A 43,324-nucleotide genomic window follows, 5' to 3' on the forward strand; every position below is an offset into this window, starting at 1 on the left:
TAAGCCAGCTGACCGCCGGGTGCGTGGTGGCCGCGATTTCGGCGGGTAACCTGCCGAACGTGGCGCAGGCGCTGCGGGCGCGCTGGCCGGAGGTGAAAATCATCATCGCCGGTGACAACGATTTTCAGGATGCGGGTGAGAACCCCGGCAGAGCGTTCGCAGAGAAGGCAGCAAAAGCCGTCGGTGGCTGGGTGAGCCTGCCGCCGGGCGAAATCAAGGCCGACTGGAACGACTTTCACCGGGAGCACGGCGTGACCCGCGCCCGCGAAGCCTTTCGTAACGGTCTGGTGCTGTGCGGTGAGGGCCGCACGCAGCTGCCGCACGGGTTCCGGCTGACACAGGAATACCTCTGGTACGAAAAGCAGGTGCAGCGCAACGGCGAAACGGAAATCCAGAACGTCAAAATCTGCAATCCGCTGCGCGTCACGGCCATCACCTGCGACGCCGACGGCGGCAACTTTGGCCGCCTGCTGGAGTGGGAGGACACCTGGGGCGAGCGCCGCCGCTGGGCCATGCCCATGGAGATGCTGAGCGGCAGCGGCGAGGAGCTGCGCCGGGTGCTGCTGGTCAACGGCCTGTCGTACATCAGCACCACCGGCGAGGCCCGCGCGCGCCTGATGGAATACATCTCGCTGTGCAAGCCGGATCGCCGCGTGACCTGCGTGAGCCGCACCGGCTGGCACGGTCAGGTTTACGTCCTCCAGGACGAGGTGAGCGGCGACGGGGCCGACAGCGTGATACTCCAGACCACCTCCGTACAGGGGCGCGATTTCCGCGTGTCCGGCACCACGCAGGAGTGGCGCGAGCACGTTTCCCGCTTCTGCACCGGCAACTCCCGCGTGGCGTTTGCGGTCAGCCTCGCCTTTGCAGCCCCGCTGCTGCGCCTGGTCGGCATGGACGGCGGCGGCTATCACCTCAAGGGGGAATCCACAGACGGCAAGACCACCACCATGAAGGCGGCCACCTCCGTGTGCGGCGGGCCGGACTACTGGCAGACCTGGCGCGCTACCGGCAACGCGCTGGAGGGCTGCGCCAGCCGCCGCAATGATGCGGCCATGATGCTCGACGAAATCCGCGAGGTAGACGGGCGTGAGGCGGGCAACATCGCCTACATGCTGGCAAACGGTCAGGGCAAGGGCCGTGCCGGTACGGACGGCGAGCTGCGCACCCGCAAGCAGTGGCGGCTGCTGTTCTTCTCCACCGGCGAACTGTCGCTGACCGAGCACGCCGCGAAGGCCGGTGAGCGCACCTTTGCCGGGATGGAGGTGAGGATGATCCAGATACCGAGCGACTCCGGGAAGTTCGGCGTATTTGAGGAGCTGCACGGCTTCGGCAGCGGCAAGGCGCTGGCCGAACATCTGGAATGGGCCACGGCCAGCTACTACGGCGCGCCGTTCCGCGAGTGGCTGAAGGCGCTGACTGCGACCTGAACGGGCTGACTGCGCAGGCCAAAACGCTGCTGAAGGAGTACACCGCCGCCCTGACCCCGCCTGATGCGGGCAATCAGGTGGGCCGCGCGGTCAACCGGTTTGCCCTGGTCGCAATGGCCGGTGAGCTGGCAACCCGGCTGGGCATTACCGGCTGGCAGGAGGGTGAAGCGCTGCGGGCAACCCGCGTGTGCCTGAACGCCTGGCTGAAAGACCGTGGTCATACCGCCAACCAGGAAGATATTGCCGCGCTGGAGCAGGTGCGCAGCTTCTTCACGGCCAACCAGTACAGCCGCAGTGCCGACTGGCACGACGAGCGCAACCGCCCTGGCAACATGGTGGGCTGGCGCAGGGTGGAGAAAGGCAGCACCGCGCAGGGCACCGAGGCGGCCACAACGTTCTACGTCATGCCGTCCGGGTGGAAGGAAATCTGCAGGGGATTTGACCCGCGCAAGGTGGCGCGCCTCTGTGCCGACCGTGGCTACCTCATGGCCTCTGCCGACGGCAAGCTACAGACCAGCATCCGCCCGCCAGAGATGAACGTGCGCAGGCTGTACGTCTTCAACAGCGAGGTGCCGGGCTGACGTTAAAGGCTTTGCGTGAGTCTTATTTTTAAAGGGTAACAGGTGTAACGGGTGTAACAGCCGCATTCAGTAAGGCTTGAGCCTGTTACACCTCTCTAACTGGTGAGGTGTAACAGGTGTAACGCATCCGTCAGCGCTGTTACACCGTGTTACCCGTCGTGTTACACCGGAAAAAAAGAAAATGTTCTTTTAATTCATGGTTGTAACACCTGTTACCCGTGTTACACCGCTTACAGAAGGTAAGTCAGCCAGCCGCCCTTTTCTGGCAGGCGTTGTGTCAGGCACGGTACACGGCCCGCACATGGTTCACCTGTGCCAGCCCCGGCACAATTGACTTACTAAAAACGACCACACAGGAAAACGAAATGGCCCTGAAATGTCCCGAATGCGGTCAGGTAGCCCATACCCGCACCAGCGCCTACGAAGCCCCGTCCGTAAAGCGCACCTGGTATCAGTGCCAGAACCTCGACTGCTCCTGCACGTTCACTGCGCTGGAGAGCGTCGAGAAAATCATCATGAAGCCGCACAGGCCCAAGACCGCAGAGCCGGAACCGCAGAATGACGTACCGGTTCGCCAGCCGCAGACGCTGGGCCGCTATGGTTCAGCCAGCGCCCGCAAAGACCGCCACGCACAGCCCTGACAGAGAGGAAAAACAGCATGACACAGCAGCAGATGACCGATGAACAGATTCAGGCCGCCGGCAACCGTATCGGCACGGCGCAGGCCAGAGCGCAGCGGCCACTCAAGGAAGCAGGATGGCTCCTGCGGTTACCCGAGGCCGACGTTATCAGTCACACCACCGAGCTGGTGAAGGGGCTGTCCTCTGAATGGCGGTTGCGTATCGAAGACCTCAATACGAAGATGCTGGCCTGGCTGGAGGCAAGACGGGCCGAGAACGCCGCCGCTGAGAACCTCAGCGAGCTGCGCCAGCGTAAGGCCGAAATGGAGCATGCAAGCCGGGACAACCGGGTACGCTTCCGTGAACTGCTGGGACAGAATGGCGGCAACGTCACGCCGGAGATGAAAATGCTGCGCGCGGAGTATCTGGAGCAGCAGGAAACGGCATCAGACCTTGCCGGGCTGATTGCCGAAAAGGAAAAGCAACTGCCGGTGCTGGCCGACGTGACCGGGCGCAAGGCTAACGCTTACGTATTCTGTCATGAGGGCATCACGGATGAGCGCATTGATACGCTTATTGATGACTTCTTTATCATTCATGGCGCAGAGCTGAGCAGCCTGCTCAGAATGAAGTACAGCCAGTTTGAACGGAATGGCTCAACGCATGCACCGGGCGTTATCGAAGGCGCGAACGATGCCGACACGCTTTACGGCGTATATGTCCAGAACCTGATTAAGCGATGGACGAGCGTAAATCAGCCGCTGATGTTCCGTGATGACGTGCTGAGCGTCAGCGGTGCGCATCCTTTCCGGGGAGCCAGAACCGACCGCCGCAAGCGTAAACTTTTCTGAGCCGAAGACTCAGGAACTCACCGAAGCCCGGTCCGTGCCGGGCTTTTTTACGTCTACTGCGTGAGTGCATGTCTATGCTGCATGAAAATGCATGAGTCTCCGGCACCCCGGAACGGCAGGCAAGGCCAGCAGCGGCGCGGCTCAGAGCTAATCATGCAGGTGCATGAAAACCGCTGCATTAAGCGGGCAGGCGTGGCGGGGCTACGAGCGCGCGCTCAAGGGTAAAGCGCAATGCTACGAGGCAATTTTCTAGAAATTTGCTATTGAAGGGGCTAAAAAAAAAGAGTAATTTTAAAAAAAGAAAAAATCAAATGGAAATAAAATGAACATTAATCCTCAAGGTTATGAAATCGCTGATCCCGAAATACAAAATTTGTTTAATACGCTTGAGAGATCTGATCTTAAGTTAGGCGATGCTGAATTGTTTTTCGACTTTCCATTATATAAAGGAGACGATGATAACCTTGTTATCTCGCAGATGCTAATGGTAAGCCCTTATTATGGGGTGGTTATATTCTATGCATCTGGCGCAAATGATTACAACCTTGAAAAACTCAAAAAAGATGACAGGAGTCTTGAGAGGGTATCAGGATTTGTAGCATCAAGACTCATAAAAAATGATAAACTCAGAAGTGGGATGATGTCATTCAGCTTACCAGTTAACAACATACTTTTTTCTCCTTTTATCGAAAATGAAAAGATTGAAAGACTTCAGCTTAAAAGCCCAACATTTACAACTGCTGTTGAGTTAATTGAAGCGATTAAGGTGTTTCATACCGAATTTGCTGAAAATCTATTTTATGAAGCAATATCCACAATTCAGGGTGCCAAAGGCTTATTAAAACCTGAAGATAGAAATATAGAAAATCTGCCAGCAGATTCTAAGGCTTCAAAAATCACCGAAGTCGAATCTAAAATTTTGACTTTCGACAAAGATCAACAGGAAGGTTATATACCAGCCCTAAATGGCCCACAAAGGATACGTGGTTTAGCTGGTTCTGGTAAGACGGTTATTTTGGCCATGAAGGTTGCTCAAACACTACTAAGAGATGAAACAAAAAAAGCCACTATATTATACACATTCAGTACAAAGAGTTTATACCAGCATGTAACTAGATTAATACAGAGATTTTATAGAGAATTTCATGATGATTCAACCAACCTAGACAGAGTAACAGTGATGCATTCCTGGGGAGGGAGATCTAACGCTGGTGTTTATTATGAAGCATGCAGAGCGTTCGGACATGATTTCTTAACCTTCCCAGCAGCCAGGTCGGCAACCAGAGGGGGGATTGACCCATTTGAATTTGCTTGCAAAGAACTGCTTGATAATGCCGATGTAAAGCCGCTTTATGATTATGTATTTGTAGATGAAGCGCAAGATTATGGTATATATTTTCTGCGCCTGTGCACCAAACTAGCGAGAAATAAGCAGGTTTGTTTTGGCGCAGATGTTTTCCAAAATATATTTCAAAAGAGAACTCCCACAGCTAACGAAATTTATGATGATGGAACACAATTTATTAAAGATAAGTTCCTTGAGATATGCTACAGAACCCCTCTAGCAATCTTAGTCAGTGCGCATGCACTTGGTTTAGGCGTATATGGAAAAACACCTGCCCAAAAAATTGAGTCAGTCAAATACTGGGAGAACTTAGGATATAATGTTCTAAGTAGAAAAGATGGTGAATTCCAAGAATCTGAGCCTGTAGATGTAATGCGCGAAGTAAGAAACTCTCCAACCTTCTCCAGTGAAGATACTAGAGAGCTTATAAGCTATAATTTTGCTTGTCGCGATATCGATGAAGAGATAAACAAGGTAGCCGCTTCCATTGAGAATGATATTAGAGCAGAAGGTTTACTTCCTGAGGACATTTTAGTAATTTGCGCAGATGATTATCATTGCACTCCCTACTTCAATAAACTTACTAGAATCCTAAGTGCACGTGGAATTCATACAAATAACATTCACGCTGAGAAGATATCAATCCATGACTTTAAAATTAAGGGCCGCGTAACTCTCAGTACCATTCACAAAGCCAAAGGGAACGAAGCTTATTCAGTCTACATCATGGGCACAGATTTCTTATGTCACAACCTAAATATTAAAAGCCGAAACCTACTTTTCACTGCAATGACTCGCACTAAAGGTTGGCTAAATATTACCGGAGTTGGTGAGGTGACTTTAGGTCTAAAAGCGGAGATCGAAAAAGCTTTACAAAATGTACCTCATATCAAATTTACTTATCCTACTAAGAAAGAAGCTCAACAAATAGAACATGACATCATGCATAGTGAAGAACCTTCAAATAAAGACGTGAGTGATTATGAAGCTTTAATTAGAAAGTTTGGAAGTCTTGAGGCCATGCAAAAAATCTTTGAAGAACAGTCTTCCAGGAAAGTAAAAAAATGAGTGTTTTCAGGGAATTAATGGAAATACGTGAGTGCGTTGAACTATTCGATAGAGCTGATATACTCAGCTCATCAAATGAATATGTTAACCTTCCACTAAATTATGCATCTCAAACCAGAGGTCTTCTTTATAAGGATTATTGGGATATATATAACAGAAACTTTTGGTATCACATTAAAACTAAAGACGAAAGTTTAATTCTATTTGAGGACGACAGTTTTAGGTTTATTATGAGCCCAGTAAGTATCCCAAGCCATAATGATTTCATAGCATATGATTTAGGTTCAGATTGGGATGGGTTTAACGATGATGATAAAAAAAGCTATCTCACATCCGATTATTTTAAAGATGCTTATGAAAAATATGTAGAAACAACGTCAGACTTTCAAAGTCATACTCCAATCAGATTAGATCAGCATCCACATCAATATAAAGCGATTACGCATCCTGCACATCATTTACATATTGGCTACGAGAACGAATCAAGAATCCCCGTCAAAAGGGTATTAACTCCACAAGCATTCTCAGCTTTCATACTTTCAACATTTTATCCTGACCCATGGGAGCTCCTACATAATGAAGGATTTATAAATGTTGAGAACATTAGGCGCTTTAAGACAAGTCTCAATATCATAGGGCATTTAGATCAAAATTTATGGGACTCGATATGGGAAGAAAATCGCCTATATCTTGGATAAAGTTTTTACTCATTTCCCTCGCTCTCGATTTAGATATAATATTTTTCGGGATGTAGAAGTGGAAAGTTTATTTAAACCATTGAGTTATAAATTGATATTTTCATATGGTTATTGGTCATTTTTATTTCAATGAGCAAGGATATTAGCCTAAGCCGTAATCAGAAAAGAGTGATGTCTTTCAAAATGGCCAAATCTCAGCAGCATCAAAACCTCATGTACCATATCTTGTACCATAGGAAAAAAATTAATATAAATTCATTTTAAATCAGTTACATAGAATAAAAATAATACTTAGATTCAGAATATCGAGTAATTATCGCCTTAGCAGAGCGCCTTACTGGCGCTTTGTTACCTCTCTGACCGGCCATCAAAGAATATTCAGATAACAGTTCACTTAGGTGACTTTTTCAGCGCTGACGGTGTCAGAATTGCGTAAAGATAGATAAATAATAATTTCCAGACTCTTCTGTAATGCCTGTCACTCACATTTACCTTTCACTTAACGCTTCGCTTAACCGTTTGTAAATACACTATTTTATCCCAGTCATTTCATTTGTAAGCGCTTTTCGCCCCCACTCTATGAAACAGGTTAATCCTGTAGATTACGGAGTCTGCCTATCTTTCAAGGCACTTTTTGATAAAGTACTGGTCGAAATCAGTACAGCTGTACCGCCTGGAGACTTATGGAAGTGCTCTTTATGCGATACATCCATTTATCTCATGAAGGTTGTTAATGAAAAACACCGGAAAATTTAGCAGTTCGCTGCTGCATCCGCGTTATTGGTTTACCTGGTTTGGCCTGGGTGTACTCTGGCTGCTGGTCCAGCTTCCCTATCCTGTTCTTATGCGTCTTGGTGCCGGTGCCGGTAAAATTTCCCGCCATTTCCTGCAGCGCCGTGAGCGCATTACCCGACGTAATATTGAACTCTGTTTTCCTGGCATCAGCGAAGAAAAAACTGAGCGAATGATCGCCGGCAATTTCGCTTCGCTGGGCATGGCGCTGGCCGAAACCGGCATCGCCTGGTTCTGGTCCGATCGCGCCGTGAAGCGTCTGTTTACCGTCTCCGGTCTGGCAAATCTGCACGCCGCTCAGAATGAAAAGCGCGGTGTGATGCTGATTGGCGTACATTTTATGTCGCTGGAGCTGGGCGGTCGCATCAGTGGTCTGTGTCAGCCAATGATGGCGATGTACCGTCCGCACAACAATCTGGCAATGGAATATGTTCAGACCAAAGGCCGGATGCGTTCTAATAAAGCGATGATCGATCGTCGTGACCTGCGCGGTATGGTGCATGCGCTGAAGCAGGGTGAATCCGTCTGGTTTGCGCCCGATCAGGACTACGGTCCGAAAGGCAGCACCTTCGCGCCGCTGTTTGCGGTGGAAAAAGCGGCAACCACTAACGGCACCTTTGTGCTGTCGCGTCTGGCGAAGCCCGCGATGGTGCCGATTATGCTGATCCGTAATGCTGGTAACGATGGTTATCATTTGATAATCGAACCGATGCTGGAGAATTATCCTCACACCGATGAGGCGGCAGCGGCGGCCTATATGAATAAGGTGATCGAAAACCAGATTCTGCGCGCACCGGAGCAGTATCTCTGGCTGCATCGCCGCTTTAAAACCCGTCCACCGGGTGAAGCGTCACTTTACGTTTAACGGATAAAGCAGGCCACGCGCCTGCTTTATTGTTTTATGCCCTCTGCTCCCGACCCTCTCTCCCGGCTTTACACGCGCAACGCACATGTCACCATAGCTTCCACCTGGTCAATGACACACTGGCATCAGACCCGCAATTGAGGAATGATGAGCACTCTCCCGCAAGCCAGAGTTGAAACGTCTTATGGATATCCATACCGCTGAGCAGTGGCAGCGCCCACTAATTGATGATCGTCTGACACCTTACATTGAAGTGGATGCACAACGTCTGGAGCAGAATCTGCAACAGATGCAGCGCAAGGCCGATGCCGCCGGCGTCACCCTCCGTCCTCATATCAAAACCCATAAGAGCGTCTGGATTGCGCAACGTCAGCTGGCGTCAGGTGCCCGCGGTGTGACGGTTTCAAAACCAGGTGAAGGGATCAGCTTTATTCAGGGTGGCATCCGCGATCTGTTGTTAGCCTATCCGATTGTACAGGCGCAGAGTGTGGCAGAATTACTGCACCTGGCGGTCCGCCATCAGGCGAAAATCACCCTGATTGCCGATGCGCTGCACGGCGTGAAGGCTATCGCTGACGCCTGGCAGCAGCAGCCCGGCAGCGACCTGGCCGTGGCGATCAAAGTGGATGTCGGGTTACATCGTATTGGCGTTGATCCGCATACCGATCAGGCGGTGGTTATAGCGCAGGCTCTGCGGGAGAAAGGATTACCCTTTGCCGGGCTGGTTTCTCACGCTGGCCACGCCTATGGTGCCGGAAATCCCGCGGCGATCGCGGACATTGCCCGTCAGGAAGCAGCAATGATGCAGCAGCTACAGACGAAGCTTCAGACGGCGGGCTTCACCGCCTGCCCGCTCTCTGTCGGGGCAACACCCACCGCGCTGGCAGCCGAAATCGCCCCCTGTATCGATGAAATCCGTCCTGGCAATTATGCATTGCTTGATCTCACTGCCTGCCGCCTCGGTTTAAGCCGCGTCGATCAGCTCGCGCTGAGTGTGATTACCCGGGTAGTGGCAGTCAACGCGCACTACGCGATTATTGATGCCGGCTCGAAAATGCTGAGTTCTGATAAAGGGCCGCACGGCACTAACGCCAGCGGGTTCGGGATCGCGGTTGATGCAGCAGGCCAGACCTATGAGATCAGCAAATTATCCGAAGAGCATGGATTTCTGCTATGTGAGAATCACCGTCCTGAAGTTGGCAGCCTGCTGCGTATCTTCCCGAATCACAGTTGCGCAGTCATGGCGCAATCAGATGACTTTATTCTGCGCGATGAGAAGGGGGATGCGGTGAAGCACGTGGTGTCTGCACGCGGCAAATTTATCTGATCAAATCGCAGGCAGCACCCGATGTTGCCTGCGAACTGTACGAAACCTTCTCCACCCCACACTTCTGTTGTTACAGCATTTTACCCGGCGTAGCCCCATGCTTTAATGCCCTTTTCCGCCACTTTGCCGGAGGTAGTATGCTCTCCTCTCGTACCCTGAGCCTGACCATTCCACGCCACTGGTTAGATCTGTATGAAACCATCTGGAAACCAGAGTTCTTTCCCAAATGGGCCTCCGGGTTAACCAACAGCACCCTGGAACCAGAAGGCAACCGCTGGCGTGCCAGAGGCCCCCAGGGTACGGTGAAGATTCGCTTCACCCCCCATAATCCGTTCGGCGTAATGGATCACTGGGTTGATACCGGGTTTGGTAAGGAGATTTATATGCCGATGCGGGTGATCGCCAACGAGCAGGGTGCCGAGGTGATGGTGACGGTTTATCGCCAGCCCTTAACCTCAGAAGATAAATTTAAGCAGGATATTGAATGGGTTAGCAAAGATCTTGAAAAACTCAATCAGCTACTTACTCATTAAATCAACGGGTTAGCGCATTTTTTATGCTGTAGTTTACGCTGGTCGTTAATGAAAAAAAATACAAAAACATTGGGCGAAAAAGCATAAAGCACTTATCTGATTACCGATGTCATTACCTCCTCTATCACCAGTTATGCTTAAGCATCATTGCCAGGAGAACTCCTGGCAATGGTCTCTGATTGCGGCCCGCCAGGCCTGATTTTACACGGGTTTCCTCTGACCCGGCGATCTCCATTGGCTGTTATAAACGTTAATCCTTAACTAACATTTATTACAGTGCTGTTAGGGATTTAATATTTATCATGCACAGAGTGAAACCATTTATTCCTGCGGTTGCGTTATCAGACTTTTCTTATGGTGTTAAATTAAATAAAACAATGTATAAATCATTCCACACACAGCAATACCCATAATGATAAAGCAGGAAAAAAGTCATGGACCGCTCAACTTATCCTTTGTTAACTGAAAAAGAATTTGTTGAGATTGCTGGCAGGATGCTGGCTGGAGAATATAAAACAACAACAGGATTTATTCGTGATCTGGCGGACTTCTTATTAACAGCAGGAGATTCCGCCATGACACGAAACCGAGAATATTCCAGGGATATCTATTTTTTATCCGAGCATCACTTGATTGAATCCATAATAACATGGCAAGCCTGGCAAGGTATTTCAGGACTTCGGCCGGAAAAATTGCACTGACTCATTGCACTAACTAACGGTGTCACAGCAACCCCATTGCCGTTACACGAATATTTAATTCGCACAGAGTACAAGTACTCTAACGAGCATATTATGGCGATACGTGAAAGTAGTCTGAATAGCGCAAAATGGTCTCTCCTCTCTTCGATTAAAATTATTGGCATTGGCGTGTTGCAGCTTTCGTTACTGGCGCAAATCCTGCAGGCAAATGAACTCAACCTGCTGGCCATTGCCGTCGTGGCTTTGCTGGCTATCGATACCCTGGCCGATCGGGGCTTCTCGAATATGCTGATCCGTCGATGTATGCTTTCAATTAACGATCTCTCGATCATTTACTGGGGCAACGTAGTGATGGGTGTCGCGGTATTTGGTCTGTTATTTATTGGCAGCCATCTGCTCAATCGGATGTTTGATCAGCCCGAACTGGCCTTAATGCTGGAGATGGTCTCAGTGGTATTTATTATTATTCCCCAGGGCCAGCATTACCGCGCAATATTACAGCGTGAAAAACAATATACCCGTATCGCTTTTGCGGAATCCTCTTCGGTATTAGCAGGGCTGAGTGTGACTTTATTTGCCGTCTGGCTCACGCCGTCAGTGCTCTGCGCAATCTGGGGTTATCTGGCAATGGTGTCTATTCGCATGCTGATTTATTGCTACTATGGTCGTTCATGGTTTCAGCCAGAATACCGTTTTAGCCTGAAAAAATTCTCTCAGATTCGTGCAAGAAACAAATAATAAAATAAGTCTGTATGGTGGGCTCTGAGCATCCGAAACGATGCGTTGGCGTGCTGTGAACCAGCACGCTTTTTCTTTTTGATCCGTCACATAATTACGATAAACAATCCCGGTTACTCTCTATCCCAGCGAATCTCGTTACCACTCTGCAATTTTTCCTCCCTGCCTCTGCCTGTTATTTCCCTTAACGTTGCTTATCGCATTGAATTCGATGTGCCGGGAAAACTGCCCCCTTGCGCCCTGACCTATCTACAATGCCCGGCTATTACCTGACACAACAGCCCAGCCATCAATTTATCCGGCACGTCAGCATGGTGTCAGAGATCATGTTATGGCGTAATGCGCCTGCTGGCGGTGGTGCAGCGAAACGCAGAGAGAAAATAGCGGTCTCCTTAGCCTTTCGGCTGAATTTTTTCTTATGCAATGCATGATACGATCATGACCTGGCCCACTGCTACTACGACGTTTGCAGCATCCATCCATAAACTGAGCTAATCCCAATAGCGTGGAGTCAGAAAATCTCAGTCGCCGTTTATCACGCTATACCTTAGCCTTGCCGCCGTCTAACTGGAGTCTGCTATGCTACTGACTGTTCTCTACATTATTGGCATCACCGCCGAGGCCATGACCGGGGCGCTGGCCGCTGGCCGCCGTAAAATGGATCTTTTCGGCGTCATTATCATTGCGTCAGTTACCGCGATTGGTGGCGGTTCCGTTCGCGATATCCTGCTCGGCCATTATCCGCTCGGCTGGGTCAAACATCCTGAATACATCATGATTGTCGCGGCGGCGGCTGTGGTCACTACCTTTGCAGCGCCATTAATGACGCATCTGCGTAAAGTTTTTCTGGTACTGGATGCGCTTGGCCTGGTGGTTTTCTCCATTATTGGTGCTCAGGTGGCACTGGATTCCGGCCATGCGATGATCATTGCTGCCATCAGCGCCGTCATCACGGGCGTATTTGGCGGTGTACTGCGCGACATGTTCTGTAATCGTATTCCATTGGTATTCCAGAAAGAGCTGTATGCGGGGATTGCTTTCGCCTCAGGCTGGATCTATATCCTGTTGCTGAAAACGACGCTGGCGCACGAAGCGGTGATCATCATTACGCTGCTGTTCGGCTTTTTTGCCCGTTTACTGGCGCTGCGTTTTCGCCTCGGCTTGCCGATTTTCAACTATCCCCACCCGGAACACTGAGGTGGCAGGAATGCCCTGCTGTTGTAAAAAAGCGATCAGTAATTGCAGTTCAGCATGGTGAAACTGGTCGACAAGACGCTGGGCCAGCGCTGCGCCCACGCCTGGCAAGGTTTGCCATGCCGCTGCATCCCGTTGTATCAGCTGGTTCCAGTGCTGATCGGGCAGCGCATCTGCGGCTTTACGCGGGAGCGAAATGCCCAGCGCGCTGATCCAGCGTCGTAGCGGTTGCTGGCGGGTCAGATTGAAACGATGCCAGAGCTGTCCGGCACGTGCAGAAGAGATGCCCGCGGCTGTGGCGATTTGCTCAGGTGTTAAGGTGAGCCAGGCGAAAAGATGCGGCATGCTGCCCGCTTCCAATAGCTTCAGCCAGGTGTTGCGCTGTACTCCCGGAATATTCAGCACCGACTTTTGACTCAGCCAGCGCAGTTTCGCCAGCATCTGCTTCTGACAGTCGGCACTGAAGCGATAACAGCTCAGCGGGTTATAACGTGTTTCGTCGGGCGGCTGCGGGTAATCGCGTTGCGCCACTCGCCAGATCACCCGATCCAGCCGTGGAATGCCCTGCCCGGCCAGACTCAGGGTCACCTGATCTCCCGCGATAATGTCAATTTCCCGCCAGCGACGCAGTGAGCCAATGTTTACCCGCCTGACCGTTTTATCATCCAGTTGCACCGGCTGCAGATTGAGCACCACCGCTACTTTTCCGGTGCGGCCAATCGGAAAATCGACCGACAGCACTTCACTGCTGACCTCAGGCGGCTGATATTTCCAGGCCACTGCCCATTCGCCCTCACCCGGCCGCCAGTTTTTGCCGGCGGGCCGTAATGCCTGATGAACCACCACACCATCAGTGACAAACGGCAGCCCGCCATGAAACCAGCGATCACGCCATATCGCGACTTCCTCTTCATCCTTTACTGGCTGGCTCCACTGCGCGGCAAGGCCCAGCCCCCACTGGCTCAGTTGCGCCAGCCGGTCGCGCATTGATGCGGGCCCGTCCGGCCATGCCCAGATAAAAATATTGAGCTGCGGCAATAGCGGAGCAGGCTGTTTACTCATCATGGCACCGGCCACTTTCGAACGGGCATTTTTACCCCCCTCCACCGCCTGGCGATGATCGGTCATCGAGAGGAACAGTTCGCCCTGCAAAACAACCTCGGCGCGATCGCTGTTTATCTGCTGCGGTATCGCCGGGATAAAGGCCGCTTTAGCCAGCCACTCCTCCCCGCGCAACCCATCGCCGCGGCTTAATAACGATGCCAGCCTGCCCGCACGATAAATCAGTGAAACCGCAATGCCATCCACTTTAGGCTGAACCCACAGATCGCGGCGATCCTGCATCCAGTACGCCAGCGCCAGTTTATCGCGCAGCTTTTTTACCCCGGTATGGGCAACAGGATGCAGGTGTTCACCCTGCTCAGGCAGTTGTGCTGAGTAGTTTGCCTGCGGTGAGCTAAAGCAGTGCAGCCACTGGTTAAGGCGGGATTGCAGACTATCGTAATCCGCATCGGTTACCGGGCTAAGTCCCTGCTGATAATAGGCCTGATCCCAATGCTGAAGCTGTTGCTGCAGATGAGCAATTTCACTCACCGCGCGCGCTGGCGTCCAGGCAGGGCAAATCGCACTGTAAGCAGGCATTGCCGCAAGCAAAACAGCAATCAGAAGCCAGTCAAATCCTTTCATGATGTCTCTCCTGACGTTTTACGTCATTCAACACAGAGACGTTAGCGTCAGCCAGAGGCAGTGATCCGATCCGGAACAGATCACCGCAAAATCCATCACCCTTCAGGGTCAGGCAACATCGATTTGCGCAGCAACACGCAAAAGTTTACCCGCAGCCGCTGCGCAAACGCTGCGTGGCGACGGGAAGCTGTGTATACTGTGCAGGAAATCGACTCCGCTTTTAATCAATTCAAGAAAACCATGGCTCAAGGCACGCTCTATATTGTTTCTGCTCCCAGCGGTGCAGGTAAATCCAGCCTGATTCAGGCGTTGTTAAAGACCCAGCCGTTGTACGATACGCAGGTGTCTGTTTCGCACACCACCCGCGGCATGCGACCGGGTGAAACCCATGGCGAACACTACTTTTTTGTCGGAAAAGATGAATTCGAGAAGATGATTGCGGAAGACGCTTTTCTCGAACATGCCAAAGTTTTCGACAACTATTACGGCACATCGCGCCATGCCATTGAGCAGGTGCTTTCGACCGGTGTTGATGTCTTTCTCGACATCGACTGGCAGGGTGCGCAGCAGATTCGCACCAGAATGCCCGGCGCACGGAGTATCTTTGTTCTGCCGCCATCGAAAGAAGAGCTCGATCGCCGACTGCGTGGTCGCGGGCAGGATAGCGAAGAGGTGATCACCCGTCGCATGGCACAAGCCGTGGCGGAAATGAGTCACTACGCCGAATATGATTATTTAATTGTGAATGATGATTTCGATCTGGCGCTGTCCGATCTGAAAACCATTATTCGCGCAGAACGTCTGCGCATGGCGCGCCAGAAGGCGCGCATGATGCTTTAATCAGCAAACTGTTGGCAGTCTGAATTCAGTTTCAGTATGATGCCCAGTCATTTCTTCATCTGTGGAGTAGCACACCTATGGCACGCGTAACCGTTCAGGACGCAGTAGAAAAAGTTGGTAATCGTTTTGACCTGGTGTTGGTCGCTGCACGTCGTGCACGTCAGATGCAGGTAGGCGGCAAAGACCCGCTGGTTCCGGAAGAGAACGATAAACCTACCGTTATCGCCCTGCGTGAAATCGAAGAAGGTTTGGTCACCAATCAGATTTTAGATGTGCGTGATCGTCAGGAACAGCAAGAGCAGGAAGCCGCTGAGTTACAGGCCGTTACCGCTATCGCTGAAGGTCGTCGTTAACAGCCACCTGCAGGTCACCCTTGTATCTGTTTGAAAGCCTCAATCAACTGATTGAAAAATACCTGCCAGAGGAGCATATCAAGCGCCTCAAGCAGGCTTATCTTGTCGCACGTGATGCCCACGAGGGACAGACACGCTCCAGCGGTGAGCCTTATATCACCCATCCGGTAGCCGTGGCCTGTATTCTGGCGGAAATGAAGCTCGACCATGAGACTCTCATGGCCGCGCTGCTGCATGACGTGATCGAAGATACGCCCGCCACTTACCAGGATATGGAACAGCTGTTTGGTAAGAGCGTAGCGGAGCTGGTCGAAGGCGTTTCTAAGCTGGATAAGCTGAAATTCCGCGACAAGAAAGAGGCGCAGGCAGAGAACTTCCGCAAGATGATTATGGCGATGGTGCAGGATATCCGCGTCATTCTCATCAAGCTGGCTGACCGCACCCATAACATGCGCACCCTCGGCGCATTACGTCCCGATAAACGCCGCCGCATCGCGCTGGAAACGCTGGAAATTTACAGCCCACTGGCGCATCGTCTGGGTATTCATCACCTTAAGACAGAACTCGAAGAGCTCGGTTTCGAAGCCCTTTATCCGAATCGTTATCGGGTAATCAAAGAGGTGGTGAAGGCGGCACGCGGTAATCGTAAAGAGATGATCCAGAAGATTCTTTCTGAGATCGATGGCCGTCTGCAGGAAGCGGGCATTCCCTGCCGCGTCAGCGGTCGTGAAAAGCATCTCTACTCGATCTACCGCAAAATGACGCTGAAAGAGCAGCGTTTTCACTCGATCATGGATATCTATGCCTTTCGCGTCATCGTGAAAGATCTCGATACCTGCTATCGCGTTCTGGGCCAGATGCACAGCTTATATAAGCCGCGTCCGGGCCGGGTCAAAGATTACATCGCCATCCCCAAAGCCAACGGCTATCAATCTCTCCATACCTCGATGATCGGCCCGCACGGCGTGCCGGTTGAAGTGCAGATTCGTACTGAAGATATGGATCAGATGGCGGAAATGGGGGTCGCTGCGCACTGGGCTTACAAACAGGCGGGCGAAAGTGGCACCACGGCGCAGATTCGTGCCCAGCGCTGGCTGCAAAGCCTGCTGGAGCTGCAACAAAGCGCCGGCAGTTCATTTGAATTTATCGAAAGCGTGAAATCCGATCTCTTCCCGGATGAGATCTACGTCTTCACACCGGAAGGCCGTATCGTAGAGCTGCCGACGGGCGCCACGCCGGTGGATTTCGCCTATGCAGTGCATACTGACATTGGCCATGCCTGCGTCGGCGCGCGTGTCGATCGCCAGCCTTATCCGCTGTCGCAATCACTGACCAGTGGCCAGACGATTGAGATCATCACCGCACCGGGCGCGCGTCCTAACGCCGCCTGGCTTAACTTTGTCGTCAGCTCCAAAGCCCGCGCTAAAATTCGTCAGCTATTGAAGAATCTCAAACGCGAAGACTCGGTCAATCTGGGCCGTCGCCTGCTGAGCCATGCGCTGGGCGGCAGCCGTAAACTGGCTGAGATCCCGCCTGAGAATATCAGGCAGGAACTGGATCGCATGAAGCTGACTTCGCTGGACGATCTGCTGGCCGAAATTGGTCTTGGCAATGCGATGAGCGTAGTGGTGGCGAAAAATCTGCTGCAGGCTGACAGCAAAGCGATCAGCAATAGCAAACGCGGCAAGCTGCCCATCAAAGGCGCCGATGGCGTACTGATTACCTTCGCCAAATGCTGTCGACCGATTCCCGGCGATCCGATTGTTGCGCACGTCAGTCCCGGTAAGGGCCTGGTGGTGCATCATGAATCCTGTCGAAACATTCGCGGTTACCAGAAAGAGCCGGAGAAGTTCATGCCGGTTGAATGGGACAAAGTGACTGAGCAGGAGTTTGTGGCGGAAATTAAGGTCGATATGTTTAACCATCAGGGTGCGTTAGCCAACCTGACGGCGGCGATTAACACTGCCGGTTCTAACATTCAGAGCCTGAACACTGAAGAGCGCGATGGCCGGGTTTACAGCGCCTTCATCCGTCTCACCGCCCGCGATCGTGTCCATCTGGCCAATATCATGCGTAAAATCCGCGTGATGCCGGACGTGATCAAAGTTCACCGTAACCGTAATTAGTGCATGAACGATCAACGTTTTGCCCGAATTCAGACGATGCTGGCGCTGCGTCAGCACGATCTCACGGTCTGCATGGAACAGGTGCATAAACCGCACAACGTCTCCGCAGTGATCCGCACCGCCGATGCAGTGGGTATCCACGAAGTCCACGCCGTCTGGCCAAGCCAGCGGATGCGCACCCAGGCGTCCGCCTCGGCTGGCAGCAACAGTTGGGTCAAGGTGGTGACGCATCGCACTATCGGCGACGCCGTGACACAGCTTAAACAGCAGAAGATGCAGGTGTTAGCCACCCATCTGTCAGCTGAGGCCGTCGATTTCCGCGAGATTGATTATACCCGCCCGACCTGCATCCTGATGGGACAGGAAAAAACCGGCATTACCGATGAAGCCCTGGCGCTGGCCGATCAGGAAATTATCATTCCGATGGTCGGTATGGTGCAGTCGCTGAACGTCTCGGTTGCTTCCGCCCTGATCCTGTATGAAGCCCAGCGACAACGGCAGAATGCCGGCCTTTACCAGCGTGATTACAGCCTGCTGGATGAGGATGAACAGCAGCGTCTGCTGTTCGAAGGGGGGTTCCCGGTACTGGCGCGCGTCGCGCGGCAGAAAGGCCTGCCCTATCCGCGCATCAACGCCCTGGGCGAGGTCGAGGCTGACGCCAGCTGGTGGGCCACCATGCAGTCGACTGGTAAAAGTAAAAGATGAAAGGACGTCTGCTGGATGCCATTCCGCTCAGTACCCTGACCGGCGTCGGTGCCAGCCAGGCGGCAAAGCTGGCCAAAATTGGCCTGCACACCATTCAGGACCTGCTGCTCCATCTCCCGCTGCGTTATGAAGATCGTACTCAACTTTACGCCATTGATGATCTGCTGCCCGGTATCTGGGCCACCGTAGAAGGTGAAGTGCTGCATTCCGAAATCACTTTTGGCCGCCGCCGGATGATGGTGTGTCAGATCAGCGATGGCAGCGGCGTGCTGACAATGCGCTTCTTCAACTTCAACGCCGGCATGAAAAACAGCCTGGCGCCAGGTCGCCGCGTTACCGCCTACGGTGAAATTAAACGTGGTCAGCGCGGCGCCGAGATCATTCATCCTGAGTACCGTATCCAGGGCGAACACAGCAATGTGGCGCTTGAAGAGACGCTGACGCCAGTCTATCCCACCACCGAAGGCATCCGTCAGGCTACGCTGCGTAACCTCACCGATCAGGCGCTGACGCTGCTGGAGAGCTGCCCGATTGCGGAACTGTTGCCGCAGGAGCTAAGCGGCGGTTTAATCAGCCTGCCCGAAGCGTTGCGGACTCTGCATCGTCCACCACCCGATCTCAAACTCAGCGAGCTGGAGAGCGGTCGTCATCCGGCGCAGCGTCGTCTGATTCTGGAAGAGCTGCTGGCACATAACCTGAGTATGCTGGCGGTGCGCGCCGGTGCGCAGCGTTATTACGCCTTGCCGATGCCGCCCCGCCACAACCTGAGCGATCAATTGCTGGCGGCACTGCCCTTCTCGCCTACCGGTGCGCAGAAGCGGGTAGTGGCGGAGATAGAGCATGATCTGGCGAATGACTTCCCGATGATGCGGCTGGTGCAGGGTGATGTGGGTTCCGGTAAAACGCTGGTGGCGGCGCTATCGGCGCTGAATGTGATTGCGTACGGAAAACAGGTCGCGCTGATGGCACCCACTGAACTGCTGGCTGAACAGCACGCCAGTAATTTCCGTCAATGGTTTGCGCCGCTGGGGATTGAAGTCGGCTGGCTGGCTGGAAAACAGAAAGGCAAAGCGCGTCAGGCGCAGCAGGAGGCCATTGCCAGCGGTCAGGTTGCGATGGTGGTCGGTACCCATGCGCTATTCCAGGAGCAGGTGCAGTTTAACGGCCTGGCGCTGGTGATTATCGATGAGCAGCACCGTTTTGGCGTCCATCAGCGGCTGGCGCTGTGGGAAAAGGGCGAGGAACAAGGTTTCCATCCGCATCAGTTGATCATGACGGCAACGCCGATCCCCCGCACCCTGGCGATGACCGCTTATGCCGATCTCGATACCTCGACCATTGACGAGCTGCCACCGGGCCGCACGCCGGTCACTACGGTCGCCATTCCCGATACCCGACGCGATGAGATCATTGCGCGGGTTGAACATGCCTGTCGCGAAGGGCGTCAGGCGTACTGGGTCTGTACGCTGATTGAAGAGTCTGACCTGCTGGAAGCGCAGGCGGCGGAAGCCAGCTGGGAAGCACTGAAAACGGCGCTGCCCGATCTCAATATCGGCCTGGTACACGGCCGGATGAAGCCGGCTGAAAAACAGGCGGTGATGCAGGCGTTTAAAGCCAGCCAGCTGCAGTTGCTGGTGGCGACTACGGTGATTGAAGTGGGCGTCGACGTACCCAATGCCAGCCTGATGATTATTGAAAACCCGGAACGCTTAGGACTGGCGCAGTTGCATCAGCTACGCGGACGGGTTGGTCGTGGCGCGGTCGCTTCACACTGTGTACTGCTCTACAAAGCGCCGCTCAGTAAAACCGCCCAGAAGCGTTTGCAGGTGTTGCGCGACAGCAATGACGGCTTCGTGATTGCGCAATTTGACCTGGAGATCCGCGGGCCAGGCGAGCTGCTGGGCACCCGCCAGACCGGTAATGCCGAGTTCAAAGTGGCAGATTTATTACGCGATCAGGCAATGGTGCCTGAAGTGCAGCGCGTGGCACGACATATCCACCAGCACTATCCCGAGCAGGCCAGCGCCCTGATTGAACGCTGGCTGCCGGAGAACACCCGTTATACCAACGTCTGATCGGCCTTTTTGATCCTCGCCGGGCAAACGATTGCTTTTAGCCGACGGATGATTACAATCGCCACACCATTTTTCGGGAACAGTAGAAGATGTCCACCAATCCGCAGCCAGAACAACCCGCCACTCGCCACAGTGAACTGATTTATCGTCTTGAAGATCGCCCACCGTTGCCGCAAACGCTGTTTGCCGCCGGTCAGCACCTGTTAGCCATGTTTGTGGCGGTGATTACCCCTGCGCTGCTGATTTGCCAGGCGCTGGGCCTGCCCGCACAGGATACGCAGCACATCATCAGCATGTCGTTGTTCGCGTCGGGCGTGGCATCGATTCTGCAGATTAAAACCTGGGGTCCGGTCGGTTCAGGCCTGTTATCGATTCAGGGCACCAGCTTTAACTTCGTTACACCACTGATTATGGGCGGGATGGCGCTGAAAAATGGCGGTGCCGATGTGCCCACCATGATGGCGGCGCTGTTCGGCACCCTGATGGTCGCCTCCTGTACTGAGATGGTGCTGTCACGCGTGCTGCATCTGGCGCGCCGCATCATTACGCCGCTGGTCTCGGGCATCGTGGTGATGATTATCGGTCTGTCGCTGATTCAGGTCGGACTGACGTCGATCGGCGGCGGCTTTGCCGCCATCGCCGACCACAGTTTTGGCGCACCGAAAAATCTGTTGCTGGCCGGCGCGGTGCTGCTGGTGATTGTGCTGCTGAACCGCCAGAAAAATCCCTATCTGCGCGTCGCTTCACTGGTGATCGCGATGGCGGTCGGCTATCTGCTGGCCTGGGCACTGGATATGTTACCCGCCGCCACCGCGCCAGCCGATCAGCCGCTGATTGCGGTGCCGACGCCGCTCTATTACGGGCTGGGCTTCGACTGGAACCTGCTGGTTCCGCTGATGCTGGTGTTTATGGTGACCTCGCTGGAAACCATTGGCGACATTACCGCAACGTCCGATGTCTCAGAGCAGCCAGTGAGCGGTCCGCTTTATATGAAACGCCTGAAGGGCGGCGTGCTGGCTAACGGCCTCAATTCGTTTGTCTCTGCGCTGTTCAATACCTTTCCTAACTCCTGCTTCGGCCAGAATAACGGCGTGATCCAGCTCACTGGTGTCGCCAGCCGCTACGTGGGCTTTGTGGTGGCCCTGATGCTGATTGTGCTGGGGCTGTTCCCGGCGGTCAGCGGACTGGTGCAGCTCATTCCTGAGCCGGTGCTGGGCGGTGCCACTATTGTGATGTTCGGGACGATTGCCGCCTCCGGGGTGCGCATCGTGTCGCGCGAGCCGCTGAACCGCCGCGCCATCATGATCATCGCGCTGTCGCTGGCGGTCGGGCTGGGTGTCTCGCAGCAGCCGCTGATTCTGCAATTCGCACCTGAATGGCTAAAAACCCTGCTCTCTTCCGGCATCGCGGCGGGAGGAATTACCGCTATCGTGCTGAACCTGATTTTCCCGCAGGAGAAGTAAGGCGAGCGACGGGCTCCGGCCCGTCTGCTATTTAGTCGGATTTACATCCAGGCTGTTGAGCTGTAACGGTAATTCAGGCATAACAACCTCTCACCGGATTTAACTCGGGAAGGATGCTATGAAATTTCTTGGAAAGTTTTTCCTCACCTTACTTTTGCTGCTGCTATTCACCCTGGTGGTAATCTATGTGCTGCTGCAAACGCAATGGGGTGCAGGCTGGTTTAGCCGATGGGTGAGCGACAAAACAGAGTGGCATCTCTCTCTGAGTAAAATTGAGCATAACTTCTCCTCTCCCTCGCATGTCATCCTTGATGACTTCAGCTTCGGTCACGATGGTCAGCCAGCGGTGCTGGTGGCAAAGCGCGTCGATCTCGGCCTGGCGCTGGTGCAGTTCAGCGATCCGCTGCACTTCAGCAGCATCGAGTTGCGTGACGGCGAAGTCAACCTGGCCAACCTGACGCCATCAAGCGCGCTACCGATTCAGGCTCAGCGTCTGCAACTCAACAACATGCATATCGAAAGCCCCAACAGTGCGCTGCCGCTGTTCGCTCAGCAGGTAAACGGCGGGATCCTGCCGTGGAAACCGATCGCCAGCAATATGCTGGGCCAGGATGCCCATTTCCAGATGAGTGCCGCCAGCATGACGCTGAATAAGGTGCCCGGTGAGAATGTGCTGATACAGGGAAACGTCTCGCAGGGACGGATGGTTTTCAATAATGTCGGTGCCGATCTGGCTCGCGGCTCAATGACCGGCAACGGTGAGCGTGATGCGCAGGGCAACTGGAAGATTAACCAGCTGCGGCTGAATGATATTCGTCTGCAGACCGCCAGCAGCCTGAAAGACTTTCTGCGTAATGTGCAGGCGGTGCCGTCGATTGCCATTACCCGGCTGGATGTGACCGATGCACGCCTGCAGGGGCCTGACTGGGCGGTGACCGATCTTGATCTGACCCTGCGTAACCTTAACTGGCAGGGCGATGACTGGCAGAGCAACGACGGCTCGCTGGCCATGAACGCCAGTAACTTTATTAACGGCGGGCTGGAGCTGAACGATCCAATCGTCAATCTGGACTTCTCTCCGCAAGGCATCGCGCTGACGCAGTTCAGTTCACGCTGGGCCAACGGCGTGATTCGGGCAGAAGGCGACTGGTCGCGCGCCGATAAACGCCTGACGCTGAAAAACCTGGCGGTCGCCGGGCTGGAATATACTCTGCCGCAGGACTGGCGCGATCGCTGGCAGTCTGCGTTACCCGCCTGGCTCGACAGCGTGATGGTGACGCGTTTTACCTCAAACCGTAATCTGATTATCGATATTAATCCGGCATTCCCTTTCCAGCTGACATCGCTGGATGGCACCGGTGAAAATCTGCTGCTGGTTCGTCAGCATCAGTGGGGGATCTGGTCCGGTAAGCTAAGCCTGAATGCAGCGGAGTCGACCTTTAACCGCACCGATTTGCGCCATCCTTCGATTGCACTGAATGCCGACCCACAGCAGATTCAGGTGACAGAACTGAGCGCGTTCAGTGGCAAAGGCTTGCTGGAAGGACGTGCAACGGTCGGCCAGCAGCCCGAGCGTCCGCTGACGTTGCAGCTGACAGGTCGTGCCGTGCCGGTGAATGTGTTACAGAACTGGGGATGGCCGGTGCTGCCGCTAACCGGTGACAGCAACCTGCAGTTGCAGCTGAACGCCGCGTTAAAAGCCGGTCAGCCACTGCGTCCGACCGCCAATGGCAGTTTGTCAGTGACCACCGACAGCCAGCAGTTGCAGCAGACCCTGCAGGCCGGAGAGGTTCGATAACGCATCAGGGCCGGTTTTACCGGCCCTGATCATCAGTTAATGCGCGCGCCCGAGCCGCCTTCTTCCAGCGGTCCGTCAGGATCGGCGGGCAGCACGATATAGACCCCTTCAAATACTGCCCCACGCTCTTCATCCCCGAACAGTTCAACTTCGAGCTGCACGCGCGCCTTACGGCCACGCGCCAGACGATCGAGATCGCCGCTTAATGAACCCAGATCGGCGATGGCACCTGGCCGACCGCTGATAGGCTGGCTGTAACGAATATGCGCATCGGCCAGAATAATGGTGCCGCCAAGATGACGCTCACGCAGCAACAGCCAGATTAATCCCCAGCCGGTCAGCGTCGCCAGAGAGAACAGGCTGCCCGCAAAGAGTGTCTGATGCGGGTTCTGATTGCCCGCCTCCGGCATGGTGGTGATAAATTTCTGGCCGGTATACTGCAGGATGCGTACCCCCATCTTCTCACTGAGCGGGATATGCGCGTACCAGGCCTGCTGTAGCTGACCGCACCAGTCGGCACGGTGCAGGATATCGTCAAGCGTGACCACTGGCTTGATCATCAGAAAGTGACGAACCGGCGTGGTCTGTGGCGCGGTAATTTCACCCTGGTTGACGTAACCCAGTTTGGCAAAAAAGGCGACGGCATCTTCGCGCGCGCTACAGGTGACGCGCTTGGCACCTTCCTGACGCGCCACCGACTCCAGCGTCATCGCCACCAGCGTCCCCAGGCCTTTGCCCTGTACCGAAGGATGGACTGCCATAAAGCGAATCGCCGCTTCGTTGTCGGCATTGATATACAGTCGCCCTACCGCGACCGGCTGTCCCTGTTCATCCACCACCATCTGATGATGCGCTAAGGCATCCCAGGCGTCACGTTCAGAACCCTGCGGCTGACGCAGAGGTTTTCGTAGCATTTCCCAGCGGAACTGATAATAGATATCCAGCTCTTCCGCCGTCTGTGGCACGCGAAGATGATACATAAAATGTTTCTCTCGTTCGGAGCTTGCGTGGCTTATCCCTTGCCGCTCGGCTGACGATCTCACACCTGCAACCAGAAGGTTACAGGACCATCATTCACCAGCGCGACCTGCATATCCGCCGCAAAGCGGCCATTCTCAGTTTTGATACCCTGCCGACGACAGCAATCGCTGAAATACTCATACAGACGTTCAGCTTCCGCCGGTTCCGCGCCGCCGGAAAACGAGGGACGCATGCCCTTTTTGGTATCTGCCGCCAGGGTAAACTGCGACACCACCAGCAGGCTGCCGCCTGCCTGTTTGACGCTCAGGTTCATTTTGCCCTGTTCATCACTGAAGATGCGATAACCCAGCACACGTTCTGCGAGACGCTCCGCACGCTGTGCGTCATCACCTTTTTCCACACCCAGCAACACCAGTAATCCGCTACCGATTTCGCCTGTCACTATCTGATCGACGCTGACGCTGGCGCGCTGCACGCGTTGAATCAATGCAATCATGTTTCCTCACGTTCATTTTCTCTGTGCTGTTGTTTTAACTGGCGATAGTCCGCTAATGCGACAGTAATTTCAGCGCCTAACAACACAATACACCAGGTCCAGTAGACCCAGAGAAACAGAATCGGGATCACGGCCAGTACGCCGTAGATCAGCTGATAAGAGGGAAACATCGTAACATAGAGCGCGAAGCCCTTTTTACCCAGCTCAAACAGCGCGCCCGCCACCAGCGCGCCAATCAGTGCATCGCGCGGCGGTACCCGCTGGGTGGGAACAATGCTGTAGAGCAGCCAGAAGGCGAACCAGGAGAGCAGCAGCGGGAAGATGCGCAGTATCTGATCGACCAGGCTGGTCACGCCGGTGGCGTTTATCCAGCGCAGCGACAGCAGATACGAACTGATGGCCAGGCTGGCACCGGCCAGCAAGGGACCGAGTGTCAGGATCATCCAGTAAACCGCAAACGAATAGACCATCGGCCGCTTCTTGTTGCTGCGCCAGATGGTATTCAGTGCAGTGTCGACCGAATGCATCAGCAGTAACGCCGTGACGATCAGACCGACCGCACCGACTGCGGTCATGCGGTTAACGTTGGCAACAAACTGCTCAAGATAGCGTTGCAGCGTATTACCCGCAGCCGGCATCAGGTTGGTAAAGATGAACTGCTTTAGCTGCACACTGATGTCGGAGAAGACCGGGAAAGCTGCAAACAACGCAAACACCACCGCGATAAGCGGCACCAGCGCCAGTAATGAGACGAAAGCCAGATTGCCGGCCTGAGTCGTCATGCCATCTTCATCAACCCGCTTCCATAACAGTTTGAGCCACAGCCAGAACGCCTGTAGCCCGGGACGAAATTTACGTGACGTCATGGTTTAATGCTGACCTGCGAACCAGTCAGGCACCGTTTTGTTGTCAGTAACCAGCACGCTTTCAATGCCCAGCGCGCGTGCCGCGTCAATATTCTGCTGGTTATCGTCAAAGAAAACCGCCTGATCGGCACTAATGCCTTCCGCCTCCAGCACATGCTGATAGATTCGCGCTTCCGGCTTACGCATCCCCAGTTCCTGCGACAGGTAAAGCGCATCCGCCGCCTGCTGCACATCCGGATACTGGGTCGGCCAGAAGGCGCAGTGCAGCTTGTTGGTATTGGAGAGGATCACCACCCGATGACCCTCCAGCCGCAGCCGGTTCATCAGCGCCAGTATTTCAGGCCGCACGTCAACAAACACCGCCTGCCAGCCTGCGGTGAACTGCTCATAGCTCAGGGCGATCTCCAGCTTTTCACACAGCGCTAACGCGAAATCTTCATCGCTGATCTCGCCCCGCTCGTGCTGTTCAAAGGCTTCATCCATCACAAAATGGCTTTGCAATGACGCCAGCGGCACGCGGCTAAGGTCACTCCAGACACCTAACACGCGGTTAAAATCGATATCAATGATCACATTGCCCAAATCAAAAATGTACAACATGGTGCGCCTCCTTCTGTTCCCTGGAGTATTCACTCTAGCGGCAAAAGGGCGGACTGAACAGATAACCCCGGAGAGAAAAGCGGAAACGGCAACTGCCGTGCGAGACGCGCGCGTTGGGACCCTACTCATCGCTGGCCTGGTGGTACAGGATCGGAATTACAGGCAAAAAAAAGCCCCGATAACGGGGCTTTTCATCGATTAGCGGCGCGGATTACGCGTCTTTAGGACCACGTGAAGCACGTTTACGGTCGTTTTCAGTCAGGTGACGTTTACGGATACGCACGGACTGTGGCGTGACTTCTACCAGTTCGTCATCATCGATGAACTCGATCGCCTGCTCAAGGGTCATCTTGATTGGCGGCACCAGAGTGGTCGCTTCATCCGTACCGGAAGCACGCATGTTGGTCAGCTTCTTACCGGTCAGACAGTTAACTGTCAGGTCGTTAGAGCGGCTGTGAATACCGATGATCTGGCCTTCATACACTTCCGCACCGTGACCCAGGAACAGCTTACCGCGGTCCTGCAGGCCGAACAGTGCAAACGCAACTGCTTTACCCTGACCGTTAGAGATCAGTACGCCGTTCTGACGCTGGCCCACTTCGCCCGGACGAATGTCGTCGTAGTGGCTGAAGGTGGAGTAGAGCAGACCGGTACCCGACGTCATGGTCATGAATTCATTACGGAAGCCGATCAGGCCACGGCTTGGGATCACGTAGTCGAGACGTACGCGGCCTTTGCCATCCGGATCCATGTTTTTCAGATCGCCCTTACGCTCACCCATGGCTTGCATGACTGAACCCTGGTTGTTCTCTTCGATATCCAGCGTCACATTCTCGAATGGCTCCTGTTTACGGCCATCGATTTCGCGGAAGATAACTTTCGGACGGGATACCGCCAGTTCGAAACCTTCACGACGCATGTTTTCAATCAGAACAGAGAGGTGCAGTTCACCACGACCTGATACGCGGAACGCGTCAGCATCTTCGGTTTCTTCAACGCGCAGTGCCACGTTGTGAACCAGTTCTTTGTTCAGACGCTCAAGGATCTGACGTGAGGTCACGTACTTACCTTCTTTACCGCAGAACGGTGAGGTGTTGACGTTAAAGAACATGGTTACTGTTGGCTCATCGACGCTCAGTGCTGGCAACGCCTGCACGTTCTGTGGATCACAGATGGTGTCAGAGATGTTCAGCTCGCCCAGACCGGTGATAGCAATGATATCACCCGCTTCTGCCAGATCGCTGTCGATACGCTCCAGACCCAGGTGAGTCAGAACTTTGCCGACTTTACCGTTACGGGTTTTGCCTTCGCTATCGATGATAGTGACTTGCTGGTTAGGCTTCACTTTACCGCGTTTGATGCGGCCGATGCCGATAACACCCAGGTAGTTGTTGTAGTCCAGCTGCGAGATTTGCATCTGCAGTGGCGCTTCAGCTTCAACCTGTGGTGGAGAAACGTGGTCAACGATCGCCTGATACAGTGGCGTCATATCGTCAGCCATGTCGGTGTGCTCAAGACCTGCAATACCATTCAGCGCAGAGGCAAAAATGATAGGGAAGTCGAGCTGCTCATCGGTAGCATCCAGGTTAACGAACAGGTCAAATACCTGATCCACAACCCAATCCGGACGCGCACCTGGGCGGTCTACTTTGTTGATAACCACAATCGGCTTCAGACCATGCGCGAACGCTTTTTTGGTCACGAAGCGGGTTTGCGGCATAGGGCCATCCATCGCATCTACAACCAGCAGCACCGAGTCCACCATGGACATGACGCGCTCAACTTCACCACCGAAGTCGGCGTGTCCTGGGGTATCAACGATGTTGATACGGTAGTCGTTCCACTTAATGGCAGTGTTTTTTGCGAGGATGGTAATCCCACGCTCTTTCTCCAAATCATTGGAGTCCATCACGCGCTCGGTTGCTTCGGTACGGGCATCAAAAGTACCGGATTGTTGCAGCAGTTTGTCAACCAGGGTGGTCTTTCCATGGTCAACGTGCGCGATGATGGCGATGTTACGCAAATTTTCGATCACAGCTTTGCCTCAGGCATTAGAAATAGCGCGTTATTGTACACTGATTAAGCGGAAGACTGAACATGATCACACTTTTCACTGAAAGTTTATTGCATGGACGCCATTTTGCCCTGTTACCGGTGCAGAAAATGCACTAAGTTGGTCTGATGCACCAAAGTAGTGCCACCCGATGACCGATAAGCACCACCATGGTGCAATAAAACCATCGTGGTGCAGCCGCTTTATGACAAAAAGGTGCACCACAAGGCGATTTAAGCAACATCAAAAAAGTTGGCACAGAATTCGCTTTGTCTAATACAAGCGTAAACGCCAGTCAGATGTCGGTTGAAGAGCGTGCCGGAAAAAGTTGGGCAGGGAGTTGTTTTCCCGCAACGTATCCCGGAAACGACGTTTCCTCGCCATGTAGATAATGAAAGACCATTTCCAGGAGAGTTGAGTATGTCCGCTGAACACGTTCTCTCGATGATGAACGAGCATGAAGTTAAGTTTGTTGACCTGCGTTTTACCGATACCAAAGGTAAAGAACAGCACGTTACTATCCCTGCTCATCAGGTTAACGCTGACTTCTTCGAAGAAGGCAAAATGTTCGATGGCTCCTCCATCGGTGGCTGGAAAGGCATTAACGAATCAGACATGGTACTGATGCCTGACGCGACCACGGCGGTGATGGATCCTTTCTTTGAAGATTCTACGCTGATCATCCGTTGTGACATTCTCGAGCCAGGCACCATGCAGGGCTACGACCGTGACCCACGCTCAATTGCCAAGCGCGCTGAAGATTTCCTGCGCTCATCCGGCATTGCTGATACCGTGCTGTTTGGGCCAGAGCCTGAATTCTTCCTGTTCGACGACATCCGTTTCGGTTCATCGACCTCCGGTTCACACGTGGCTATCGATGATATCGAAGCAGCCTGGAACACCGGCAAAGAGTACGAAGGCGGCAACAAAGGTCACCGTCCAGGTCTGAAAGGCGGCTACTTCCCGGTGCCACCGGTTGACTCATCACAGGACATCCGTTCTGCCATGTGTCTGACCATGGAGCAGATGGGCCTGGTGGTTGAAGCACATCACCACGAAGTGGCGACGGCGGGTCAGAACGAAGTGGCAACCCGCTTCAACACCATGACCAAAAAAGCTGACGAAATTCAGATCTACAAATATGTCGTGCACAACGTGGCGCACGCCTACGGCAAAACCGCGACCTTTATGCCGAAGCCTATGTTTGGCGACAACGGTTCAGGTATGCACTGCCATATGTCACTCTCTAAAGGTGGCCAGAACCTGTTCTCCGGTGACAAATACGGCGGCCTGTCTGAAATGGCACTGTTCTACATCGGCGGTATCATCAAGCACGCCAAAGCGATCAACGCCCTGGCGAACCCGACCACCAACTCTTACAAGCGTCTGGTCCCAGGTTATGAAGCCCCGGTTATGCTGGCCTATTCCGCCCGTAACCGTTCAGCCTCAATCCGTATCCCGGTTGTTGCCAGCCCGAAAGCCCGTCGTATCGAAGCGCGCTTCCCGGACCCAGCGGCTAACCCATACCTGGCGTTCACCGCGCTGCTGATGGCTGGCCTCGACGGTATCATCAACAAGATCCATCCTGGCGATGCGATGGATAAAAACCTGTATGACCTGCCACCGGAAGAAGAAGCTGAGATTCCAAAAGTTGCTGGCTCGCTGGAAGAAGCGCTGAACGCTCTGAACGAAGACCGCGAGTTCCTGACTCGTGGCGGCGTGTTCACCGACGAAACCATCGATGCTTACATCGAACTGCGTAAAGCAGAACTGGACCGCGTTCGCATGACGCCACACCCGGTAGAGTTCGAGCTTTACTACAGCGTTTAATTGGTCAGACATTTTTGTTGCCGTGGAAACTTTCAGCCCATCTCCGGATGGGCTTTTTTCTCCGCGAATTCACCGTTCATTCGCCTTCATTCCGGCTTAAAGACTAGAATGCACTAACTTAGTGCAGAGGAACGCTGTATGGCAACTGGCTCTCTGCCCGATGCAGGGCAGATTCTCAACGCGTTAATCAACAGTATTTTGTTGGTGGATAACGACCTGGTTATTCACTACGCCAACCCGGCGGCGCAGCAATTACTGGCGCAAAGCTCACGTAAATTGTTCGGCACGCCGTTACCGGATCTGATCGGCTATTTTTCGCTGAATATTGAGGTGATGCGCGAGAGTCTTGAGGCTGGTCAGGGATTTACCGACAGTGAAGTCACGCTGGTGGTAGATGGTCGCGCGCACATCATGTCGCTGACCGCCCAGCGTTTGCCCGATGGCTTAATTCTGCTGGAAATGGCGCCAATGGATAATCAGCGTCGCCTCAGTCAGGAACAGTTACAGCATGCCCAGCAGGTGGCGGCTCGTGATTTGGTTCGCGGCCTGGCACACGAAATTAAAAATCCGCTGGGTGGATTACGCGGTGCTGCACAGCTGTTGTCGCGCGCCCTGCCCGATCCGTCGCTGAACGAATATACCAAAGTGATTATTGAGCAGGCCGACCGGCTGAGAAACCTGGTCGATCGTCTGTTAGGGCCGCAGCAGCCTGGCATGCACATCACCCAAAGCATTCACCAGGTGGCAGAGCGCGTAGTGAATCTGGTGTCGATGGAGCTGCCGGATAATGTCTCTCTGGTGCGTGATTACGACCCCAGCCTGCCGGAACTGCCGCACGACCCCGACCAAATTGAACAGGTGCTGCTTAACGTGGTACGCAACGCGCTGCAGGCGTTGGGCGACGGCGGTGGCACCATTGTGATTCGTACCCGTACTGCGTTTCAGTTAACGCTGCACGGCACCCGTTACCGTCTGGTGGCACGGATTGATATTGAAGATGATGGCCCCGGCATTCCCGCCCAGCTGCAGGATACGCTGTTTTATCCGATGGTCAGCGGCCGTGAAGGCGGAACCGGTTTAGGCCTCTCCATCGCCCGTAGCCTGATTGATCAGCATTCAGGAAAAATAGAATTTAACAGTTGGCCGGGACACACCGAATTCTCGGTTTACCTGCCCATTCGCCAGTGAGGTTTCTATGCAACGAGGGATAGTCTGGATCGTCGATGACGATAGCTCCATCCGCTGGGTGCTTGAACGCGCGCTCACTGGAGCCGGTTTAAGCTGCGCCACCTTTGACAGCGCTAAAGAGGTGCTGGATGCACTCTCGACTAAAACCCCGGACGTTTTATTATCAGACATTCGCATGCCCGGTATGGACGGTCTGGCGCTGCTGAAGCAGATTAAACAGCGCCACCCGATGCTCCCGGTCATCATAATGACCGCCCACTCCGATCTGGATGCGGCGGTCAGCGCCTACCAGCAAGGGGCCTTTGATTACCTGCCTAAGCCCTTCGATATTGATGAAGCGGTTGCGCTGGTTGAGCGCGCCATCAGTCACTATCAGGAGCAGCAGCAGCCGCGTAATCAGCCGGTCAGCGGACCGACCACGGATATTATTGGTGAAGCGCCGGCGATGCAGGATGTATTCCGCATCATTGGCCGTCTGTCACGATCCTCAATCAGCGTGCTGATCAACGGTGAATCCGGTACCGGTAAAGAGCTGGTGGCCCATGCGCTGCATCGCCACAGCCCACGCACTAAAGCGCCCTTTATCGCGCTGAACATGGCGGCTATCCCGAAAGATTTGATTGAGTCTGAGCTGTTCGGCCATGAAAAAGGGGCGTTTACCGGTGCTAACCAGATTCGTCAGGGTCGTTTTGAGCAGGCCGACGGCGGCACACTGTTTTTAGATGAGATTGGCGATATGCCGCTCGATGTGCAGACCCGTCTGTTACGCGTGCTGGCCGATGGACAGTTTTATCGCGTTGGCGGTTATGCGCCGGTCAAAGTCGACGTGCGTATCATCGCCGCAACCCATCAGAATCTGGAATTGCGGGTGCAGGAAGGCAAGTTCCGTGAGGATCTGTTTCACCGCCTGAATGTTATACGTGTGCATCTGCCACCACTACGTGAGCGTCGTGAGGATATTCCACGGCTGGCGCGTTACTTCCTGCAGGTTGCTGCCCGTGAGCTGGGTGTAGAGGCGAAAATCCTGCATCCGGAAACCGAAGCGGCGCTTACCCGCCTGCACTGGTCCGGTAACGTGCGTCAGCTGGAGAATACCTGTCGCTGGTTAACAGTGATGGCGGCTGGTCAGGAAGTGTTGATTCAGGATCTGCCGGCCGAACTGTTTGAATCCAGCACGCCGGAAAATCCGGTGCAGTCGCTGCCGGATAGCTGGGCCACGCTGCTGGCGCAGTGGGCCGATCGCGCGCTGCGTTCCGGTCATCAGAATCTGTTGTCAGAAGCGCAACCAGAGATGGAGCGCACGCTGCTGACTACCGCCCTGCGCCATACGCAGGGTCATAAGCAGGAAGCCGCCCGGTTACTGGGTTGGGGACGCAACACGCTGACGCGCAAGCTGAAAGAGCTGGGCATGGAATAAGGCCGCTGATACGGGCTGGGGAGACTCAGCCCGTCGATTCAGATCACCCGGGAGAATTGCTGCTGACGCGCTTTCTGACGCAGGTAGCGATCAAAGCACATACAGATATTGCGGATCAGCAAGCGCCCCACACCCGTCACCTGCAAGCCCGTCGCCGTTTGCACCACCAGCCCATCCGCGATTAACGGTTTCAGCAGCGCCAGGTCTTCGGCAAAGTAGTCACTAAAGCGAATGCCCCACTGAGTTTCAATCGCCGAAAAATCGAGCGCGAAGTTGCAGATCAGGCTCTTGATGACCTCACGACGCAGACAATCATCGTCAGTTAACGCCACACCGCGCCACAAGCCATTGCCCTGCTGCTCCACGCTGCTGTACCACGTATTGAGCACTTTCTGGTTCTGCGCGTAGCTGTCGCCAATCATGCTGATAGCGGAGACGCCAAGGCCGAGTAAATCGCTGTCGCCCTGCGTGGTGTAGCCCTGGAAGTTACGATGCAGTTGCCCTTCGCGCTGCGCAATGGCCAGTTCATCCTGTGGCTTCGCAAAATGATCCATCCCGATGAACTGGTAGCCCTGCTGCGTCAGGGTGGCGATGGTCTGCTGCAGGATATCCAGTTTTTGTTGTGCTGACGGCAGTTCATCCTCTTTGATTTTACGCTGGGCAGCGAACAGTGCAGGCAGATGGGCATAGTTAAATACGCTCAGCCGGTCGGGATTAAGCGCCAGCACCCGCTGCAGCGTATAGGCAAAGCTCTCAGGCGTTTGTAGCGGCAAACCGTAGATCAGATCGATGCTGGTTGAGCTGAAACCCTGTTCACGCGCCCTCGCCATCAGACCGAAAATGACCGCTTCATCCTGTACCCGATTAACCTGTTGCTGTACCGCTTTGTTAAAGTCCTGCACGCCCATGCTCAGGCGATTAAACCCCAGCGCGCGCAGATGATCGATAACATCCAGTTCAATTTCACGCGGATCCACTTCGATCGACATTTCGGCATCGTCCGCCACCGAAAAATGCTGCTTCAGCAATGCCACCAGCCGGCTTATCTGCGCCTTATCGAGAAAGGTCGGCGTGCCGCCGCCCCAGTGTAGTTGACGTACCTGACGCTGGCGGAACAGCGGCGCGCGCTGAATGATCTCCTGCTCGAGCACATCCAGATAACGATCGGCTTTATGACGCTGACGCGTCACTATTTTATTGCAGCCACAGAAGTAACAAAGACGATGACAGAACGGGATGTGAACATAGAGCGAGAGTGGACGCTCCGGATAGCGCGCTACCGCACGCTGGAAATCGGCCTCACCATATTGCTCGCTAAACTCCAGCGCGGTGGGATAGGAGGTATAACGCGGGCCAGCATAATTGTATTTCTCAATCAGCGCCTGGTCCCAATCAATTTGCAGCGATGGCATGCTCACTCCTTCCGGTGACGTCGTCTTAGAGAAGGTCGCGATGAAGAAGGGATGAGAGGTGAGCGGGCAGAAGAAACCCGACGTAAACGTTGCTTCAGGCGCGACAGGCGACGTAGTTTAAACAATAACCACAACAGATAACATGTCGCCAGCAGCGCGAAAATTGATCCAGGCCAAAACATTGTCGTTTACCTGAGAAGCGCGGCATGCGCGAAACGCACATGCCGATCAAATGGGCTTAGTTGCCTTTCAGCAGACGGTACATATCTTCTTCCGCCTGCTCGTCATCGCCGTCATCCATGGCGATGCCTAACTGCTCCATCAGTTCGTCGATACGATCGAGTGCGGCGTCCAGCCAGCCTGATCTTCCGCCGACAGGGTTTCGCCATTTTCCAGCCGATCCAGCAACGCATCCAGACGCTCATCATTTTCCAGCTTCGCCAGCTCTTCTTCTGGAGTCAGGCGTACTTTCTTCCCGGCTGCCGGTTTTTCCACGTTTTTCTTTGGCTTAACGGCTGCGGTTTTCCCGTCCGCAATCAGAGCCACCGGTTTTTTACTCCCGATGCGTGGATCTTTAGCCTGACCGGCCTGGCGTCCGCCGTTGTTGTCCGTTGCGGCCGGATTTGCACGGCTGCCTGACGCATGGCCGCGGTGCTTTTTATCACGTTTGCGATCGCGTGCTTCGTTATTAATATCGTCACGCGATTTACGTTTGGCTTTGACGGCAGGTTTGCCGTGCGCAGCTCGTGCAGGTTGCTTCATAGTGTTCAGTCCCGGCTTTTTTATTCAGTATAGAATTGCGGCGAAATCTAGCAGAAAGTAGCCAAAGAAAAAAGGCGACAGCTCAAGCTGTCGCCTTATTTCATACCTTCATAAGAAGGAATCATGTTTTAAATCCTTTTCGGCTCACAACATCCCGGTCAATCCTGCGCCTGCTCATCTCCTGAGCTATTCCCTGTCCTTGTCTGGTCCCACATCCCTGACCATTTCCACACCCTCGCTCTTTGCCTTCCTGACATCCCTGAGCGCATCATCCTGATGTATGCTGCCGTGCACTGCACACTAATGTAGACCAATTGGTAAAAGCCTCAAGTCAGCGGCAAGAGTAGTTGCTGCAAAAAAAGACCACTTATTGATAAATAAATGAATAATATCAATTTTTATTTTTAGTAATTAAAGTAAAAAACGACATAACGGGCAACGTCTATGGCAAATCTCTTACAAAAGCCGCCATCGCCAAGCGGTTGAGCACTTTCGCGCCATAACGCGTATAATCGGCGACATTGCCTTAATGCGTTTTCTGGAGTGTCACATTGTCTGAATTGAATTATCACGTAACCCATTTTGTCCTGAGCGCGCCGGATATCCGCCATCTTCCTGCCGATACCGGTATTGAAGTCGCCTTTGCTGGCCGCTCTAACGCCGGTAAATCCAGCGCGCTGAACACCTTAACCAACCAGAAAAGCCTGGCGCGTACCAGTAAAACGCCTGGCCGTACTCAGTTGATTAACCTGTTTGAAGTGACGGAAGGTAAACGCCTGGTCGATCTGCCCGGTTACGGCTATGCCGAAGTCCCGGAAGAGATGAAGCTGAAATGGCAACGTGCATTAGGTGAGTATCTGCAAAAACGGCAGGCGCTGAAGGGCCTGGTGGTATTGATGGATATCCGCCATCCGCTTAAAGACCTGGACCAGCAGATGATTCAGTGGGCTGTGGAAAGCAGCATCCCGGTACTGCTGTTGCTGACCAAAGCTGATAAGCTCGCCTCAGGCGCCCGTAAAGCGCAACTGACGATGGTACGTGAAGCCTCACTGGCCTTTATGGGGGATGTGCAGGTCGAACTCTTTTCGTCGTTGAAGAAGATTGGCGTGGATAAAGTGCGTCAGAAGCTGGATGGCTGGTTCAGTAATCTGGAGCCTGCACGCGACGATCAGGGCGAAGAAGAGTAAGCAATCCCGCAACAGCCCGCCCGTTACGTTCAGCAAAAGCCCAATAAAAAACGCCCCAGTCACAGAATGACTGGGGCGGCTAAATTCAGCCAAATCCGATTACGTGAAGTAAAAGGTCTGAAAGATAGAACATCTTACCTCTGTACCCTACGCCTCGAACTTTACCTGATTTTTTCTGAGCCACAAAGGCTTTTTTGTTGCTTACTTACATCAATCCAGCCTTTTTTTACCATGTACGTCACAAAAATAGCGTTGTGATGTAGTTTAATGACGTAAAAAGTGCTTAGCCGATAGGTAGTTACTCTTTCCCTTCGTACTCAGTCAACCCGAGCGCCAGCTGAAGCGATTACGTAAACGATTTACTTATGTTTCAGTTCAGGCTGTCACCAACGCTGCCGTGCCAGACGGTGCTGACAGATTAGTGGGCTTCATCCCAGTTATCACCGACGCCGATTTCAACCAGCAACGGAACGTCAAGCTGAACGCTGCCTTCCATTAATACCTGTATTTTTTTACTGGCAGCCTCAACCACGTCCGATCTGACCTCAAATACCAGTTCATCATGAACCTGCATAATCATCCGGACGCCGCTCTCTTTCTCCTGCTCTAACCAGCCATCAACCGCAATCATGGCACGCTTAATAATATCAGCCGCCGTTCCCTGCATTGGCGCATTGATCGCCGCGCGTTCCGCCGCTTTACGCCGTATTGCGTTGCTGGATTTGATATCCGGTAACCACAGCCGACGTCCTTCCAGCGTTTCGACATAGCCTTTGTTTGCTGCCAGCTGACGGGTATTTTCCATGTAGCTCAGCACGCCAGGATAACGTTCAAAGTAGAGATCCATATACTTTTTCGCTTCGCCGGCACCAATGTTTAACTGCCGCGACAGGCCAAATGCGCTCATGCCATAGATCAGACCAAAGTTGATCGCTTTGGCGCTGCGGCGCTGTTCTCCGCTGACCTTGTCCAGCGCGACGCCAAAGACTTCAGCTGCGGTTGCCCGGTGGATGTCTTCACCCTGAGCGAACGCATCCAGCAATCCTTTATCCTGCGAGAGATGCGCCATAATGCGCAGTTCAATTTGCGAATAGTCAGCCGCGACGATGCGATTACCTTTGGCTGCGATAAAAGCCTGCCGGATACGGCGACCTTCGTCGTTGCGTACCGGAATGTTCTGCAGGTTAGGATCGGTCGAGGATAACCGTCCGGTCGCGGTAACCGCCTGATGATAAGAGGTATGGACCCGACCGCTTACCGGATTAATCATCAGCGGTAATTTATCGGTATAGGTCGACTTCAGTTTGGACAATCCGCGATGTTCCAGAATCACTTTAGGCAACGGATAGTCCAGAGCCAGTTCGGCTAACACCTCTTCACTGGTTGACGGTGCCCCGCCAGGGTTTTTTTGGTCGGTTTGATGCCCTGCTTTTCAAACAGAATCACCTGTAACTGTTTGGTCGAAGAGAGGTTGAACGGCTCGCCCGCCAGTTCATGCGCTTTCAGCTCCAGTTCGGCCAGCCGGGCGGTGAGTTCTTTTGAATGCTGCGCCAGAATAGATTGATCAATCAATACACCATTACGCTCAATACGCGAAATCACCGTCAGCAGCGGCATCTCAATTTGCTCAAAGACTTTTTTCGGCCCCGCTTCTTTCTCCAGCTCCGGCCACATCTTCAGATGCAGCTGTAAGGTCACGTCAGCGTCTTCAGCCGCATAATGCGCGGCCTGTTCCAGAGCGATTTGATTGAAGGTCAGCTGGTTTTTGCCTTTGCCGGCGATTTCCTGAAAAGTGACGGTTTTATGATTCAGCCAGCGCGCCGACAGACTATCCATATCGTGTTTGCCTACGACGCTGTTAAGAATGTAGGACTCCAGCATAGTGTCGAATTTGATACCAGCCAGCTCAATATCGTAGTTCTTCAGTACACCGCGGTCATATTTGAGGTTCTGGCCAACCTTCCAGGCGCTGGCATCTTCCAGTAGCGGTTTGAGCTGTGCCAGCACGGCGGTGCGATCGAGCTGCTCTGGCGCATCGAGATAATCGTGTGCCACCGGCAGATAGGCGGCTTTACCTGGCGCGACTGCAAAACCGATACCCACAATATTGGCACTCAGGGTATCCAGCGAATCGGTTTCCAGATCAAAAGCGAACACCTCACTGTGCTTCAGTTTCTCCAGCCAGCTATCGAAGGTCGCCTGATCCAGAATAGTGACATAGCCATCGGCCGAGAGCACACTGCTGGCCTCAACCACAGCCACAGGCTCATCGTTCAGCCCTTTTTGCGCCTGAGGATTGCTCTTTTTGCCCTGAAGCCATTTGCCATCCTGCAGATCATTCAGCCAGCGTTTGAACTCATAACGGCTGAACAGCGTCTGTAATGCCTCAACATCCGGTTCAGTAACCGTCAGTTCTTCACAGGGTAATTCCAGTTCAACGTCGGTTTTAATGGTCGCCAGCTGATACGAGAGAAACGCAACGTCACGGTTCTGTTCAAGTTTGGCTGCCATAGTTTTGGCGCCGCGGAACGAGAGTTCGGCCACTTTATCCAGATTGTCATAAATAGAGCGCATCCCGCCCAGCCCCTGCAACAACGCCTGCGCCGTTTTTTCACCAACACCGGGAACACCTGGGATGTTATCCGAGCTGTCACCCATCATAGCGAGGAAATCGATAATCAAAGCGGGCGGTACACCATATTTCTGCTCAACCTCTTCCGGGCCCAGAATAGTGTTGGTCATGGTATTAATCAGGGTGATGCCCGGCGTCACCAGCTGCGCCATATCTTTATCACCGGTGCTGATCAGCACTGCACGGCCCTTTTTCTCAGCCTCAAGCGCCAGCGTACCAATGACATCATCCGCCTCTACACCGCTGACAGCCAGCAGCGGTAATCCCATGGCGCGTACCATTTCATGCAACGGTTCGATTTGCGCGCGCAGATCGTCCGGCATCGGCGGCCGATGCGATTTGTAATGCTCAAACAGCTCGTCCCTGAACGTTTTGCCTTTGGCATCAAACACCACAGCAACGTGACTTGGACTATATTGCACCAGCAGGCTTTTCAGCATATTAAGCACGCCATACATGGCGCCTGTGGGTTCACCTGCACTATTGGTCAGCGGCGGGAATGCGTGATACGCGCGGTAAAGATAGGACGAGCCATCAACCAGAATCAGGGGATTTTCTGCTATTTGCGCCATAAGTCTGTCTATTCTTCGTTGCCATGGATTGGTCTATAAGGATGCCACAACCTGGCAAGAATGGTGAAATAAGGCGAGCTGCGTCTGGAGTTTTTAACGCTTTTGAGCAGAGGATCGCAACGATCGTTCTGTGGATAACTTTGTGCGTAAAAATTATAAGGCGCTGTTTTTTAGGCGTTTAGGTAAATCGCATCCCATTTAAAATATTATTTTTCATATGGTTAGGTAATTTCCGTGACCCGATCGCTATTTTTAATTACGCGATCCCTTGTGTGGATATTAAATTTATGCCCAGGTGATGGATAAAAACGCTGTCGCCGATCGATACGCAAAAAAAACGCCAGCAACGCTGGCGTTGAGTGTCAGGTAGCCGGTTACTTCTGGCTGACCAGGAATTTCACGACGTTGGCATAATCGGCAACGAAATTATCCATAGAGCTGGTATCCAGACCACCGTTATTGACCATATATTTGCCATTAACGAAAATCGCTGGCACGCCACGCAGATCGACATCGGCAGCCGCTTTCTGCTGCTGAGCAACCAGCGCTTTAACTGCAAAGCTGTTCCAGGCCGCATCATAATCTGCTGCCGAGATGCCGGCCGCGGTAATAAAGGTCTGTTTCAGGCTGGCAGGATCGGTGATGGTCTGGGTTTTCTGAATACCATCAAAGATCGGTGCGGTGACTTTATCTTCCACACCTAACGCCATGGCGACCGCCCATGCCTGAGTGACTACCGGGCCTAAATCACCACCGAGGAAATCAACGTGATATTTCACCATCTTAGTCTCAGCAGGCAGGTTCTTTTTCACTGCATCATTGACGTGATAAATGCGTTCGAACTGATAGCAGTGCGGGCAGAAGAAGGAGAAAAACTCCATCACCTGAGGTTCGCCTGCAACCGGCTTCTGCAGACTGACGTATTGTTTCCCCTCGGTGAATTGTGCAGCAGACGCGCTGAACGCCAGCACTAAACCGATCAGTGCAAACCAAATCTTTTTCATCGTGAAAAACTCTCCTGACTACTTCGTTAAAATTGCGGGGTCAGCTGCAAAGGAGGTTCCTGCAACAGCTTCTCCTGCTCGGTAAAAAGCGAAATCTGCCGGCGCCAGAAATCTTCATCTGTCATCCAGGGGAAGGCGCGCGGAAAAGCGGGATCCTGCCAGCGTCGGACCACCCAGGCCAGATAATAAACCATGCGCATCGCGCGTAAAGGCTCAATCAGTGACAATTCATTAATATCAAAGTCACTAAATTCACCGTACGCCTCCAGCAGGATATCCCACTGAATGCGCTGTTCCTGCCGATCACCGCTGATCAACATCCAGAGATCCTGCACTGCCGGGCCGTTGCGAGCATCATCCAGATCGACAAACAGAGGTCCGTCGCGCCACAGGATATTACCCGGATGGCAATCACCGTGTAATCGTAGCGGCTGCCACGTAGTATGCCATCGCTGCTGTAACGTGTTACCCAGCCTGTCGACAGACTGAAGCAACGCCCCTTTTAATGAGGCAGGGACTAACAGACACTGCTCCAGCACTTCCCGCGGCTGATAGAGATATTCATCCAGCCCGATAGTGGGTCGCTGGCTGAACAGCGCTTTACGGCCGGTCTGATGGATCCGCCCGAGAAAGCGTCCTACCCATTCCATCTGATCTTCATTATCCGTTTCATACTGGCGCCCGCCGAGGCTGGGAAACACTGCAAAATAGAAGCCTGCATGACTCTGCAATGTGTTGCCCTGTAAAACCAGCGGTGCGGCGATAGGCACTTCGTCAGCCAGCAGATCAAGCGCATACTGATGCTCTTCAACAATTTGTTCTGCATGCCAGCGTTGCGGACGGTAAAATTTAGCGACGTAACGGCGTTTGTCATCATCACTGAATTGATAGACCCGGTTCTCATAACTATTCAGTGCGGTCAGGCCTGATTCGACGCGTATGCCTGTTTCCCAAAGCGCATCCAGCAGCACATCGGGATTCAGGGTCTGAAAGTTAAACGCAGCGTCGCTCATCATGTTACCTGTGGTTATCCTTTAATTAGCGGATAAGGATAACACTACTCGTCATCTTTAATGACACCCCGTGCGCGCAGCAACGCCGTTTTGAAATCAATCTCGTGATCTTTTTTCAGGCCAGGTATTTCGTCATGACTGGCCGCATCACGCATTTTGAGATGGTAAATCAATACATCATCGGTTAATTCACTTAATGGGCCACGGAAACCCGCTTCCTGTGCCAGTTTCTGTAAGAATGCAATGAGGTTAAGATCGGGCTCTTTTTGCCAGGCGGGTTGCAGTAGTTCAATCAACTCATTCAGGCGATGGCATTTCATATCACTTACTCCCGTTTTTCAGTACGTCATTAGCGAGGACAATGCCATGACAATGTTAACCGGCGTCATTCTGGCCGGAGGACAGGGCCGCCGTATGGGTGGTCAGGACAAAGGATTAGTGCCACTGAATGGCAAGCCGTTGTATCAGCATGTCCTTGAACGGCTACGGCCACAAGTCGACATTGTCATGATTAACGCGAATCGTAATATTGATCGTTATCAGCTAAGCGGATGTCGGGTTGTGCAGGATGAACTTGACGATTATCCAGGCCCTCTTGCAGGAATCTACAGTGCGTTACGTGCAATTGAGGGAGAGTGGGCGGTGTTCAGTTCCTGCGATACGCCCGACATCCCGCTTAACTTTGTTGAACAGCTGGTACACCAACGCGGCGACGCATCCGCCGTATGGGTGCGTTCACAGGAGCGCGATCATCCGACGCTGGCGCTGATCCACCGCGACGTTGCTGCACCACTCTATCAATACCTGCAGGCTGGTGAGCGCCGTCTGATGCACTTTCTGCGCGATCAGGGCGGGCATGCGGTGTTACTGGCAGATGATGAGTCCGCCTTCCGCAACATCAATACACCTGATGATCTGAACGAGAGATTTTAATATGTCATTACCTTTACTCGCTGTGGTCGGCTGGAGCGGAACCGGGAAAACTACGCTTTTACAGAAAATTATACCGATTCTCAGCAACCAGGGGATTCGTAGCGGGTTGATCAAACATACGCATCATCAGATGGATGTGGATACGCCAGGCAAGGACAGTTATCTGCTCAGAAAAGCGGGAGCCAATCAGGTCATCGTGGCCAGTTCGCAGCGCTGGGCATTGATGTGTGAAACACCCGATGAAGAGCAGATCGACCTTTCCTATCTGGTGAGCAGAATGGATAACTCTTTACTGGATCTGGTGCTGGTAGAAGGATTCAAAAACGAGGCAGTACCAAAAATTGTGTTGTGGCGCGCCGGTATCAAAGGGGGCGTAGAGGATCTGCTGGATGAACAGGTCATTGCGGTCGCCAGCGATCGGACGCTTAGATTGTCGGTGCCGGTACTGGACTTAAACCAGCCGGTGGCGATTGCGTCTTTCATTGCAGAGTGGCTAAAAGCCCGCTGATACCACGTTTTGACAGGATTTCAGCGATCCTCAGACGTAAAAAAGCCCCGCACTTCCGTGCGGGGCTTCTTCACTTATTTG

At 53.4% G+C, this 43,324-nt stretch carries 33 protein-coding genes and 4 pseudogenes; 24 read left to right on the plus strand and 13 right to left on the minus strand.

Annotation, left to right across the window (positions count from 1 at the left end):
- The 11 genes and pseudogenes from HA41_RS12340 to HA41_RS12390 form a co-directional block, all read left to right on the plus strand.
- A pseudogene (locus HA41_RS12340) lies at nt 1-2,011 on the plus strand (TOPRIM and DUF927 domain-containing protein); the annotation flags it as partial.
- Nucleotides 2,012-2,376: 365 nt separating this feature from the next.
- Nucleotides 2,377-2,652 (plus strand): ogr/Delta-like zinc finger family protein, encoded by a 276-nt coding sequence (locus HA41_RS12345; protein ID WP_094121039.1) that lies wholly within the window; start codon nt 2,377-2,379, stop codon nt 2,650-2,652.
- Between the two features lie 17 nt (nt 2,653-2,669).
- Nucleotides 2,670-3,482, plus strand: a complete 813-nt coding sequence (locus tag HA41_RS12350; protein WP_094121040.1) for a hypothetical protein — start codon at nt 2,670-2,672, stop codon at nt 3,480-3,482.
- A 322-nt stretch (nt 3,483-3,804) separates the two neighbouring features.
- Nucleotides 3,805-5,895 (plus strand): DEAD/DEAH box helicase, encoded by a 2,091-nt coding sequence (locus HA41_RS12355; RefSeq protein WP_094121041.1) that lies wholly within the window; start codon nt 3,805-3,807, stop codon nt 5,893-5,895.
- Nucleotides 5,892-6,593, plus strand: a complete 702-nt coding sequence (locus HA41_RS12360; RefSeq protein WP_094121042.1) for a DUF2290 domain-containing protein — start codon at nt 5,892-5,894, stop codon at nt 6,591-6,593. The genes HA41_RS12355 and HA41_RS12360 overlap by 4 nt, the downstream gene beginning before the upstream one ends.
- 733 nt (nt 6,594-7,326) lie before the next feature.
- Nucleotides 7,327-8,250, plus strand: coding sequence for a kdo(2)-lipid IV(A) palmitoleoyltransferase (lpxP, locus tag HA41_RS12365; RefSeq protein WP_094121043.1), 924 nt, complete (start codon nt 7,327-7,329; stop codon nt 8,248-8,250).
- 184 nt (nt 8,251-8,434) lie between these two features.
- Nucleotides 8,435-9,577: an alanine racemase gene (locus tag HA41_RS12370; protein WP_094121044.1), complete on the plus strand. Its 1,143-nt coding sequence runs from the start codon at nt 8,435-8,437 to the stop codon at nt 9,575-9,577.
- 137 nt (nt 9,578-9,714) lie between these two features.
- A complete protein-coding gene (locus tag HA41_RS12375) occupies nt 9,715-10,110 on the plus strand; it encodes a polyketide cyclase (protein ID WP_094121045.1) in 396 nt (131 codons plus the stop codon).
- Between the two features lie 434 nt (nt 10,111-10,544).
- Nucleotides 10,545-10,811, plus strand: coding sequence for a hypothetical protein (locus HA41_RS12380; RefSeq protein ID WP_094121046.1), 267 nt, complete (start codon nt 10,545-10,547; stop codon nt 10,809-10,811).
- A gap of 93 nt (nt 10,812-10,904) precedes the next feature.
- Nucleotides 10,905-11,549, plus strand: coding sequence for an oligosaccharide flippase family protein (locus tag HA41_RS12385; protein ID WP_094121047.1), 645 nt, complete (start codon nt 10,905-10,907; stop codon nt 11,547-11,549).
- Between the two features lie 579 nt (nt 11,550-12,128).
- Complete coding sequence (locus HA41_RS12390) at nt 12,129-12,746, plus strand: trimeric intracellular cation channel family protein (RefSeq protein ID WP_094121048.1); 618 nt, start codon at nt 12,129-12,131, stop codon at nt 12,744-12,746.
- On the opposite strand, the gene ligB is transcribed toward HA41_RS12390, so the two are convergent.
- Nucleotides 12,684-14,429: an NAD-dependent DNA ligase LigB gene (gene ligB, locus HA41_RS12395; RefSeq protein WP_094121049.1), complete on the minus strand. Its 1,746-nt coding sequence runs from the start codon at nt 14,427-14,429 to the stop codon at nt 12,684-12,686. The two genes, HA41_RS12390 and ligB, sit on opposite strands and share 63 nt — an antisense overlap.
- A 240-nt stretch (nt 14,430-14,669) precedes the next feature.
- Between ligB and gmk the strand changes: the two are divergent.
- From gmk to HA41_RS12430, 7 genes and pseudogenes are all read left to right on the plus strand, one after another.
- Nucleotides 14,670-15,292: pseudogene (gene gmk / locus HA41_RS12400) on the plus strand (guanylate kinase).
- Between the two features lie 54 nt (nt 15,293-15,346).
- Complete coding sequence (rpoZ, locus tag HA41_RS12405) at nt 15,347-15,622, plus strand: DNA-directed RNA polymerase subunit omega (RefSeq protein WP_003851346.1); 276 nt, start codon at nt 15,347-15,349, stop codon at nt 15,620-15,622.
- 20 nt (nt 15,623-15,642) lie between these two features.
- Entirely contained in the window at nt 15,643-17,748 is a 2,106-nt protein-coding gene (spoT, locus tag HA41_RS12410; protein WP_094121050.1) for a bifunctional GTP diphosphokinase/guanosine-3',5'-bis pyrophosphate 3'-pyrophosphohydrolase, read from the plus strand.
- 3 nt (nt 17,749-17,751) lie between these two features.
- Complete coding sequence (gene trmH / locus HA41_RS12415) at nt 17,752-18,453, plus strand: tRNA (guanosine(18)-2'-O)-methyltransferase TrmH (RefSeq protein ID WP_094121051.1); 702 nt, start codon at nt 17,752-17,754, stop codon at nt 18,451-18,453.
- The gene (gene recG, locus HA41_RS12420) at nt 18,450-20,528 is read left to right on the plus strand and encodes an ATP-dependent DNA helicase RecG (RefSeq protein ID WP_094121052.1); all 2,079 of its coding nucleotides are present in this window, start codon (nt 18,450-18,452) and stop codon (nt 20,526-20,528) included. The genes trmH and recG overlap by 4 nt, the downstream gene beginning before the upstream one ends.
- An 89-nt stretch (nt 20,529-20,617) precedes the next feature.
- Nucleotides 20,618-21,991 (plus strand): nucleobase:cation symporter-2 family protein, encoded by a 1,374-nt coding sequence (locus HA41_RS12425; protein ID WP_094121053.1) that lies wholly within the window; start codon nt 20,618-20,620, stop codon nt 21,989-21,991.
- Between the two features lie 118 nt (nt 21,992-22,109).
- On the plus strand, nt 22,110-23,789 hold the full coding sequence (locus HA41_RS12430; RefSeq protein WP_094121054.1) for an AsmA family protein: 1,680 nt from the start codon (nt 22,110-22,112) through the stop codon (nt 23,787-23,789).
- A gap of 32 nt (nt 23,790-23,821) precedes the next feature.
- On the opposite strand, the gene fabY is transcribed toward HA41_RS12430, so the two are convergent.
- From fabY to typA, 5 genes are all read right to left on the minus strand, one after another.
- Nucleotides 23,822-24,769 (minus strand): fatty acid biosynthesis protein FabY, encoded by a 948-nt coding sequence (fabY, locus tag HA41_RS12435; protein WP_046289509.1) that lies wholly within the window; start codon nt 24,767-24,769, stop codon nt 23,822-23,824.
- A gap of 59 nt (nt 24,770-24,828) precedes the next feature.
- Nucleotides 24,829-25,266: a D-aminoacyl-tRNA deacylase gene (gene dtd, locus HA41_RS12440; RefSeq protein ID WP_094121055.1), complete on the minus strand. Its 438-nt coding sequence runs from the start codon at nt 25,264-25,266 to the stop codon at nt 24,829-24,831.
- Nucleotides 25,263-26,132, minus strand: a complete 870-nt coding sequence (locus HA41_RS12445; RefSeq protein WP_094121056.1) for a virulence factor BrkB family protein — start codon at nt 26,130-26,132, stop codon at nt 25,263-25,265. Before HA41_RS12445 ends, dtd begins: the two co-directional genes overlap by 4 nt.
- 3 nt (nt 26,133-26,135) lie before the next feature.
- Complete coding sequence (gene yihX, locus HA41_RS12450) at nt 26,136-26,732, minus strand: glucose-1-phosphatase (protein WP_094121057.1); 597 nt, start codon at nt 26,730-26,732, stop codon at nt 26,136-26,138.
- A 211-nt stretch (nt 26,733-26,943) separates the two neighbouring features.
- Nucleotides 26,944-28,767, minus strand: a complete 1,824-nt coding sequence (gene typA, locus HA41_RS12460; RefSeq protein ID WP_046289508.1) for a ribosome-dependent GTPase TypA — start codon at nt 28,765-28,767, stop codon at nt 26,944-26,946.
- 438 nt (nt 28,768-29,205) lie between these two features.
- Between typA and glnA the strand changes: the two genes are divergently transcribed.
- From glnA to glnG, 3 genes are all read left to right on the plus strand, one after another.
- Nucleotides 29,206-30,615 carry a glutamate--ammonia ligase gene (gene glnA / locus HA41_RS12465; protein ID WP_031377263.1) on the plus strand — a complete coding sequence of 470 codons (1,410 nt, stop codon included), beginning with the start codon at nt 29,206-29,208 and terminating at the stop codon, nt 30,613-30,615.
- A gap of 138 nt (nt 30,616-30,753) precedes the next feature.
- Nucleotides 30,754-31,803, plus strand: coding sequence for a nitrogen regulation protein NR(II) (gene glnL, locus HA41_RS12470; RefSeq protein WP_094121059.1), 1,050 nt, complete (start codon nt 30,754-30,756; stop codon nt 31,801-31,803).
- A gap of 7 nt (nt 31,804-31,810) precedes the next feature.
- Nucleotides 31,811-33,220 carry a nitrogen regulation protein NR(I) gene (gene glnG / locus HA41_RS12475; RefSeq protein ID WP_031377264.1) on the plus strand — a complete coding sequence of 470 codons (1,410 nt, stop codon included), beginning with the start codon at nt 31,811-31,813 and terminating at the stop codon, nt 33,218-33,220.
- Nucleotides 33,221-33,258: 38 nt separating this feature from the next.
- Here glnG and hemN read toward each other — a convergent pair whose 3' ends face one another.
- Both hemN and yihI read right to left on the minus strand, forming a co-directional pair.
- Complete coding sequence (gene hemN, locus HA41_RS12480) at nt 33,259-34,632, minus strand: oxygen-independent coproporphyrinogen III oxidase (protein WP_094121060.1); 1,374 nt, start codon at nt 34,630-34,632, stop codon at nt 33,259-33,261.
- A gap of 238 nt (nt 34,633-34,870) precedes the next feature.
- Nucleotides 34,871-35,394: pseudogene (yihI, locus tag HA41_RS12490) on the minus strand (Der GTPase-activating protein YihI).
- A gap of 551 nt (nt 35,395-35,945) precedes the next feature.
- Here yihI and yihA point away from each other — a divergent pair.
- Entirely contained in the window at nt 35,946-36,581 is a 636-nt protein-coding gene (gene yihA, locus HA41_RS12495; protein WP_094121062.1) for a ribosome biogenesis GTP-binding protein YihA/YsxC, read from the plus strand.
- 85 nt (nt 36,582-36,666) lie between these two features.
- On the opposite strand, the gene spfP is transcribed toward yihA, so the two are convergent.
- The 5 genes and pseudogenes from spfP to HA41_RS12520 form a co-directional block, all read right to left on the minus strand.
- Nucleotides 36,667-36,714 carry a small protein SpfP gene (gene spfP / locus HA41_RS21780; protein ID WP_071892919.1) on the minus strand — a complete coding sequence of 16 codons (48 nt, stop codon included), beginning with the start codon at nt 36,712-36,714 and terminating at the stop codon, nt 36,667-36,669.
- 285 nt (nt 36,715-36,999) lie between these two features.
- Nucleotides 37,000-39,785: pseudogene (polA, locus tag HA41_RS12505) on the minus strand (DNA polymerase I).
- A gap of 374 nt (nt 39,786-40,159) precedes the next feature.
- The gene (gene dsbA, locus HA41_RS12510) at nt 40,160-40,789 is read right to left on the minus strand and encodes a thiol:disulfide interchange protein DsbA (protein ID WP_031377269.1); all 630 of its coding nucleotides are present in this window, start codon (nt 40,787-40,789) and stop codon (nt 40,160-40,162) included.
- 26 nt (nt 40,790-40,815) lie between these two features.
- A complete protein-coding gene (locus HA41_RS12515) occupies nt 40,816-41,802 on the minus strand; it encodes a serine/threonine protein kinase (protein ID WP_094121064.1) in 987 nt (328 codons plus the stop codon).
- Nucleotides 41,803-41,846: 44 nt separating this feature from the next.
- Nucleotides 41,847-42,122 (minus strand): YihD family protein, encoded by a 276-nt coding sequence (locus HA41_RS12520; protein ID WP_094121065.1) that lies wholly within the window; start codon nt 42,120-42,122, stop codon nt 41,847-41,849.
- 46 nt (nt 42,123-42,168) lie between these two features.
- Here HA41_RS12520 and mobA point away from each other — a divergent pair, with 46 nt between their 5' ends.
- Together mobA and mobB are read left to right on the plus strand one after the other, a co-directional pair.
- Nucleotides 42,169-42,735, plus strand: a complete 567-nt coding sequence (mobA, locus tag HA41_RS12525) for a molybdenum cofactor guanylyltransferase MobA (RefSeq protein WP_094121066.1) — start codon at nt 42,169-42,171, stop codon at nt 42,733-42,735.
- Between the two features lies 1 nt (nt 42,736).
- On the plus strand, nt 42,737-43,243 hold the full coding sequence (gene mobB / locus HA41_RS12530; protein ID WP_094121067.1) for a molybdopterin-guanine dinucleotide biosynthesis protein MobB: 507 nt from the start codon (nt 42,737-42,739) through the stop codon (nt 43,241-43,243).
- Nucleotides 43,244-43,324 lie beyond the last annotated feature (81 nt).

Origin of the sequence: Pantoea conspicua, assembly GCF_002095315.1 — a bacterium.
Taxonomy (GTDB): Bacteria; Pseudomonadota; Gammaproteobacteria; order Enterobacterales; family Enterobacteriaceae; genus Pantoea; species Pantoea conspicua.

Excerpts from the sequence above, each read along its gene's own strand:
- HA41_RS12345 (WP_094121039.1), top strand. The coding sequence starts at position 2,377 with ATGGCCCTGAAATGTCCCGAATGCGGTCAGGTAGCCCATACCCGCACC.
- HA41_RS12350 (WP_094121040.1), top strand. The coding sequence starts at position 2,670 with ATGACACAGCAGCAGATGACCGATGAACAGATTCAGGCCGCCGGCAAC.
- HA41_RS12355 (WP_094121041.1), top strand. The coding sequence starts at position 3,805 with ATGAACATTAATCCTCAAGGTTATGAAATCGCTGATCCCGAAATACAA.
- HA41_RS12360 (WP_094121042.1), top strand. The coding sequence starts at position 5,892 with ATGAGTGTTTTCAGGGAATTAATGGAAATACGTGAGTGCGTTGAACTA.
- lpxP (WP_094121043.1), top strand. The coding sequence starts at position 7,327 with ATGAAAAACACCGGAAAATTTAGCAGTTCGCTGCTGCATCCGCGTTAT.
- HA41_RS12370 (WP_094121044.1), top strand. The coding sequence starts at position 8,435 with ATGGATATCCATACCGCTGAGCAGTGGCAGCGCCCACTAATTGATGAT.
- HA41_RS12375 (WP_094121045.1), top strand. The coding sequence starts at position 9,715 with ATGCTCTCCTCTCGTACCCTGAGCCTGACCATTCCACGCCACTGGTTA.
- HA41_RS12380 (WP_094121046.1), top strand. The coding sequence starts at position 10,545 with ATGGACCGCTCAACTTATCCTTTGTTAACTGAAAAAGAATTTGTTGAG.
- HA41_RS12385 (WP_094121047.1), top strand. The coding sequence starts at position 10,905 with ATGGCGATACGTGAAAGTAGTCTGAATAGCGCAAAATGGTCTCTCCTC.
- HA41_RS12390 (WP_094121048.1), top strand. The coding sequence starts at position 12,129 with ATGCTACTGACTGTTCTCTACATTATTGGCATCACCGCCGAGGCCATG.
- ligB (WP_094121049.1), bottom strand. The coding sequence starts at position 14,429 with ATGAAAGGATTTGACTGGCTTCTGATTGCTGTTTTGCTTGCGGCAATG.
- rpoZ (WP_003851346.1), top strand. The coding sequence starts at position 15,347 with ATGGCACGCGTAACCGTTCAGGACGCAGTAGAAAAAGTTGGTAATCGT.
- trmH (WP_094121051.1), top strand. The coding sequence starts at position 17,752 with ATGAACGATCAACGTTTTGCCCGAATTCAGACGATGCTGGCGCTGCGT.
- recG (WP_094121052.1), top strand. The coding sequence starts at position 18,450 with ATGAAAGGACGTCTGCTGGATGCCATTCCGCTCAGTACCCTGACCGGC.
- HA41_RS12425 (WP_094121053.1), top strand. The coding sequence starts at position 20,618 with ATGTCCACCAATCCGCAGCCAGAACAACCCGCCACTCGCCACAGTGAA.
- HA41_RS12430 (WP_094121054.1), top strand. The coding sequence starts at position 22,110 with ATGAAATTTCTTGGAAAGTTTTTCCTCACCTTACTTTTGCTGCTGCTA.
- fabY (WP_046289509.1), bottom strand. The coding sequence starts at position 24,769 with ATGTATCATCTTCGCGTGCCACAGACGGCGGAAGAGCTGGATATCTAT.
- dtd (WP_094121055.1), bottom strand. The coding sequence starts at position 25,266 with ATGATTGCATTGATTCAACGCGTGCAGCGCGCCAGCGTCAGCGTCGAT.
- HA41_RS12445 (WP_094121056.1), bottom strand. The coding sequence starts at position 26,132 with ATGACGTCACGTAAATTTCGTCCCGGGCTACAGGCGTTCTGGCTGTGG.
- yihX (WP_094121057.1), bottom strand. The coding sequence starts at position 26,732 with ATGTTGTACATTTTTGATTTGGGCAATGTGATCATTGATATCGATTTT.
- glnA (WP_031377263.1), top strand. The coding sequence starts at position 29,206 with ATGTCCGCTGAACACGTTCTCTCGATGATGAACGAGCATGAAGTTAAG.
- glnL (WP_094121059.1), top strand. The coding sequence starts at position 30,754 with ATGGCAACTGGCTCTCTGCCCGATGCAGGGCAGATTCTCAACGCGTTA.
- glnG (WP_031377264.1), top strand. The coding sequence starts at position 31,811 with ATGCAACGAGGGATAGTCTGGATCGTCGATGACGATAGCTCCATCCGC.
- hemN (WP_094121060.1), bottom strand. The coding sequence starts at position 34,632 with ATGCCATCGCTGCAAATTGATTGGGACCAGGCGCTGATTGAGAAATAC.
- dsbA (WP_031377269.1), bottom strand. The coding sequence starts at position 40,789 with ATGAAAAAGATTTGGTTTGCACTGATCGGTTTAGTGCTGGCGTTCAGC.
- HA41_RS12515 (WP_094121064.1), bottom strand. The coding sequence starts at position 41,802 with ATGAGCGACGCTGCGTTTAACTTTCAGACCCTGAATCCCGATGTGCTG.
- HA41_RS12520 (WP_094121065.1), bottom strand. The coding sequence starts at position 42,122 with ATGAAATGCCATCGCCTGAATGAGTTGATTGAACTACTGCAACCCGCC.
- mobA (WP_094121066.1), top strand. The coding sequence starts at position 42,169 with ATGACAATGTTAACCGGCGTCATTCTGGCCGGAGGACAGGGCCGCCGT.
- mobB (WP_094121067.1), top strand. The coding sequence starts at position 42,737 with ATGTCATTACCTTTACTCGCTGTGGTCGGCTGGAGCGGAACCGGGAAA.